The following is a 43,926-nucleotide window of genomic DNA, read 5'->3' on the forward strand; positions in this document are numbered from 1 at the left end:
GACCGAGCAGCGCGAGGCGTTCTATCCGGAAGCCGTCCGACTGCTGCACCGCTTGCGGCGCTCAGGACGGCTCAGTCTGCTTGCGCCTCGCGCTACCCCCTGACAGGACTTACTTCCCCTGGCTTAGAGGTACCGCCGGTGGTGGAACCGCCGCCCATGCCGCTGCCGCCCGTGCTGGAACCGCCTGTGCCGCCCGTGCTGGAACCGCCTGTGCCGCCCGTGCTGGAACCGCCCGTCCCCGGGTTCGTCCCTGTCCCTGATCCACCAACGTCGCCAGAGCTGGTGTCGGCCCCCTCCGTTCCATTGGAGCTTTCGCCGACGTTCGTCCTGCCTCCGACTCCTGGATTCATCGTTCCGGAGCCGCCAGTGCCGCTCCCCTCCGTCCCCTCGCTCTTCGTGGTCTTGCACCCCGCGCCAACGAGCAGCGCGGACACGAGCGTCCCCAGCAGCACCGCCTTGAATGCCTTCATTGCATGCACCTCCCGAACCGGACCGGGTTGAAGGTCGAGAAACAGCCTCTCGGGAGCCACTGACCTCGGGGCTGGGTTCGAGGTCGGGAAGGCACACCTCGGATGAGACGGGAAGGCTTCATCGAAGGGGCGCAGGCACCGGCTCCTGGCCCTCGGTGCCGAGCCTCGTCCAATCGAGGACTCGGCTCTAGAATGGACGGGCCGTTCAACCCGGGAGGTCGTACATGCGCAAGGGAATCGCGAAGTTCGTGTTCATGCTGGGCGTCGTGGCCGGTGGCGCCGTCGGGGCGCTGATGCCCACCAACTCCGAGGCCATTGGCCTCTGCTCCAATATCTGCATGAACGAAGACTGCTCGTGCTTCCGCCAGTGTGGCGGCATGGGCGGTGGGCAGTGCGTGTGTTCGGACATCACCATCTGCCAGTAGGCCGCAGCGGCTGAACCGCGGCCGGGCCTCCGTCGTGGGCCCGGCCGTTTCAGAGCCGGTCGAGGATCTCCGCCCTCTTCCGCGCGTACTCGTCCTCCGAGACGAGGCCCGCGTCGGCCATCCGCTGGAGGTCCGACAGGGCCTTCACGGGGTCTGCGTGCGCCGCCTGGCCCGTCGCCATGGCGTCCATGCCCTGGCGGAGGAACCGGCCCAGGTCCTGCGCGACGACCGGCCCCAGGACGACGACGCATTGTGGGTCCTTCGGGTCGACCTTGACGTTGAGCCGCAGCCCCACGTCCATCACCCGCACGTTCCAGTCGTGCATCCGGCTGCTCAACGACACCTGATACGGCGTCTGACCGGGCAACCGCACCTCCAGCAGGAAGTCGAAGACCTGGCTGCGGTTGATGTACATCCGCGTGGCCCTGCACTCCAGCACCGTGGCCTCGCCCGGCAGCCCGTGTTCGCGGACCTGCTTCTTCCTCCATGACTGGTGGATCAGGCGCACGACGAGCGCGCAGCCGCCGAGGAAGACCAGGGCCCAGCTCCCCACCAAGAACACATACTCCTCGCGCATCAACCCACCTCGAAGAGACACCGCGCAGGCCCGGAACGGGGGCCTCGCCCCGTTACAAAGGGCCGGGGCCCTGCATGAAAACAGCGAAGGCCGTGCACCGTCACGCCCTGTCGCGAGGTTTCATCGAAACAACTGCTCGCTCGGCGTGCGGCCGGTAGCATGCGCGCCCATGAGCCTCTCCCAGAACGAGTTCCTCCCGCGCGCGGAGGCCGTGCGCGCCCGGCTCGAAGGCGCCGTCCTCGAAGCACTCTCCCATCACGGTGAGCCTTCGGTCTCGGGCCTCGCGGGCGCGTTTCGCGACACGCGGATGGAGCCGGCCCAGCTCGCGGAGGCGCTGTGTCCCGGTCCCTTGTCTCCCATCGGCTTCGCGGCCCTGGTGATGCGCGAGCTGCTGACGCCCGAGGACGCGGTGCTCGAAGGGACCGTCTCCGAGGCCCGGGTCATCACGGGCAACGCGCGGGTTGCCGGCTCACTGCGGGTCACCGCACCCCTGGTCGTCCTCGGGGACCTGGAGGTGGCGGGCGTGCTGGAGGACTGTGGACCGGATTCGACGGTCGTGGTCGTGGGCCGTTGTACTGCGTGGGGGCTCCAGACGTCAGGGAACTTCCTGGTGCTCGGCGACCTCGTGGTCCGGGACGTCATCCAGGGCATCTACAACGACGACAGCCTCGTCGTGGCGGGCGACCTCACCACGCGCTTCCTCGACGAGAACGACCACGACGTCACCTGCTACGGCGAGGTCCACGCCGAGCACCAGTTGGAGAACGGCCGCTCCGGCGAGGACGCCGCCTCGCTCGCGTCCACCTTCCTGCGCCCGGAGCTGTGGAACCTCGACCTGGGGGAGATCCACCACGACGTCCTGTTCAATCGCATCCAGAAGGGCGAGCCCATCTTCACGGACACGCTCCAGCCCCGGCAGGTCCGCGAGCCGGATGAGCCCACCGCCGAGGAGCTCGAAGGCCTGGACATCGAAGGCATCGCGGCCCAGGCGTCGAAGAACGCGCGCGCGAGTGACGTCGTCTACGCCCAGCGCAAGACAGGCGAGGTGTGGCTGCTGCGCCCGGGGAGCCTGCCCCTGCACATCTTCGACGGGAAGGAGTTCCTCGGACAGGGGACACCCCCGGCGCTCGACGTGAAGCAGCGGGCCTCCGAGCGCGTCACCTTCTGGCGCAGGCGGGGCGATCTCTTCCTGGAGATTGAGCGCTTCGGCGCCGTCGTGCAGTTGCACGCGGGCTACAACAACGGGTCGATGCGCACGTTCCGCTTCGCCTTCGAGACCTCCGACGCCGCCGTACAGGAGATGCGGCGGCTGGAGGCCCGCTACGAAGGAGACTTCCTGCGGGTCACGACCGTGGTTCCCGGCCGGGGTCCGCTCGAACGCGAGCTCGCGAACTACGGAGGCCCCAAGGCGGAGTACACGTCGGCCATCGTGGACGGCACCACGCTGGTCACCCGCGACGACGAGCGCCAGGACTTCGATGACGAGGCCTCCGCGCTGAGCGCCCTGGAGGATTGGATCGCCGGAAAGCGCCAGACGGGGTTCGACCTGAAGATCCTGGAGTGGAAGCCCTTCGGCCTCCTGGGCAACAGCTAGGGGCTGTCCCTGATTACCGCAGCCAAAGAAGCATGGAAGCAACGTGCAGGACGGCGAGGTAGCTCTTCGCCGTCTTGTCGTAGCGGGTGGCCGCAGCCCGAAAGCGCTTGAGGTCGTGGAAGAAGCACTCCACCCGGTAGCGCAACCGATAGAGGGTGCGGTCCAGCGCAGGCGGTTGCTTCCTGCTGGGATGGGGATGAATGACAGGCGTCATTCCCACCTTCAGGGCGTTGGCGCGAATGCGCTCTGCGTCGTAACCGGTGTCCGCGATGAAGGCCTTGCCCTCGGCGTGCACCAACAACTCCTCGGCCATCGTGGACTCATGTTGCTGGCCGGGCGTTATTTCGAGGTGGAGCGGCTTACCGCCCGCCGTTGTGACGGCGTGAACTTTCGTTGAAAAACCTCCTCGAGAACGCCCCAGAGCATTTCTTCGGACCCCCCTTTTCCGCCCGAGGCGTCCTGATGCGCCCGGACGACGGAAGCGTCTGCCAGCGAGCCGAGCTCATCCACCGGAAGTCGCAGGGCCTTGAAGATGGCTTCCCAGCGCCCGACTTGCGCCCAGCGGTGGAAGCGGTTGTAGACGGTCTTCCAGTGGCCGAATCGCTCCGGAAGGTCCCGCCATTGCACCCCAGTCTTCACGCGCCAGATGACGGCGTTGATGAAGTCGCGGTCCCCTCGCTTCGAGGGTGGGCCGCTACGCGAGCCCAGCAAGGGCTTGATGCGGCTCCACTCGGCATCGCTCAGTTCATGTCGGCGCACAGCCAGCGTTGATCATGCCTGACGCTGGCTGGCAACCTCCTGGTGCCCCTCAAGGCCGGGTCCAACGCCCGTGTTTGATCCACCAGGTTGATTTTCGGGCCGGAGATCAGGGACAGCCCCTAGGACTACTCCAGGGTCATGTACTCGGGCTGATACACCGACCGATTCCGCAGCGGCGAGGGACCACCGCTGTTCACGCAGTAGCCGGTCGGGTTGTCGCAGCCGGACTCGGGGTTGCCCCAGTACGCCGTGAGGTTCATCCAGGCGAGCGACCCCGTGTACGTCCCCGCCGGCTGCCAGGGAATGACCACCACGTTGTTCCAGGTGTCCCACGCGAGCCCGGCGCCGGTGTCGTCCGCCAGGAAGTCGCCGTTGAAGATGGTCTCGTAGATGTGCCGCGCGGCGTCCGGATAGAGACCATGCGAGCCATTGGCGGAGAACACCTCCGGATGCCAGCCGGTGAGGAACACGGCCTTGTCGCCGAACGTGAAGGTCTGCCCGTTCGCGTGCTGGCTCAGGTAGACCTGCGCGGGGCGCCCGTCGATGAAGCGCACGGTGAGGTGCTCCCAGTCCCCCACGTGGTTGCCGAAGGTGGAGTAGCCGCCCACGCAGCCCCAGGGCGAATACCAGCCAATGCACACGCGCTTGCCATTGTTGTAGGGGTAGAAGTTCCAATACAGCACGTCCGTGACGTTCGTCGGCAGACCGCCCTGGGTTCGCGGGATGACCTGCGCGTAGACAGGCACCGGTGTCTGGTTGGGGCGCTGGCCGTCCAGGAACTGCGGATCCGTGCAGGAGTCACAGCCCAGCGCCTGGTTCGTCACCAGGTGGCCGTTCTCCTCGTGGACGTTGGCCAGGTGGAACTGTGTGGAGGACGGGAAATAAGCCTCGTCCGGATGCAGCCACACACGCGGCGCGAACGTCGCCACCGTCTGCGCGTCCACGGGCAGGCCCCGCAGCTCCGCGTTGGACGTGGCGCTCTTGTTGAGGACCCAGTAGCGGTTGCCGCCCGTGTCGCCGTGGCTGGGGCGTGAGACGAAGGTGGAGGCGGGCAGGCCCCGGTGGTCGCGCGCCACCGCCTGCCACACGCCAATGTCGTCATCCGCGCCGGAGCCCCTGTCGTCCCACACCCAGGCGGGATTGGCGGGCAGCACGTATTCACTCCGCACGCAGCGGATGAGGTCCGTGGAAGGTTTTGAATAGCCCAGCACCGCGACGTGGCCCAGGCAGGTGTAGCCCGCGGGCGCGACCGGCTCCCAGAAGGAGACGTCGTGCGTTCCACCGGAGCCGGAGTCGTCCCAAGTCCAGTTGTAGTTGGACGGACGCGCGAGCAAGTCGCCCTCCCCGCGAACGACGAACGTCGTCGCGGGCGGCTGCCCCCGGTTCGGCATGGCCACGTCGCCCAGCGAGAAGAAGCCCGGTGTCTGGGAGAGGTCCGGCCGCCAGACGGAGATGTCGTTCGTCGCGCCGGTGCCGTGATCGTCGTAGACCCAGGTGAAGCGGCTGGTGGGCCGGACCTCCAGGGCCTTGGGATGGCGCAGCACCCCGGAGTCCGCCGACAGGGTGAACTCGGCGCTCTGCCCTGACAGCGCGGTCGCCGCGACCAGCTGGTAGCTGCCCGGGACCAGCGTGACGACCAGGCGCGAGTTCGTGCCGCCACCGCCGTTGTTGTCCTGCGCGAGGATGTTGCCGTTCGCATCCAGCAGGTACAGCCAGGCATCCGCCGACGACGTCAGCGTGAACGTCACCGGCTGGCTGGACGTCTGTGAATCCAGCAGGAAAACCCGGTTTCCCGGGCTGGAGGGGCTCTGTCCTCCCGAGCCCTGCCAGAAGCCATAGACGGTGTTCGCGTGGGCTGCGTTCGCCACGAGCGAAGACGTGGCGAGCGCGACGAGGGATAGGAATCGCCGGAGGACCATGGATGCCTGGGGAAGGAGGGAACCCAGGACCCTACTCCGGACTCCTATTGCCGGACGTCGTTCACGTGGTTGTACGGCGCTCCGAGGGGAATGGTTTCGCCATTGGCCGCCGTGCGGTCGACGGTGGAGATGCTCCACACGTCCAGCGTGTCATCGTTGTCCACGTTGCCCACGCACGCGGCGGTGACGACGCAGTCGGGACAGGTCCCCTCCACGCCGGGCTTCACTCCCGCCTGATCCAGGGCCGCCTGGATGGCCTCCGGTTCGATCGCGGGGAAGGCCGCTCCCACGGGGATGACGTCCTCCGGCATCCGCAGCACATAGGCATAGCGATTGCGCGGTCCCGGCTCGATGCCCATCTCCTCGAAGCTGACCAGGGGCTGATCATCCGCCAGGCTCACCCTCGCCGCGGTGAAGACCGCCTTCAGGTTGCTCCTGCACTCCGCCTGCTTCGCGCGCGACTGGAACTTGATGAAGTTGGGGATGGCGATGGCGGCCTGGATGCCGATGGTGAGTAGCCCCAACCCCGCCACGCAGAGGGCCGCGATGGCGAGCCCCCTGCGCCCGGCATGCTCCGGCTTGCCTGTCTTCACCATCGCCAGGATGGCCAGCACGAGCCCTACCGGCCACAGACAGATGATGCACAGGCCTGCGATGGTGAAGCCCAGCGCGACGCCAGGCAGGATGGTCTTCTTCGGCGGGGCGGACTCAGGAGGGATTGGGGTCGTCACGTCCCGCATCGTAGTGCCGAGCGTACTGCTGACGGAGCACGAACTTCTGGGCCTTGCCCGTGCTGGTCTGCGGCATGGCCGGGAGCAGGACGATGGCCTTGGGCACCTCGAAACCTCCCAGGTGCTGGCGGCAATGGGTATTGATCTCCGCCTCCGTCGCGACGGCACCGGGCTTGAGCACGACGAAGCCTGTCACCGCCTCCGTCCAGCGCGAGTGCGGCAGGCCCACCACCGCGACCTGGAGCACCGCGGGGTGACGCAGGAGGACCTCTTCGACCTTGATGGACGGGACGTTCTCTCCGCCCGTCTTGATCATATCCTTCTTGCGGTCCACGAAGAGCAGCTGGCCATCGGCGTCGAACATGCCCAGGTCGCCCGTGTGGTGCCAGCCGAAGGCGCTCGCCCGCGCGGTCGCCTCCGGGTCCTTGTAGTAGCCGAGCATCACGTTCGGCCCGCGGTGGACGATCTCCCCCACCTCGCCGCGCCCGAGCAGCCGGCCCTCGTCATCCATGATGGCCGTCTCGTTCGTCACGACCGAGTCGCCCCAATACGATCCGAACCGCTTGAGCTGCTGCTCCGGCTTGAACATGGTCGTCGCCGGGTACATCTCCGTCTGCCCTGACGCGAGCGCGAAGCCGCCCGGACAGAAGTGCTCGATGAGCTCCACGAGCATCGTGCGCGCCATGGGCGCCATCACGTAGAGGCACAGGCGCAGGCTGGACAGCTTCGTGGCCGGACGCGCCGGGTGCGCCAGCATCGCGCCGTACATCACCGGCAGGCCCAGGAGGAACGTGATGCCGCGCTGCTCGATGGTCGCGAGCATCGCGCCCGGGTCGAAGGCCCGCCGCACGACGACGGTCGCCCCGGCCAGCAGGAACGTCATCACGATGGCGTGCTGCGCGCAGTGGAACATCGGGAGCACGCAGAGGGTGGAGTCCGACGAGCGCATGCCCAGCTCGAACAGGTTCCCGCTCAGCGCCGCGTGCACCGACGCATGCGAATGCATGACGCCCTTCTGCTGGCCGGTGGTGCCGCTGGTGTACATGATCTGCGCGAGCTGGCCGCTCTGGATGCCCACCTCCGGCAGCGTGCCGTGCTGCCCCTTCAGCGTGTCCAGGAACGCGACCATGCCCCCGCCCGGCGCCGCCTGCCCTTCCGGCACGCAGACGATGATGCGGGTGCCCAGCGCGTCGAGCATCTCCCGCAGCCCGGGCTTCGCGAGGAGCTCGGCGTCGACGACGGCGTGCGTCGCCTCGGCGTGCTCGAGGATGTACCGGACGGCCTCCACGGAGAGGCCGGTGTTGATGGGCACCCAGACGAACCCCGACTTGTAGATGCCCACGAACGCCGTGAGCATCTGCGCCGAGTTCCCGCAGAGCATCGCGATGCGCGCGCCCAGGGGCAGGCCCTGGGCGAGCAGGTAGTGCGCGAAGGCGTTCGAGCGCCGGTCGAGCTCCGCGTACGAGAACTCGAGGTCCCCGTCGACGAGCGCCGTCCGCTCCGGCCAGCGCAACGCCGACCGGTGGACGATGTCTCCCAGAGAGACGCGGCTGATGCGCGGGGACTGAGGTGCCAGGCCTACAGACATCGTGTGCTCCATTCCGCCCGTTCGGGCGTCGGGTCGAACCGGGTGCCCCCGCAGCCTATTTCGGCGCGGCCCACGCGGGAGGCCGGCGTTCCAGGAAGGCGAGCATCCCCTCCTGGGCCTCTTCGGAGGCGAACAGCCGGCCGGAGAGCGCGACCATCTCGGCGCCCCCGGACTCGATGCGCGCGCGCAGGCCGGCGGCCACCAGCTGCTTGGTCTCGCGCAGGCCCTGCGGAGACGACACGCGGAACGTCTCCAGGATCTGCTCGACGGCGCCCTCCAGGGACGCGTCCGGCACGGCGGAGGTGATGAGCCCGATGCGCGCGGCTTCGGCCGCGTCGAAGGCCTCACCGGTGAGGAAGTAGCGGCTCGCCGCCCGGCTGGTCAGGTGCGGCAGCGTGGTGAGGGAGATGACCGCGGGCGTCACGCCGATGCGCGCCTCGGTGAAGGCGAACTTCACGGACTCCGCGACGACCGCCACGTCGCACGCACCGACAATGCCGATGCCGCCCGCCCTCACCTGCCCGGCGACCTTCGCCACGACAGGCTGCGGCAGCGTCACGAGGGTGCGCAGCACGTCCAGCAGCACACCCGGCGCCTTCGCGGCGCCCCCGTCCGCCATCTCCGAGAGGTCCGCCCCCGCGCAGAACGCCGGACCGGTGGCCGCGAGGACGACCGCGCGAACCCCCGGGTCGGCGCCCACGGCGTTCAGCCGCTCCAGCAGCTGCGTGACGAGCGCACGCGACAGCGCATTGCGGTTGCGCGGCGAATCAAGCGTCAGGGTCGCGACGCCACGAGAGACTTCGTACCGGACGAGCGGTGCTTCACTCATGCTGCCTCCTTCGCTGCGGGAGAGACGACCGCGACGACATGTCGTGCCGGCACCTGCGCCCCGACCGTGACGTTCACCGCCGTGACCACGCCATCCGTGGGCGCGATGAGGGACGACTCCATCTTCATCGCTTCGAGTACCACCAGCACGTCGCCCTTCTTCACGGTCGCGCCGACCTCGGTGCTCACCCGGATGATGCGGCCATCCATGGGCGCGCGCAGGCGGCCGTCGCTGGCGCGCTCGCGTTCGGAGGGCAGCCGGAAGGACACGTCGCGCAGCTGCCGCGTGATGCCGTCCAGCGAGCACCACAGCGTGCCACCCGCACGGCGGTAGCGGACCGCGCGGCGGCGCCCCGCCACCTCCACCTCCGCGCGCTCGGGGCCGAGGCCGCGCAGGGAGAGCGCGAACGAGCTGTCGCCGACGTGGACCTCATAGGCCTCCGCTGCGACGGGGCGCACCGAGGCGCGGAACTCGGAAGCACCGTCATGCAGGCTGACCGGCACCGGCAGGGCGTAGGAGCTGCTCCAGCCCGTGAGCGTCGCGTCGAAGCCACCCTTCCGGGCCAGCGCCTGCGCGTCGTCGTGGAAGAGCAAGGCAGCCAGGATGGCCTGGTCCTCCAGGGAGGCCTTCCCGAGCACCTGCAGCGTCTCTGGCGGCGTGTGCGCGCCAACGAAGCCCGTGTCGTACCGGCCGGAGCGGAACGCCTCGTGCCCGAGGACATGCTGGATGAACGCGCTGTTCGTCGTGACGCCGAACACCGTCAGCTCGCGCAGCGCCGCGGCCAGCCGCTCACGCGCCGTCTCGCGGTCCGGTCCGTACGCGATGAGCTTGGCCTGCATGGAGTCATAGAACGGCGTGATGTCCTGGCCTTCACGCACGCCATGGTCCACGCGGACGCCCTCCCCCGCCGGCGGCTCCCATGCGAGGAGCCGGCCCGTCTGCGGGAGGAAGCCCCTGGCCGGGTCCTCCGCGCACAGGCGCGCCTCGATGGCGTGCCCGCGCCAGGTGACCTCCGGCTGCGTCAGCGGGAGCGGCTCACCGTCGGCGACGCGCAGCTGCCATTCGACCAGGTCGAGTCCGGTGATGAGCTCCGTCACCGGATGCTCCACCTGCAGGCGCGTGTTCATCTCCATGAAGAAGAAGTCGCCGTTCGGCGCCAGGAGGAACTCGATGGTCCCCGCGCCGCGATACCCGATGGCACGGATGGCCTGCACCGCCACGGACCCCATGCGCTCACGCAGCTCGGGCGTGACGGCTGGGGACGGGCTCTCTTCAATCACCTTCTGGTGCCGGCGCTGCACGGAACAGTCGCGCTCGCCCAGGTGCACGGCGTTCCCATGCTCGTCCGCGAAGACCTGCACCTCCACGTGACGCGCACCTTCGATGGCGCGCTCCAGGATGAGCTCGCCGCTGCCAAAGGCGTTCGTCGCCTCCGAGCGCGCCGAACGGATGGCGTCGAGCAGCGCGCCCGGCTCGCGGACCAGCCGCATGCCGCGCCCGCCACCGCCCGCCGCCGCCTTCACCATGATGGGGAACCCGACGCGCTGGCCCTCGCGGACCAGGGCCTCGTCCTCCAGGGACTCGCCAGGGCGTGCCGCCTCATAGCCGGGGATGCAGGGCACGTCCGCGGCCTGCATGCGCAGCTTCGCCTGCCGCTTGTTCCCCATCAGCTCGATGGCTTCCGCGGGCGGCCCGACGAACACGAAGCCGGCCTCCGCGCACGCGCGCGCGAAGTCCTCGTTCTCCGACAGGAAGCCGTACCCGGGATGGATGGCATCCGCGCCGGACGCCTTCGCCGCGGCGAGGACCCGCTCGATGGAGAGATAGGACTCCCTCGCGGGCGGCGGCCCCAGGTGCATGGCCTCGTCCGCGAGCCGCACGTGCGGGGCATCCCTGTCCGCGTCGGAGAAGACCGCGACCGTGCGCAGCCCGAGTCGGCGGCACGTGCGCAGCACGCGCACGGCAATCTCACCCCGGTTCGCCACCAGCACCTTGTGGATGCGTTTCATGATTCCTCTCGCTACAGCCGGGCGACGCCGAAGGAGTTGGGCGACAGCGTGCGGCGCGAAGCCTCGTCGCACGTGGCCAGGATGAACCCGAGCACCCGCCGCGTGTCCCGGGGGTCGATGACGCCGTCGTCGAACAGCCGCGCGCTGCATTGGAAGGCATCCGACTCGCGGTCGAACTGCTCGATGAGCGGCTTCGCCATCCCGTCCAGGAACTCCTGGTCGGGCGGCAGCCCCGCGCGCCGTGCCTTCTCCGTGGCGACGATGGTGAGCACCTTCGCCGCCTGCTCACCGCCCATCACGGCCGTGCGCGCGTTGGGCCAGGCGAAGATGAAGCGCGGGTGGAACGCGCGGCCGCACATACCGTAGTTGCCCGCGCCGAAGGCACCGCCCAACAGGAGGGTCATCTGCGGCACGGTCGCGTTGGCCACGGCCTGGAGCATCTTCGCGCCGTGCTTCACGATGCCGCCCTGCTCCGACTGCGTGCCCACCATGTAGCCCGTGGTGTTTTGCAGGTAGATGATGGGCGTGCGCGCCTGGCAGCAGAGCTGGATGAACTGTCCCGCCTTCGTCGCGCCCTTCGCGGTGATGGGCCCGTTGTTGCCAATGAGGCCCACCGCCCTGCCCTCGATGCGCGCCCAGCCACAGACGGTGAGCGCGTCGTAGTCGTCCTTGAAGGGCGAGAAGTCCGAGCCATCCACGAGCCGGGCAATCACCTCGCGGCAGTCGTAGGGCTTGCGGTGGTCCATGGGCACCACGCCGCACAGCTCCTCCACGGCGTAGCGGGGCGGCTCGAAGGCGGGACGCGTGGACGCCGGCAGGGCGTCATTCCACCCGAGCGACGCGACGATCTCCCGCGCGATGCGGATGCCGTCGGCGTCGTCCTCCGCGAGGTGGTCCGAGGTGCCGGCCACGGTGGTGTGCATCTCCGCGCCGCCGAGGTCTTCATCCGTGGCGACCTCGCCCGTGGCCGCGAGCAGCAGCGGCGGGCCCGCGAGGAACACCTTCGCCTTGCCGCGCACCATGACGACGTGGTCGGACAGGCCCGGGATGTACGCACCGCCCGCGGTGCTCGAACCGTGGACGACGGTGACCTGGGGGATGCCGGCCGCGGACAGCTTCGCCTGGTTGTAGAAGGTCTCCCCGCCCGGGATGAAGATCTCCTGCTGGTAGAGCAGGTTCGCCCCGCCGCTCTCCACCAGTGACACCACGGGCAGCCGGTTCTGCAGGGCAATCTCCTGCGCACGCAGCGCCTTCTGGACACCCCAGGGCGTCGCGGTGCCGCCCTTCACGGCGGAGTTGCTCACGAACACCAGGCAGCGCACGCCGGACACGAAGCCGATGCCGATGATGGTGTTCCCACCGGCCAGCGAGCCATCGGTGTCGTCGTGGTGCTTGTAGCCGCAGAGCGTGGAGAGCTCCAGGAAGGGAGAGCCCCGGTCGAGCAGCAGCGCCAGCCGCTCACGCGGGAGCAGCTGCCCGCGCTGCTTGAACTTGTCCTTGGCCAGCTGCTCGGTGTCGCGCGACTTCTGCTCGATGGCGCGCAGCTCCGCGACGCGGGCGAGCATCTCCTGGCGCTGCGTGGTGAAGGTGGCGGAGGCTGGTTCGACCTGGGAGACGAGCGTGGGCACGTCACTTCTCCTTCGGGCCGTCGAGGATGGCGGGGCCCTTGGCCAGGTGGAACCCGTCGTAGGGCTTCGAGTTGTCGTGCTCCGACAGCGGGAACGCCTTGGTGTTGCAGGACGCGCCGCCGTCGATGCGGATGACCTCGCCGGTGATGAACGCCGCCACGTCGGAGAGCAGGAACACGATGGCGCCGCTCACCTCCGCCTCGGTGGCCAGCCGGTGCAGGGGCACCTGCTTGCGCAGGAAGGGGATCATCTCGCGGACGAACGGGTCCTCGTAGGTGTCCAGCCCGCTGGAGGCGACCCAGCCGGGCGCGACGGCGTTGACTCGCACGCCGGAGGCGGCCCACTCGACGGCGGCCGTCTGCGTCAGGTTGAACATGCCGGCGCGCGCCGCGCCCGAGTGCCCCATGCCCGGCATGCCGTTCCAGGCATCCGCGAGCATGTTCACGATGGCGCCGCCGTGCTCGCTCATGGACTGGGTGAACACCTCGCGCGCGACCAGGAAGCCGCCGGTGAGGTTCGTCGAGACGACCGCCTCGAAGCCCTTCTTGGAGATCTGCGACAGCGGCGACGGAAACTGCCCGCCCGCGTTGTTCACGAGCCCGTGGATGCGGCCGTGTTTCTGGACGACGGCGGCGACCATGTCGCGCACGGCGGCCTCGTCCCGGATGTCCACGGCGTGCTGCGTGGACGCATGGCCCTCGGCGGAGAGCTCGCCAGCGACCTTCTCAAGCTTCTCCGTCTTGCGGCCCACGAGGACGATGTGCGCGCCGAGCGACGCGAGCTCGTGCGCGGTGCACCTGCCAATGCCGCTGCCGGCGCCGGTGACGATGATGGTGCGGCCCGCGAAGGAATTCGGGGCGAAGACTGAACGGTATCCCATCGTGTAGCTCCTCAGCCGCGCGCCTTGCGGGGCAGCGTTCCCATGGCCTTGCTGATGATTCCGAGCATCACCTCGTCGGCGCCGCCGCCAATGGACCCCAGACGCAGGTCCCGGTAGGCGCGGGCGACGGGGTTGTCCCAGGTGAAGCCCATGCCGCCCCAGTACTGGAGGCAGCCATCGACCAACTCGCGGGCAAGCCGGCCCGACTTGAGCTTGCACATCGAGGCGAGCTTCACGACCTCCGGGTCGTCCTTGTTCTCGATGTACATGGCGACGGTCCGGTAGATGAGCGCCCGGAGCGCCTCCACCTCCGTCTGCAATTCAGCGAGCCGGAAGTGCACGCTCTGGTTGTCGAGGATGGACTGGCCAAAGGCCTTGCGCTGCCGCGTGTACTCCGCCGTCTGCGCGATGAGCCGGTCGAAGGTGACCAGCGTGCTCGCCGACACGAACAGCCGCTCCTCCTGGAACTGCTGCATCTGCATCGCGAAGCCGCGCCCCTCGTCGCCGATGCGGAAGCGCGCCGGGACGCGCACGCCGTCGAAGAAGAGCTGCGCCGTGTCGGACGCCCACATGCCGAGCTTGCGGATCTTCGACCGCGTGATGCCAGGGCGGTCCATGGGCACGATGATGAGCGACTTGTTCGCGTGCGCGGGCCCATCACCCGTGTTGGCGAGCAGGCAGATCCAGTCCGCCTGCATGCCGTTGGTGATCCACATCTTGCTGCCGTCGATGACGTAGTCGTCGCCGTCACGGCGCGCCGTGGTCGTCACGCTCGCCACGTCGGAGCCGGCACCGGGCTCGCTCACCGCGATGGAGCAGACGCGCTCGCCCGTGAGCGTGGGCGCCAGGAACTCCCGCCGCAGCGCATCGCTGCCGAAGCGCGCGAGCGCGGGCGTCGCCATGTCCGTCACGACGCCAATCGCCATGGGCAGCGCGCCGCAGGTGCAGTGGCCCAGCTCCTCCGCGAAGGCGACGGAGAACGACGCGTCCAGCCCCAGCCCGCCGAACTCCGTGGGCTTGGTGATGCCGAGCAGCCCGAGCTCGCCCAGCTTCTTGAAGACCTCCCGCGCCGGGAAGATCTCCGCGGCTTCCCATGCTTCGACGTGCGGGTTCAGCTCCTGCTCCACGAACTTGCGGACGGTCTGGCGGATGGCGCGGTGTTCCTGGGTCTGCTGCATGGGCATCCTCGGTGGGCTCGGGCGCGTGCGGAGGCGCTACAGAAGCGATTCAGGGACGTCGACATGGCGCGAGCGCAGCCATTCGCCGAGCGCCTTGGCCTGCTGGTCGAAGCGGGTGGACGACGAGACGCCCTCGCCGAGCAGCCCCTCGATGACGAAGTTCAGGGCGCGCAGGTTCGGCAGCACGTGCCGCTGGACCTTGAGCTCCCGCGCCTCTGGAAGCAGCGTGCGCAGCTGCTCCTCCGTGAGCATGTGCACCAGCCAGCTCCAGGCCTCGTCGGAGCGGACCCAGACGCCGATGTTCGCGTCCCCGCCCTTGTCTCCGCTGCGCGCCAGGGCCACCTGGCCGAGCGGCACACGCCGGCACGGGCCGGGCGGCAGCGCCGCGGGCAGCGACGGCGCAGGCACTGCTTCCAGCCCGCGCGTCTCCTCCGTCGGCATCACGTCGATGCGCCGCCCATCCGAGAGCACCGCGACGTGCGGCACCTTGCGCGCATCCACATAGGCCGCGGTGTAGACGCCAAAGGGCGAAGCGTCGCCGGGCAACGCGGGCAGGAAGAAGCCGGGGTAGCTGGACAGGGCAAGCTCCACCACGGCGCCGCTGAAGGACCGGCCAGCGACCTTCGGGTCGGCGTCCTTCACGGTGACCCGCAGCGTCGCGGACGCCTGCTCCTCGCTCGGAGCGTCGGCGTGGTCGGTGCGCGCGAGCGTGTAGAGGACCTCGGCGGGCCGGGGCTTGAGCGTCGCGTCGAGCTGCGCCCGCACGAGCGCGGCCTTCTCCTCGATGTCCAGGCCAACGAGCACGAACTGGGCGTCGCCGCGGAAGCCGCCCAGGCGGTTCAGGCACACCTTCACGTCCGGGGGAGGCGGCTCGCCGCGCACGCCCGACAGGCGCACGCGGTCGGTCCCGTCGGCGTCCACCACGATGGTGTCGAAGCGCGCCGTCGCATCAGGGCCTGCGTAGCGCGCACCGCCAATCTCATAGACGAGCTGGGCCTTCACGGTGTCGACGGTGACGGCGCCGCCGGTGTCCGGATGCTTGGTGATGATGCTGGAGCCGTCCGCGAAGATCTCCGCGAGCGGGAAGCCGGGCCGGCGCACGTCGATTTCACCGAAGCGCGCGAAGTTGCCGCCGGTCGCCTGGGCACCGCACTCCAGGACGTGGCCCGCGACCATGGCGCCCGCGAGGCGGTCCCAGTCGTCGCGCTTCCAGCCGAAGTGGGCGGCCGCGGGCCCCACGACGAGCGATGCGTCCGTCACGCGCCCCGTGACGACGATGTCCGCGCCTGCCTCCAGACACGCGGCGATCCCCCAGCCACCGAGGTACGCGTTCGCCGTGAGGGGCTGGTCGAAGCCCAGCTCGTCCGCGCGTCCGACGAGGTCATCGCCTTCGACGTGCGCGATGTTGACGGTGAGCCCGAGCTTCGTGGCGAGCGCGCGCAGGTCGTTCGCGAGCCCCGCCGGGTTGAGGCCACCGGCGTTCGCGACGATGCGGACCTTGCGCTCCACCGCGAGGCCGAGCGTCTCCTCCAGCTGGCGCAGGAACGTCTTCGCGTACCCGCTGGCCGGGTTCTTCAGCCGGTCGCGCCCCAGGATGAGCATGGTCAGCTCCGCCAGGTAGTCGCCGGTGAGGACGTCCAGCGGACCGCCCTCCAGCATCTCCCGGAACGCGGAGAAGCGGTCGCCGTAGAAGCCGGATGCATTGCCGATACGCAGCGAGCGCGCGTCCATCGCACCTCCAGAACCAGGGAGCGGCGAGTCTGTCCCCCACCTCCAAATAAAGCAATCACGATTGCTTTTTTCTTCCCGCCACAACAGTGTGTCGCCATGAGCGGCACTGCGAGCGGGACGACACGGCAGGAGCAGGAGCGCAGCCGGGTGACGCGGCAGAAGCTGATGACGGCCGCCATCGAAGTCCTGGTGGAGAAGGGCTGGGCGGGGGCGACCATGGGCGCCATCGCGGAGCGCGCGGGAGTGTCACGCGGCGCCTGCCAGCACCACTTCCCGACGCGCGCCGCCCTGGTCGCGGCGGCCGTCGAGCACGTCTTCCGCCAGCAGGTCGAAGAGCTGGTGCGGCGCGCGAACGGCCTGCCGGAGAGCCGGCGGCGCGTCGAGCCGCTGTTGAACCTGCTCCATGACGTCTACGCCGGCCCGCTCTTCACCGCCGCGACGCACCTCTGGGTGGCGGCCGTGGCGGATGAAGAGCTGAAGGCCATCCTGCTGCCGCTGGAGACGCAGGTCGGCCGCGAGGTGCACCGGCTCACCGTCGAGCTGCTGGGATTGGATGAGCGCGACCGAGACGTCCGCGACGCCGTGCGTGCGACGCTGGACCTCCTGCGCGGCCTGGCGCTGGCGAGCCTGCTCCACGACGACACGGCCCGGCGCCGCAAGGTGCTGGCCCACTGGTCGCGGACGCTCGAAGCGCAGCTTGCGCCCAAGCGCGCGACGCAGGCGGACTGAGCCGTCGTCGCGCGTCTGCGTCCTGCCAGGCTCAGCAGCGGTAGAGGTACGTCAGCGCGGTGATGTCCGTGCTGGTGAACTCGCCGGTCGGGTTCGGAGGGAGGCAGGCGTTGAAGATGGACCCGTTCACGGAGGACGTGGAGGGCGTGCCGGGGATGAGGATGGCGCCCACGCCCGCCGTGCCCTCGCTGCCGCCCGTGCCGCAGCTGATGACCTGGGAGTAGTAGTCCGAGTGGCGCATGCCGAGCGTGTGCCCCAGCGCGTGGGTGATGATGTGCTCGACCGTGTCGAGCGGCGCGGTGTTCCACCCCGTGCCGATGTTGATGGTCCCGTAGGGCAGGCCCCCCGAGGGGTAGCCCGCGCTGTAGGTCGTGCCCGCCGCGGTCGCCGCGACGATGGTCGCGTTGCAGCCGGTGGACGGCCCCCGCACCATCGTGAAGCAGAGGCCCAGCGCGTTGTAGTTCTGGATGGCCAGGTCCAGGCCCTGGGTGAGGTGGCTGTAGCTGCTGAACGTGGACGTGGGGTTGATGCAGATCTTCCGCACGAGCGCCTTGTTGACCACGTTCGTCGTCCGGTACTGCTCCGCGCTGTCCCCACCGGACTGGAGCATCTCGCGGGACGCTTCGACGCTCACCTGGGCGTCGCCGCCCACGTAGACGGATTCATCCACGACCTGGATGTCGCCGGGCTGGAACCCCGCCTCGACCAGGTTGGAGAGGATCTCCTGGTGCTCCCGCCCCAGGTCGGTCCCGCAGCCGGACAGCCACGCACCACAGCCCACCACGAGCACTGCTGCTCTCTTGAACATGGTCGTCTCCCCTCGGTCTGGCTTCAGCGCGCGACGATGTCGGCGTCCACCAGGTACGGAGACGCCGCGACAATCGCTTCCATCGTCCAACCCCGGTTGGCGCCGCGACCGGTCGTGTCGCAATCGCCGTCGGTGTGGACGCCCACCAGCTGGCCCTGACGGTTGAGCACGCCCGCGCCGGAGCTTCCGACCAGGGTGTCCAGGTCCACGTAGTAGACCAGCGAGTCGCAGGCATCCAGGTACTCGCCCTCGGCGATGACCTTGGGCTTGCCCCGGGGATGCTGGATGATGGCCAGCCGCTCGCTGGGAACGGCCGACAGCAGGACCGGGGTGACGTCGGGAGTCACGTCCAGCTGGATGAGGGCGTAGTCGGGTTCGAGCGATTGCTCGATGACGGTGCCCTCGGTGATGAGCGGGTCCCCGTCCGGCTGGTCCTCGAAGTTGAAGACGATGAGCGACCGGTCACCGAGCGAGACGCAGTGCCCCGCCGTCACCACCACGGGCCCCGCGCTCGCTTCAATCAGTGTTCCGGTGCAGCGCCCGTCAATCAGGACGACCGCGTCCTCAGCCGTCTGCGCGGCGTCCGCGAACTCGCCCTGGTAGCTGTTGATGGGAGTGAAGTCAGCGGTCGGGCCACACTGCGTCTGGCCGCGAACCTCCGGAGGCGGACGCACCCGCGACGCCGCGGGGCTCTCACACACCACCGGGTGGGTAACCGCGGGCACCTCCTCCTTTCCACAGGCCGCGAGGCCCAGGAGGATGAAGGTGCCCGCGAGGATGCGCCCCCTCGGACTCATGAAGGACTCAAGGGGTCGCAACGCCATCGCTTAGTAGAGGTAGTTCAGCGCCGTGATGTCGGAGCTGGTGAACTCGCCGGTCTCCGTCGAGCGGAAGCAGGAGTTCATGATGGAGCCACCCACCGTCGCGGTGGTCGGCGTGCCGGGGATGTGGATGGCGCCCACGCCCGCCGTGCCCTCGTTGCCGCCCGAGCCGCAGCTGATGTTGCGGTTGTAGTAGTCCGTGTGACGGAAGCCGATCGCGTGACCCAGTTCGTGCGTGATGACGTGCTCGTTCACGTCCACGCTGTAGCTCTGCAGGCCGGTGCCGATGTTGATGGTGCCGTAGGGACGGCCGCCCGACGGGAAGCCCGCGGAGCCGCCGGTGCCCGACATGGTGGTCGCGGTGATGTTCGCGCTGCAGCCCGTGGTGGGGCCACGCGCCATCGTGAAGCTCAGGCCGCGCTGGTTGTAGTTCTGGATGGCCAGGTCCAGGCCCTGGCTCAGGCGGGAGTAGCTGTTGAACCCGGACGTGGGGTTGACGCAGATCTTCGTGATGCTCGTGCCGACGAGGTTCGTCGTGCGGTACTGCTCCTGGGTCTCCTTCGTCGCGGGCTGGAGCATCTCGCGAGACGCCTCCAGGGTGACGTGCGCGTCGCGGCCCACGTACACCTGACCGTCGGCCTCCATGATGTCGGACGCGGGGAAACCGGCCTCGATCAGGTTGGAGACGATCTCCTGGTTCTCCTGCTCCAGGTCGGTACCGCAGCCGGACAGAAACGCACCACAGCTCGCCACGAGGACTGCCGCCTTCTTGAACATTCGTCGTTCCTCTGCGTTCGGGGGAGATCCGCTGCCGCCTGACCTTCCCGTCAGCCGCGGACAGCTTGCCCAGCCACTGAGCAACTGCCGGGCCAGCCGCGCTTCAGAGGGAATAACCGGCTTTTGTTGAATTGCTTGGAGCGCCAGCACTCCAGCTTCCAAGAATGTGAGCGTAACACCTTGTAACGGTTTGAGCCTCAAGTGCTTGTTGTGACATGGTTTTTACTCGCCATCCCGCAACTCACTGATTTTCGGACAGGGGTGTCTTTCTATCAGTCACCCTCCCCTGGGTCGTATTTACTCCCACTATTCAGGGAAAACGCACGGAACGTGCGATAGCTGCGAATTGAATCCACTCCCGGTATTTCCCGTCCCCATGATCATGCGCCCTTCCCTCCCCCTTGCCGCGCTGTTGGGTGCGGCCCTGTCGTTCCTCCCCGGCTGCGAGAGCACGAAGTCGAGCGGCCCTTCCGCCTCCGACACGCGGGCCCAGGACGCGGCCTCCGTGCAGGCCGCCGAAGCCTGGGCGCGCGCACGTGTGGGAGACCGCGTCACCTATTCCTTCAGCGCGACGCGGGGCCCCGAGCCTCGCGGCGGCGGCACCGCGCGCACGATCCAGGGCCAGCTGACGCTGGAAGTGGTGGCCGTGCAGCAACCCTGGGTCTGGGTGCGCGCGGCCTACAGGGATGAAGGAGGCAGGCCGCTGTCGCAGACGGGGCTGGCGCAGGACCTGCTCATCCCCGTGCGCGCGGACGTGTCGCGCCCGCTCGACGTGCCGCACGGAGGCACGGCCACCGCCGAGGTCGCCGCCAGCGCGGGCCGCAGCTGGGAGGCCGTGCGCTACGTCAGCGACCACCGCTCCTTCGACGGGCCCCTGCGCACGCGCGTGTACGCCAACGCGCCGGGCCCGCTGTACCTCGCCCGTGGCCTGATTGAAGCGAGCACGGTGTCCGCCGGCTTCCGCGTGCCGGGCGGATACCAGCTGAAGCTGCAAGAGGTCCGTGAGGGCTCGTCCGAGGCCAGCGCCCCGGTGCCCGCGCTGGAGCGGCCCCTGGGCCCGGGCGCGTACTACGAGCGATACGTGGATGTGGGTCCCGCGCCCGGCCTACAGCGCGTGTGCTTCACCGCGGAGCGCGGCTACCTCCTGCGCACCGAGGGCCCCGTCGACACCAATGCCGCCCCCTGCTCCGACTTCTCGCAGGCCGAGCCGGAGCCTCTGGAGGAGCTGCTGCTGGGGCTGCCCTCGGAGGTGCTGTTCACGGAGGAATGGCCGCCCGCCGCGGCGGCCAACGGCACCCGGGGCACGTACAGCGCGGAGGGCCACGACGTGCCCGCCCTCATCGCCCAGAGCAACGAGGACGTCGAAGGCACCCAGCGCGTCTTCACCGATACCTACGCGGCCGACCCGTGGGCGCCGGGGCTCGCGGGCATGCCGTATGAGGGGCGCTTCCAGCCGCTCGCCAACAGCACCGACCGCGTGGTGGCGGGCGGCAAGCGCGAGCCGGAGGGCGGCACGCGGATCGTGCGCTGGGGTTCGTGGCTCGCGGGACAGAAGTAACGCGCAAGGCTTTACGAAAGGGGTGCGTCGCTCCGTGCGCTGTCATTGCCACGCACCCACTCGACCTGGAGCACCGCGCCGGATGGGCGGTGCGTCCAGTCCTGGAAGGACGCGCGGAACGCCTCCACGGCCGCGAACAGCGGACTGGACGGATGCCAGGACAACGCAGCCGCATCCCGAGTCTCGCGCACGTCCAGACCGATGAGCAGCGCTCCCGCGGCCTGCGCGGACTGCATCGGACGCACGGAGAGACGCCGGTCTCCCTCCAGCCGGTACACCAGGGCCGTGACATGTCCGAGGATCCACCCCGAGACGACCTCCCGGTCCTCGGCGGTGGGCGCGTCGACGGACAGGCGCAACGCGGCCGGTGGAGTCTCGTTGGCGCTCAGGGGCTGGAAGAGCGCTCCCCAGGAGGAAGGCGTGCGGGAGGCGCGGGCCCTGGCCACCAGTTCGCGGGCACGGAGCAGCTCCTCCCGGATGACGCGGTAGGTGGACCGGGACACATTGCGCGCGGTGTTTCGAGCCGGGAGCGAGGGGGCGATGACGGGCAGGAGGTCGCGCTTGCCCTCGGGCCGGTAGCGCGCCGTTTCGGGGGTGAGCGTCACCGGCTGGGGCCACGGCCAGGCAGCGAAGGTGCCGAAGAAGTGCGCGAGCAGCGCCGCGTCGGACCGCATGGCGTCCGGAGTCGCGCGGGTGCAGGCCCAGGCCGCGAGCAGCGTCCACGACAGTCCACCGAGGTAGCCCAGCGCGTGCGAGTAGATGCCCCGGGCCCGGGCCCAGGCCTTCACCGCGCGCAGCAGGGTCCGGAACCGCTCGGTCCGTGCGGCGTCACGGGCCACGGCGTCCATCAGGCCCAACGTGTCCGCCAGGCCCAACACGGCACGGAGACCGGCGGGGTCGAGCTGCTCGCCGTGCAGTCCGAGCAGCGTGAGGGGATCCTCCGGCGGTACGCCCTCCGGACGGCCCGCGTAGGCCAGGTCGAAGCTCACGCCCCCGAGGGTCAGCTTCACCAGCGGGATGGCAGCGTCCGCCACGTAGCGGGCCGAGCCCGGTGCCAGCGCCTGGAGGAGCGATTGCGCGAAGGCGTCGCGAGACAGCTCAGCCGGTCCGATGGCGACCGCGTCCACGTCACTGCCCGCGCCATCCGTGCCCAGGAGATAGGAGCCATACGGATGCAGCGAGGCGCCGATCCGTTCGCAATGCTGGCGAAGCAGCTCCACCGCCGCGGTCCTGGCGGCGTGCCCTTCGCGTGACTCGACGGCGCCGATGGAGGCCAGCGCCTCACGCAGCGGAGCATCCTCGTGCTCTGGGATTGCGCGGGGTGCCTGGGCCAGCGGAATGCGCCGGATGACCTCGAAGGGCGTGTCACCCTTCCTCCGGATGAGGCAGAGCTCGCCCACGCGGAACTTGAGCGGCCGCCATGCGCGCTGCCACTCGCCGAGCGTGCGGGCGATGTCCGAGGAGAGCGGGAGCTGTCCCACGGAGAGGTGGGGCGTGAAGCCACCGTGGGCGGACGAGGCGCATTCGGGAAGGGCCGCCACGAGCTTCGCGTGCAGGGTCGGCAGTGTGCCGGAGGGCTGGTCATCGGGGCGGAGCCACGCTGTCGCGTTGGCACGGTGCTCGAAGTGGCCGAACGCGGAGAGCGTCACGTCGAAGGGTTCGAGGCCCTGGAGCGCATCCGCGAGGATGGCTTCCGCCGTCTCGAAGTCCTCTTCCGGAACGAAGGGATACAGCAGCGTGATGTGAGGCATCCACCGCTGGAACTTCGCGTCGTGCTTCTTGCGCAGGGCCTGGATGGGGCCCCAGACATCGTCAGGAGGGATGAGCACCAGGGCCGTGTGGTAGACCAGCGCCGTGGAGGAGCGCGCGGTGAGACCCTCAGACGATGCGACCGCTTCACGCCGCAGGACACAGCGCAGTCCGAAGTGATCCGAAGCGAAGAGGGTCTGTCCGTTGGGCCCGGGCGGCCCCGCCAGGGGCGCTTCGCCGAAGAGCTCCACGGACTCAGGAGCGAGCCGGTCCGAAGGAGACGCCACCAGCACCCGGTCCAACCGCCGGAGCGCGCCCGAGACGGTGGTCAGCACCGCCAGACTGTTCAACCGGGGGTTGAACGTCTCCCCCGCTTCCGAAGGCCTCAGCGTGGACCACGCATCCACGAAGCCCGAGCGCGCGAAGGACTCCGCTTCCGGCGCACCGTCACCGAAGTTGAAGTCACCGGCCAGCACCAGATCCGGCGCCTCGGTATCGCTCGTGGAATTGAGTACGCGGGCCCATTCGAGGAGTGCCTCGACCTGGACGGCGCGCGAGGAGGCGCCAGAAGCGTCCCGGTCACTCGTCAGGTGCGGTGTGGCCACCCACAGCGTGCCGCCCGAGAGATGCAGCTCAGCGGTGATGATGCGCTTATCGCGGGAGAAGACGCGTTGCCACACGGAGGCAAGCGGCGCACGCGACAGGAGCACCTGGCCGTAGGGCGTCACCGTCTGCGCACTGGGACCGTCCGACAGCCAGTAGTGCTCTCGCACCCACGGTTCCGCGAGCAGGGCTTTGAGGAACGACGGAGTGACTTCCTGCAAAGCGATGACGTCCGCGTGGGTCTCACGGAGCAGCGCGAGCGCCGCCGGAGTCCTCCGCTCGGTCGCCAGCAACTCCGCGTCGTACAGGTCGAAGAGGACGTTGAAGGTGGCGACGGTGAGCGGCGCCACGGCGGGAAGCGCGTGGCCCGGATCACGAGAGGCCTGGGTCCACACTCCCGAGCGCGCGTCGTACCGCCATGCGGGCAAGGGCGTGAAACCCGGCACCGTGATGGGTGAAGAAGGCGCGGGCTCTTCCACGGGCCGGGTGTTGCTCAGCAGGTCGATGCGCGCCTTGCGGTCCCACACCACCTGGGGTCCGCGCTTGAAGTACCAGACGCGGTGCCACGGAATCTCGCCGTCGGGGATGAACGCCTCGAAGGGCATCTCCTCCAGCGCGCCGCGGTGCGCGTCGTAACCAACGACGAACTCGCGGGCGTCATGCCGCGAGTCCCACCGGATCCGGTGATAGACCTCGCGGCTGGTCGTGAAGCGTTCCTGGGACATGGCGAGGATCCGTGGCGAAGGGTACTGGAAGGCACGCCAAGATGGGCCGCGCACGCGCCGCGCTGACGCGTCGGCTTGAGTCCGCCTGACATGCCCCGCCACAAGTGCCAGTGACTCAGCGCACGGTGCGTTTCACACGGCGGTCCTTCGCGACTCCCAGGTCCAGGAGTGCCTGTTCGAAGCGCAACTGCCACCCCGGAGTGTGGACCAATCGATCCTCACGGTAGTCGCCGTCGGGGTCCTTGAGTTCATTGGCATGCACCACCGGTTGACCATTCAGCATTCGAGCTAGCTGCTTGTGCTCGTAGACATAGGTCGCATTTCCAGTCCTTGAAAACTCCACTACGACATGCCGCTCGAACGACAACTGGAACGCGCTGATGTCGCCCCCAGGGAGCCGCCTGGCCCGTCGGAACGCGGCCTGCTGTTCGACGGGCAGCGTCGCGCACTTCAATTTCAGGGCGTCATACGTCACGGAATCCAGCCAGCAGGTGGTCCGACGGATGGAGCCCAGGTAGTTCAACCAGAACTTCCGCCGGTCCTGCTCGTGCATCGCCCGCTCGAAGAAGAACTCCAGATCCTGCTGGATGAGCGCAGCCAGGAACTCATCGAACGCCGCCTCCCCCAACACACGCACGGCCTGCCACGCCTTGCTCAAGGTCGTCAGCCTGGGATCCCCGAAGACACTGTCCCTGGCGATCAACCGTTCCTCAAGCCGGCCCCGGACGTCAGACGCAACCTGGCCATTCCCCCAGCACGCCAAGGTGGCGGCGACTACCGCGACACGGGCCTCCAGTGGAGCCGAAACCGCGACATCATCCGTGTTGTTGTGCGGCATCCACGACCGCCCCAGGGGCTCATCCACCAGGAACTTCACGCCCTCCGCCACGTCCTGACGGGCTTGAAGCCTCCGCAGCAGGTACCTCGCGATGACGTGCCCCGCGTAGGGGTTTCCGGGCTTGAGACCGGAGTTCTTGAGCATCTCGACCACATCCCCCAGGGGATGGGCCAGCCAATGCTTCGCCAACGTGCCAGGCCCATCAGGCCCCAGTGCCTCTTCGACGGACGTGGGAAGCGCCCACCGCACCGCACTCTTCTCCAGGGGCCGCTGGCCCACCAACGTCGCCCACTCGCGTTGAGAAGCGGCGTCCTCGGATGAGCTCCAGTCTCGGAGCCGCTGCCGCACCAACCGAGGCAGACTGTCCGGGCTCAGGGTGAGGAACCAAGCCATGTCTTTCGGGCCCACCTCACGCCACAGGCCTGGCACCGCGCGTCGCTCCCGTCGCGTCAGGCTGGCGAAGTCCCGCGCATGCAGCTTCTTGAGCACCGCCGCGACGTCCAGCGTCTGCCGCATCCTGACAAGGCGGTCGGGCTCACGGTCATCCGCACGCTGCTGGGCTGTCTCCACGCGGAGGAAGAGCTGCTGCATCCCCTCTTCCACCTGCTGCTGGAACGTCCCGAGCCCGGCCAGGACGACCTTCTGCCGTTCGCCTATCTCATCGAGCCAGTCGTCCAGTCCCATGGAGCCCCCGCTACAATCTCAAGTCGCCGCGAACGCGAAGCACGAGCCGGCGGTTGGACGGTTCACTTCCGGCCGTCCCGGGCCGGGGCGCGGTCTGCCCCCGCCCCGAAACCACGAAGTTCGCATCCAGGCAGTCCCGCTCGTAGCCAGCGTCCTTGAGCTGGTCCCGCACCGTGAAGAACACCTCTTGCGCACGGGATGCGCTGGCCCGGACGTTGTTCTCGAAGCTGAAACGGGCAACGCCATTGCGCACGCCGCACTCGCCGCTCGTTCCCAGGAATGGGCGGTCGTCCGTGTGGCCTTCAAGGATGATGGACGGCTCGGCCCCGGCGTCACGCATGGCATCCACGGCCACGCAGACCCGATGGATGAGGGGAACCGCGCCTTGCTGGAACTGCTCCACGTACGCAGGAGGGGTACGGCACTCTCCCAGGCCGAACTGGAGGTTCTTGAACTCGATCTCCAGTGCGTTCACTCCGCCGTCCAACCCACTCAGCGCAATGAAACCTCCGTCCAGGTCCGCGTTCAGGACGACGAGGTCCTCCCGCAGTGACACCAGCGAGGCCTGCACCCCGTCCTTCTGGGAGTCCACCTTGCCGATGGCGACCTCCTTCTCCCGGATGGCCTCCTCGCGCTGCTTGCGCGCTTCGAGGATGAAGATGACAGCCAGGAGAAGGAAGACCACAGCGACACCCGCCATCAGGTCCGCGAGCGACCTGTCACTGCTTTCGCCCGAGGAACTCATCGCCGCGCCACCTGCTGCCTCAAGGTCTCCTTGAGCTGCTGCACTGTCTCGGTGAGGTCATCCACGCCCTGGACGAGCTCTCCTGAGGAGCGATCCACCACGGAGTCGAGCCGGTGCATGACCTCCGTCCACTGGCTGCTCAGGATCTGGGCCTGCCGGCTGACGGAGTCCTCATAGGTCTTGGTCAAGGCATTGAGCACCGGGCCCACCCGGTCCACGGCCTCACGTTGGGCATTGAGAAGCGTCTGCTCCTGCTTCACCACGTTCGAGCGCTCCTGGGACAGCCGCTGGAAGGCATTGGCCGTATCAATCAACCGCTGAGCCACTTCATCCATCTTCGCGGAGACCGCGCCCGCCTTGTGATGGGACTCCCCCACGCCTCGGGAGGCGGCAGCCAGTTTGTCCGCGGTGTCGCTCATCTGCTTCGTCAGGGTGCGAAGTCCGTCCTGCGTCTCCCTCATGACCCTGACGAACTCCTCCGACTGGGCCTGGAACTGCCCCATGTCCGATTCGGACCGGACGCGGAGTTCCTCCATCTGACTGCGAAGGACGCCAGACTGCTGCAAGGAGTTCGACTGCATGTTCAGGGAAGCCTGCGCCGCGAGGCGAACCATCTCGCTGGAGCTTTCCCGCAGGCCGGTGAGCACGTCATTGAAACTGCTCACGATGTTGGAACCGCTGCCCTCCAGCCTGTCCCGGACGCCGTCGAAGCTCCCTACCAATTCGGACACCTTTTCGCCCAGCGCCTCGACGGCGCGCTGGTTCTCGCTGCCCCACTGCCGCGCATGGCTGCCCAGGGTCTGTGTCATCACCTCGAACTGTTGTTCCAGCCGGGGCAGGACCTCCACGAGTCCCGCCATCTGGCGGGCCATGTCCTGGGACTGGGTATGGAAACCACCAGACACGGTGTCACGAAGCTGTTCGAGGATCCGTCCCAGGTCATGTTCCTGCTGTCCCGCGAGCGTCTGCTGGATGGCGTCCAGATGCGCGCGAACGCCGGCCATCTCCAGTTGCAGGGCCGCCGTGAAGCCCATCGAGATGGAGCGCTGGAGGTCCGCCGCGATGTCACGCACCGCCTTCTCGACGGAGCCCAGTTGCCGCGTGATGACGTCCCCGACCTGCTCCTTCATCATCGTCCCGAAGTTCTTCTGGACCTCGGTCCCGATGTCCTGAAGGGACACCTCCACACTCTCAAGATGGGACAGGCGATCGGAGAGGTCCCTGCGGGTCTGGACGATTTCGGTCTTCAACTCGCCCAGCGCGTCTCTACGTGCAGCAGCCAGGGAGATCTCGTGCGCGTCCAGGGTGAGCGTGATGCGCTCGAAGCTCGCGCGCATCACATCCAGCCGCCTCAGGAGCCGCCGCTCGGAGGAGAAAGCGAACGCCTGGAAGAAGAGCGTTCCCAACAGGCCCGCCGCGGAGATGAAGAACTTGGCGCCCATCTTGCCAATGGCTTGCGAGAGCAAATCCGCTTGCGAAGCGCCTCCCGCGCCCGTGCTCGTCAGCGCCGCCTGGACCGGTCCCACCAGCACGACGCCCAGCAACCCAAAGGTCATGACCAGCGCGATGCCCGTCAGGTTCCTCCCAATCCCATGCCCCATGGAGTGCCGGAACAAGGCGCGGCAGGTCTCGCGCAGTTCACGCGAGGGCGACGAGCGCATGAGGATGGGACCTGGAACCTCCTGCTTTCCCGGAGGAAAGACGAGCTGCTCGCGGACGCCCCGCCACAGCGCGCGCCCCTCGTCCCGCGTGCCTGGCTCTTCACGCCGTCCGGCAAGCAGGTCCTCCAGGTGGACCTCCACGTCCTGGATGGCCTGCGCCAGTCGTTTCCGGCGCCATGCCACGGAGCCGAGCGACACGAGCGTCAATGACACGATGATCAGCAGCGGGATCCGCAGGGACTCATCCTGCAAGACCGACAGGTCGAACATGGTTCAGCCCTCCCCCTCTTGAAACACGCCTGCGAACTGCTGCGCCTCTTCGGGAGCGGGCGCCAGGAAGTCGCGGGCCAGCGAGCGCTTGCGCTCGACGAGTTCGTGGAGCCGCATGTCGAACCCCGCCTCCACGCGACCCTGCCGGTGCAGCAGCGGGTAGTAGACATGGACGGGCCGGACCTGGCCGATGCGATGGGCCCGGTCCGTGGCCTGGTCCTCCTTGGCGGGATTCCACCAACGCCCGTAGTGAATGACGTGGTTCGCGGCGACGATGTTGAGCCCCGCGCCCGCGGCGAGAGGGCTCAGCAGAAGGACCTGGAACCCCCTGGCTTGCGAGAACGTCTGGATGGACTCCAGCGCCACGCGGCGGTTTTCGGGCTCTCCATTGATGATGGGGACGGACGCCAGCCGGAACCTCTCCTTGATGAGTCCCGACAAGAGTTCCTGCATGGCGCGGGAGAGAACGAACACGAGGGCCTTCTCCGCGCTCCCTCCGCTCGCCCGCCCCTCCACCTGCTCCAACAGCTCCAGGCAGAGGCGCGTCTTCGGACTCTCCCGGAGTGCGGTCCCCGCGTTCATCCCTCGCGCGTCCGTCAACAGCGCGGGGTGCTGGTAGAGCTTCTGGAGCGCCGCGAGGGCCCAGAATGCTCCGCGCTGCGAAGCCTGCCGGGCGATGAGCCGCTCCTGCTCTTCCTGAAGCGCCGTCATCTCGACTGCGTGACGCTGGTAGCGCTTCTCCGGAAGGTCCTTGAGGGCATCCGCCTTCTCGCGGCGCATGAGGGTGCTGTCGTTGGACGGATATCGCAGCCGGCTTCGGAGCGTCGCGGGCCCTTGTTCACCGCCGTGTTCCTCACGGAAGGAGGTGCGCGGGCCGAAGACCCTTGGCGCACGGCTTTGGATCGCATCGTAGATGGCCCAGACATCGAACAACTCGTTCTCGACCGGCGTCCCCGTGAGCGCGATGGCGAAGGAGCGTTTGAGCGCCCTGGCGGCGCGAGAGCGCAACGTGTCCGGGTTCTTGAGATTGTGCGCCTCGTCGAAGACGACAACGTCGAAATCCACCTTCAGTAAAGAGCGCTGGTAGGCCCCCAGCGTTTCGTAGTTGGTGATGATCAACCGCTGCTGCGCGAGGAACTCGGTATTGAGTCCGTCCCCACGCTTGACGGCCCGAAGCTCCGCCCCGTGCAGGATGAAGGGCGTCCGCCAGAGGTCTTCCTGGAAGAAGCGGGCGAGTTCCTGCTTCCAGTTGTCGAGCAGGATGGTCGGGCAGACCACGAGCTGGGGCCGCTCCATTCCCCCCGCCGTGAGCAACCTCAAGGTCATGAAGCACGCGACCTGCAGGGTCTTGCCCAATCCCATGTCGTCCGCGAGCAGGACGCCGGGGGACCCCACCTGGGCGTGCCGCCACAGCCACGCCAGGCCCTCTTCCTGATGCGGCTTGAGGGCCACTCCATTCTGGAAGGCACCGCGCAACTGCGCCCAGGGAACGGAAGGCGGCTCGGGTGATTGTTGTCCGTCGCTGGAGGGAGTCGCCACGTCCCGAACGATGGCGCCCACCTTGCCTCCGGGCCGAGGCGCTCCAACAGCCACCTCCGTGCCGCCGCCCTCCTCCGAGGATGGCTCTGACAGGTTGAGCGCGATCCGAAGCTGGCGGCCCAGTGCTTCGCTTGGCACCAGTTGCTGTCCCCCTATCGTCAGCGGGGTTGGACTCGTCTCCACCAGAGCGGCATCGTTCTTCTGGAGGACATCCAGTGCCTCTTCGCGCGAGTTCAACTGGATCCGCAGAGCCCCCTCATCGACATGGAGGGTCAGCGCAAAGCCTTCAGTCGCTGTGGAGGGCTCGACCCAGACCAGCCCGGTCGCTTCACGCCCCTCTCCGGGCTGTCGCCCGCGCAGGACTTCGAATCCCGCGACTCGGGGTGAGTACTGCGAGAGGTCCAGGCTGGAATCAAGGTTCCGTCCCTCCGGAATCAGGAGCGAGGGGTCGTGCATCTCCTGCGTCACGTCGACAGGCAATCGCTTCTGCAGAGGCCGCGCCCGCGTCAGGACCTCATCGGTGCCCTCGGGAAGCAGCAAGGGCCGCCGGCTGTCATTCCCCGCGATTCCTCCAGGTCGCACCGAAGAGAGAGGAAACGGTGCCTGGGTTCCATCCTCGAAGACCGCGAAGGGCTGCAAGGAGACGAGTTCCGTAGCCTCGAGATCGGTTTCCCAGCGCAATCCCAACCGGGTTACCGGGCGAGGCTCAAAGGTCTTGAGAAAGCCAGAGGGACTGAACTGGATCCGGCCTCCGAGCAGCCCGGTGACGTCCTCCAGCAGGCCTCTCAGCCGGATGACCACCGCCAGTTGCTCCTGCGCGGATGCATGGGTCGCGATGCGCGCTTCGGAGCAAGCCCATGCGGCGGTGGGAGTCAGAGGGAGGGGCGCTCCCTCCTGAGGCGTCATCACCCAGGGGATGACGTTCCCCGTCGCGAGGACAGGTTCCTCGTCGACCCGGACCTTGTACTGGGCCCTCGCCCCACCGGGGATGCCCACGACATCCCAGCGAATGGACTGCGTCTCAAGTCCAAGCAGGTCCATCAGCAGATGCTGCAAGGAGGCCCATTCCTCGCGCAGATGCCCGCGCTCCTCCTCGTCCGCGCCCCCTTCACTGGGACGACCCAATGCGAGCCACTGCTCCCGGGAGAAGCACAGGCGTTGAGAGTCAGCCCACTCTTTCGAGGTCCACTCGTCCCAGCGAAGCTGGACGCGGGAGGACAGCTCCGGGGAAAGAGCGGTCAACAAGATGCACAACCGGTCGCCTTCAATGGACCAGCGTGGGTTCTGAGCGCGAGAGCTTGAGTTCACGGGGAAGGCCCTCCGCGGGAAGTAGCCTGCACGGGCTCCGCCGAGCCATTACCCATACGGGGTATTGCGTGCTTTCACGGCATGAGGCAGAGCTGAAGACGGCGCTCGCGTCTCCTGTTTTCGATATACGGCGCCCCATGGGTGAATGGGGACAGGTGACGCTCTTCCGGACGGAAGAGCTCGATGCGCTGGGCCGTGCCATCCGGGATATCTGCCTGGCGGAAGGGCTCGTGGCGGTGCCCTACATGCGGCGCAAACGCGAGACATGGGACCGGATGCAGTACGGAACCGGCGCAACCTCCGACCGGTGGGCCCTCGCCCTTGGGGCCGGCCGCGGAGGCTGGTCCGTCGTCAAGACGGCGCCGTTGGAACTGCTCGCGGAACCCGGTGCCTCCGGCGAGCACAGACTGGGACTCATCGCACGCAGGCTCGGGTGCGAAGCCCTGCACGTCTCACTGTATGACGGTTCGGCGATGGTGATCGCGCAGGCCGTGCCGACAGGAGAAGTCGCGCTGTCCGGCTACTCGATGGACGGTGCAAGCTTCCATGGCGTCGAAATCGAGGAGCACCGTCTCGAGCCCAGGATCGAGGGCCCGGGCATTCCACCTTCCGTCCAGGAAGCACTTGGACACTTCCTCTCCGATGGCTTCGACGAGTTGATCGAAAAACTCGCCGGACAGCACTGGGTCGACGTCTCACTGAAGCTCATCGAGGGCGACGAGATTCCGTCAGCGCGCGTGTCTTCATTCATGCGGCCATCGCTCGAGAAGAAGCCTCCGCTTCGGGTGAAGCTCGCGGTGGAGGAGCATCCACTCGGCACGCGCTACGTACTCGATGAGGGCGTATGGCTCACCAGCGGCAGCATTGATGCGGCCACCTCTGCGTTGGGCGCCGCATTCGTTGAAAAGGTCGCTCGCTGGCTCGAGGTTCCTGTCGCCCTTGCCCCCGGAGTGCCACGCTCCCTGTTCTGCGTACGTGCGCCTCCGAGCGAGTACACCCAGCGCGCTGGCATCGAGACGGAGCTGGTTTCCCTCGGCGACGACGGAGGAGGCGAGTTCCTCCTGCACACCTCGCGGGACCTTGGTAGCGCGGAGATCGAAGAGTGCAGTCCTCATCAACGGAGCCACCTTGTCGCCCGACTCACCCATGCCCTCGTAGGTGCGCGAACGAACGCCCCTGCGGCGTACCGAGACTTCGAGCGCGTGTTCAATGAGCCGACAACGCATGCTGTTGGCGCATTCGCGGGAGAGCGGCTCATCACGGCATGGTGGCGGGTGGGACGGTCAGCGGTAGCGATTGAAGGTCACGACGTCTTCGAACTGCCGGGGCTCTGCACGGCCATTGCCAGTACGCCGCGACAACTGGCACTCGCGCTCGTCACGCCAGGACACGTCAGCGGACATTCCCAGGGCTACGGACAAAAGGACCGCTCAGTCATTGTCGTCATCGACGTCGACACGGGTGAAGCTCGCGAGGCGCTCCGCAGCGACGGACACCTGACTTTCGGCTTCACGCAATTGGCCTTCGCGGGTGACCTGCTCGGCGTCGGTGCCGAGCGTGACGGTGTGCCCACCATCGTGATGCTGGAAGGCGAGTCTCGGACGGAGTTGCCAGGTGACTTCAGTGAGTGGGTGCGAAGCGCGATGCAGCCGCCGCTCGGAGTTGACGGCCACCATTCATCGCATGAACCGCAGCACCCCCTCTGTGATGCGGCGGGCCTCGAACCCGTGGCATTCTCCGCGAGCGGCGCACGGTGCATTGCGCGAATCGACGCGCGCAGACTCTTCGTCGGGAAGCGCGCGGGGCGAGGCGAGTAGGCCTGCATCCGGACAGCAAGCTCGCGAAACACGCTGGCCCGTGTCTTGCCATGAAGCCCTCATGGAGGAAGACACGGAATGGGTATTCGCGCAGGCGTGGTGGGGACGGGGTTGGTGGTCATCTCTTTGTTGTCGGCGGGTTGCAGCGACCAGTCCCCGACAGTCGATCCGCAGGATGGAACCATCACGGATCCGTCCGATGGAAACGAAGTTCCCTCGCTTCCCCCTCCGGGTTCCATTCCGGACGCCGGCACGCCCCCTCCGGATGAAGATGGCGGGACACCCGATGCTGGTGAAACGCCTGACGCGGGGACGCCGCCAGATCCAGATGCCGGCACCGGCGAGACGCCCGACGCAGGGCCCTGGCCCACGGACGCCGTGCTCGACTACACACGCGCGTTCGGCGTCGACAAACCCCAGAGCGTCGGGCTCGATGAAGGGCTCAACCTCTGGCTCCTCGACGGCCGCCGCATCGGCGTGCTGCGGCCGGGCGACAAACAGCCCACGTGGACCACCAACGTCGGGCAGGCGGCGGAGCCGTTCGGTCCTGACGCGCTCGCGACCGGATCCACGGTCATCTGCGGCGGTGAAGCCGGACGCGCGTACGTGGGCTATTCGGCCAACGAGGTGAAGCGCGCGGAAGGCATCGAGCAACGCACGTACATCCCCTGGCCTGGCGAGGCGGGCTACTCCGCCGAGCGCTTCGCCGAGTACAAGAAGGGAGACCTCGATGCGGTCCGACTCCAGCCGGACGGCACCGTCAGGCTCGAGGAGCACCTCTGGCGCACCACCGGCGCGTCGAACGCGGGCCGCGAGGCGGGCATCCACAACACCAATGACTTCCACTACGAAGAGGATCGCACCGTCCTCAACTGCGCCCGCGTGACGCGCGGCCGCGATCGCGGCGACCTCTACATCACCACCAACCACGGCGTGACGCGCATCCAGGGGCTCGTCTACAACAGCCACCGGCACCCGGGCTGGTACCTCTACGAGAACGGCTCGGAGTGGGGCTCGCTGCAGTGCCCGTACATGCACGGCCTGGGCATCGGGCAGAACGGTGACGTGCTTGTCGCCAACGAGCAGATGGTCGGCGTGCTCGTCCCCAGCCCCAAGCTGGAGGACTGGGACCGCGAGCAAACCTGGGAAGGCCCCACGCCCTGGTCGTTCAAGAGCTACAACGACGCGCTCAACGGCCAGGCCACCGACGACTACTGGCGCGCCTTCGAACAGGTCCGCTCGGGCCGCTACTACCTGGGCAGCGAGCAGTACGGCGTCTGGGCGCTGACGCCGAAGAACCGCTCCACGGGAAGCTGGTCGAAGCTCGCGGGGCTGCCGTCCAACCGCATCCTCTCGCTCAAGGCGACGGATGACGGCGCGCTCTACATCGGCACGGACGGCGCGGGCCTCTGGCGGCTGGAGGCGGACGGCACCACGCTGGCCCAGGTGAAGGACGTGTCCGGCCAGCGTGTCCTGCAGCTCGTCTACGAGCCCACCGTGACGCCGAGCATGCTGCTCGTCCTCACCAACCAGGGGCTCACCGTCCTCCGGGGCCCATAGCGCCCGAGCCTCAGACGAGCTTCGCCAGGGTGGGCAGCACCTCTCCGCTCAATCCCTGGACGAAGTGATGGAAGCGCTCCGTGTTCGCGGCGGACTCGTAGTTCACGAGCCACGTGTCCCCGCGCACGGAGCGCACCTCGTCCACGATGCCCGCCGCGGGCCACACCGCGCCAGACGTCCCCGCGGCCAGGAACACCAGCCGCGTGCCGTCGTTGCGCGTGATGAACTCGCCAATGCGCGCCAGGTCGTTGGGGTCCAGCATCTCCCCGAACCAGACGATGTCCGGCCGCAGTCGTCCTCCGCAGCCGTCGCACTTCGGCACCGTGCCCGACGGATGCACGGAGGTGTCGGCGAAGGGTGCACGCTGGCAGTCCGCGCACTTCGTGCGGAAGAGGTTGCCGTGCATGTCCACCACGCGCTGGCTGCCCGCCTTCGTATGCAGGCCGTCCACGTTCTGCGTGGCCAGGAGGAAGCGGTCACCCAGGTGTTGCTCCCAGCGCACCAGCGCGTCGTGGCCCGGGTTGGGCTTCACGTCCGCCGCCCCCGCCCGACGCTGCGAGTAGAAGCGCCAGACGAGCGCGGGGTTCGCCTCGAAGCCCTGGGGGGACGCCACCGCCTCCACGGGGTGGTTCTCCCACAGCCCGTTCATGCCCCGGAAGGTGGGCACTCCGCTCTCCGCGGAGACTCCGGCGCCGGTGAGTACGAGCAAGCGGGTTTTCGAATCCAGGACGAGCGGTTCCACACGACCTCCAGAGTGCCAGCCGGCACGGGGGTTGTTAGAAGGGGCGGGACTGAATTCCTGACAGAGGACCCCATCATGGCCGAAGTCACCCTGGATCTGCGCGGTCAGCCCAAGACCGAGGCATACGCCGAGCTGAAAACGCACGCGCTCGCCATCCTCGAAGGCGTGGATGACGACATCTGCGCGATGGCGACGATGAGCTGCCTGCTGCACAACGCCTTCGGCCACCTCTGGACCGGCTTCTATCGGGTGGTGACGCCCGGGAAGCTGCTGCGCGTGGGTCCCTATCAGGGGACGCTCGGGTGCCTGGAGATCACCTTCGGCAAGGGCGTGTGCGGCACGTCCGCGGCCAAGGGCGAGACGGTGGTGGTGCCGGACGTGCACGCGTTCCCGGGCCACATCACCTGCGACGGGCGCTCCGCGTCGGAGATCGTGGTGCCGGTGTACGGGCGCAACCGCGAACTCATCGCGGTGCTCGACATCGACTCCGAGCACAAGAACACCTTCGACGACGTGGACCGCGCGGCGCTGGAAGACCTGATGTCCTGGTTCCAGCACCGCACGGCCTGATTCCGCGCGGCGTTCAGCGCTTCGCGAGGCGGGCGTAGGCCACGGCCAGCGCCCCCGCGAAGCGCGCGTTGTTCTCCAGGAGCGCCAGGTTCGTCTTGAGCGTCTTGCCCCCGGTGCGCTTCGCCATCTCGCCCAGGAGGAACGGCGTCACGGCCTTGCCGCGCACGCCCTGCCGGTCCGCGTCCGCCAGCGCCGACGCGATGTGCAGCTCCACGTCGTTGCGAGGCAGCGCGGCCTCCACCGGAGGCGGCACGGTGTAGAGCACGCCGCCCTGCCCCAGCGTCTCGAAGCGAGCGTGGGCGATGCGCGCGGCGGCCTCCGCGTCGTCCGCGCGGTGCTCCAGGGAGAGGCCGGACTCGCGGCTGTAGAAGGACGGCAGCTCGTTCGTGCCCACGCCGATGACGGGCACGCCCGCGGTCTCCAACAGCTCCATCGTCTTGGGCAGGTCCAACACGGACTTGGCGCCCGCGCACACCACCGCGACGGGGTAGCGAGACAGGGCCGCGATGTCCTGGGAGATGTCCCAGTGTTCGGAAGCGCCCCGGTGCACGCCACCGATGCCGCCGGTGGAGAAGACGCGGATGCCCGCCGCCGCGGCCAGCTCACACGTGGCGCTCACCGTGGTGCCGCCGCTGGCGCGGGTGGCCACCGCCACGGCCAGGTCGCGCGAGCCCACCTTGAGGAGCTTCTCCTTGCCCTCGGCCAGGCGGCGCAGCGCGGCGTCCTCCAGGCCAATCCACACCTCGCCGTCCACGAGCGCGATGGGCGCGGGCACGGCGCCGGCGCGGCGGATGGCCTCCTCGCACGCGCGAGCAGCGGCCAGGTTGTCCGGGTACGGCAGGCCCTGCGCGACGACGCTCGTCTCCAGCGCCACCAGCGGCTGCCCGGAGTCCTTCGCGCGCCGCACCTCGTCCGAATAACGGAAGTCCATGGGCGGGCATTTACGCCACGGCACGGCCGGCCGGACAAGCACGGGCGTGGGGAAACGTCGGCCCGGTGTCGCCTCCCCCTGGGAGAGCACCGAGCGTGCGTGTCACCAGACGGCCTGCGTGTTCGTTGCAGCTCCGTCGGTTGCATCCGGCCTCGCGTCGCCCTATGCCCCGCCGCCGTGAGCACCTCGTCGCCCGCGGTCGCAGCGCCTGCCCGTCTCCTCTCCGCCTCCGACCTGGCGATGCTCGCCGTCGTGGTCGTCTGGGGGACGAACTACACCCTGGTGAAGGACGCGCTGGAGGGCATGCCGGCACGGGCCTTCATGTCGCTGCGCTTCGGGCTCGCGGCGCTCGCGATGGGGCTCGTGTTGCTCGCGGTGGAAGGCCACAAGCCGATGCCGTGGAAGGCGTTCCTGCGGCTCACCGCACTGGGGTTCGTGGGCAACACGCTGTACCAGCTGTGCTTCATCGAAGGGCTCGCGCGCACCACTGCGGCCAACAGCGGCATGCTCACGGCGGTGAGCCCGGTGGTGACGGCGGCGCTGGGCGCGGCGCTGGGCATCGAACGGCTGCGGCGCCCGGTCGTCGCGGGGCTCTCGCTCGCGGTGGTGGGCACGCTGCTGGTCGTCGGCGCGCGAGGCCCGAACCTGGGCGCGGCGACGTGGACGGGCGATGCGCTGATTGTCGGCAGCTCGCTGTGCTGGTCCATCTACACGGTGGGCACGCGCGCCGTGGGAGAAGGCATCTCCGCGCTGCGCCTCACCGCCATCACCATGCTCACGGGAGCCCCAGGCGTCGTGCTGGCCGGCGCCTCCCAGGTCATCGAGATGGACGCGTCGCGCGTGGGTGCGGCGGGATGGGTGGCGCTCGTGTACTCGGCGCTGGTGCCGCTGGTGCTCGCGTACTTCGTGTGGTTCCGCAGCGTGCAGCAGGTGGGCACCAACCGCACGACGCTCTACGGCACTGGCATCCCCGTGGTCGCCGCCCTCACCGCCTGGGCCGTCCGCGGTGAGCGCCCCACCCTGTTCCAGGTGCTCGGCGCGGCGCTCATCCTCACGGGCGTGTTGATCAGCCGCCGCAAGGACACCGCCATCACGAAGGCCTGACCGCGCTCAGCCGCGAGTCCCCCGCTCCAGCGTCAGCCCGTACTCCTCCATCTTCCGGTCGAGCGTGGGCCGGCTGATGCCCAGCAGCTCCGCCGCACGGACCTTCTTCCAGCCGGACTCGCGAAGCGCCTCCGCGATGGCGTCGCGCTCCAGGCGGGCCACCTGCTCCTGCAACGTGCGAGGCGCCTGCCCCACCGCGCCCTCGCGCACCTCTGGAGGCAGCTGCGGGATGCCCACGTGGCCCGCCGCGTACACGCGTCCCAGCCGCTCCGCGACCAGCTCCAGCTCGCGCACGTTCTGCGGCCACGGATACTCGGCCAGGAGGCGCCGGGCCTCCGGTCCCAGCACCGGAGCCTCCCGTCCGCCCTGGCGGGCACCGCGCAGCGCGAAGTGCTCCAGCAGCACCGGCACGTCCCCTCGCCGCTCCCGCAGGGGCGGCACCTCCAGCTCGAAGCCCGCGAGCCCCCGGGCCAGCGCCGCGTCGAACTCTCCCCGGGACGCGAGCCGCGACACCGGTGAAGCACTGGTGGCGACGATGCGCACGTCCACGGGCTCCTCCCCGCCCTGCCGTGCCGGAGCCGCGCGCCGGGCCAGCATCCGCGCCAGCCGCTCCGCCGCGGGCCGGGGAAGCGCCTCCACGTGGCGCAGGAGCAGCGTGCCCGCGTCCGCGCGCAGCACCGCGGACGTCACCGGCGGCTGTCCGGGCGCCCCCGCACGGCCGAAGAGCGCCACCTCCACCGCCTCCAGGGACTGACGGCACTCCACCGTCACCCACGGCCCCAGCGCGCGAGGGGACTTCCCGTGGAGGAAGTGCGCCAGCAGCGCCTTGCCCGTGCCCGGCTCGCCGTGCAGCACCACCGGGGCGGCGCTGCCCGCCGCCCGCCGCGCCTCCTCCACCACGCCCCGGAACGCCCGCGACGTCCCCAGCGGCGTCACCCACGGCGTCTCCGCGGCCTCCGCCTCCCCGCGCGAGCGCACCGCCGTATAGGCCTCGCCGCCCAGCCGCCCCAGCGCCGCGAGCAGCTGGCCCTCGCCCTCGGTGAATGGCGACTCCTCGCGCTCCACGTACAGCACGCCGAAGGGCATCCCGCCCGAAGCCACCAGCGGCGAGCACAGCGCCGTGTCCGTGCGACCCAGCTCCTTGCGCTCCAGCGCCGCCTGCACCAGCGCGCGAGGCACCTCCACGGACGCCGCGCCGGACACCGCCGCCGTGCGAAGCCCCTCCGGGCCACCCAGGAGCGCCGCGGCGCGATCCGCGTTGAGCGCGTGCACCGTCTCCTCCGACAGCCGCCGCAGCACCATGGCCTCGCTGGTGGCGCCCAGGAGCGCCGTCCCCGCCGAGTACATCGCCGCGGCCGCGCCCACGTGCGGCAGCACCTCCTCGATGGGCACGTGCTCCGGCTCCGGAGCGACCACGCCCGAGGGCTCGTCGACGATGGACACCGGCGGCGGCTCGTACACCGCGATGGTGGCGCCCACGCGCATCCGGTCACCCGGCCGCAGCACCGCCTCTTCCTGGAGCGCCAGCCGCTGCCCGTTGAGCAGCGTGCCGTTGGTGGAGCCCAGGTCGCGCAGCCGCACCTGTCCCGCGACGGTGTCCAGGAACAGCTGCGCGTGGCGGCGCGACACCTGGTCGTCTTCCAGCGGGATGTCGCAGGAGGGACTGCGGCCGAGGGTCAGCTGGGAGACGACCTCGTACCGGCGCCCCGCCGAGGGCCCCGTGAGCAGCAGCAATGCCGGCATGCGGACGGGAAGCCTAGCAGTGCCCCTCGGGGCGCCCGCAAGACGCGTCGGGTTGGACGCACAGCGCTACATGGGGCGTTCGGCGTTCAAAAGAGCGCGCAGCTCGGACTCGTTGAGCGCGCGGCCCTCCCGGGCGATGGCCAGGGCGTTGATCTGCTTCTCCTCCACCTCCACGTGGGCCCCCTTGCGCCACTCCGTGGTGTGCACCGCGCCATCCACCAGCCGGCCCACGACGGAGCCCTCGTCCCGGGCCACCGCCTCCAGCCACAGGTTCTCCACCACCACCTCGCCCTCCGGGTGCGTCTCGAAGGGGGCCCGCACCAGGAATGTGAGGGGCTCCATCAACCCCTTGCGCTGGAAGCGCGCCAGGAACGCGGGCAACAGCGCCTGCGCCTCCTCGTGCATGGCCTGGGTCTGCTCGGCCGGCTCCTTGGCGAAGCGCTCCCGGTACGTCGCCAGCAGCTCCGCCGTGTTGTGCCGGCCCAGGGGCGACACCACCGTGAGGAACAGCCCCTCGTGGCCCTCGAAGGCATCCAGCGGCACGCCCAGCAGGTTCGCGCGGGCCTCTTCCGACGGCACCAGGGTGAAGCTCTGGCCCTCGCTGGTGGCCACCTCCGAGCGCAGCGCCGGCCCCTGCGCGAACGCCAGGTCCGTGCACAGCTCGTGGAGGAAGCTCTCCGCGGCCAGGAGGTCGCCCTCGCCCAGGTGGAAGATTTCGACGTCGCGCGCGCCGAACTTCTCCATCCCGTGCGAGTGCACCCACAGCGGCGTGTCCCCTTCCGCCAGCTCGATGGCGTGCAGGTGCACATGGTCGCGGATGTCGAAGTCCAGCTCGGTGATCTCGACCACGTCCTCGGGCTCGTGCAGCTTGAACGCCGTCAGGTCCACCAGCACGCCCGGCGCCTGCTCCATCAGCGTGCGCACGGTCCACAGCGCCTCGAAGACGGGCAGCGTGGGCTGCGCGCCGCCCGGCTCCAGCAGGAACGCGTAGCAGGCCTGGGACTTCTCCACGCGCGCGAAGGCCTCCGGGCTGCCGCTGAACAGCTCCTGGGGGACCCGAGGACGGCCGTCGCCCAGGGGCTTGAGCACCACCTTCACCTCCGAGCCATCCGCCCGCACGGTGAAGCCCCAGTCGCCCTCGTGCGGCACGAACTCCACCTCGTCCGTCGCGAACGCCGCGCGCAGCGCGTCCAGGGAAGGCGGCACGGACTGCTCGGTGGCCAGGACGTAGACCTCCTTCACAGGTGCTTCTCGATTTGCCGGAAGAGGTCCACGCGGTCCACCAGGTTGGTGAGGTAGTCCAGCTTGTCCGTCCCCAGCACCAGCACCGGTGACAGCGAGTAGCCCTCGAACCACTCCTCGTAGAGGGCGTTGAGGCGCTTCAGGTAGGCGGTCGGGATGTCCTTCTCCATGGTCCGCCCGCGCAGGCGGATGCGCTCCTTCAGCGTGGCCACCGGGCAGCGCAGGTAGATCATCAGGTCGGGCGGCCGGAGCGACTGGGAGATGGTCTGATACAGCTCCCAGTAGGTGGACCAGTCCCGCTTGTCGATGAGCCGCTGCCGGTGGAGGTTCTTGGCGAAGATTTCCGCGTCCTCGTAGAGGGTCCGGTCCTGGAGCACGGTGCCGGGTGTGCGCTCCAGTTCCCTGTGCAGTCGGAACTTGTGCGTCAGGAAGAAGAGCTGCGAGCGGAACGCCCACGTCTTCATGTCCTTGTAGAAATCCGCGAGGTAGGGGTTCTGGTCATTGGGCTCGAAGGACGGCGTGAGGCCGTACTTCCGGCACAGGAAGGACGTGAGCTCCGTCTTTCCGGCCCCGATGTTGCCCGCGATGGCGATGAACTTTTTCCTGGCCACGCCACCCTTGCTTGTAACCCCGGCGAGCGGCATTCACCAGAAACAATGGCGAGGGGAGCCATGGTAGATAAAGTGCATGCCCCCGCACCGTTCCGCACGTCCAGGAGCCCGAGCCGGCGTTCATGCCGCGCCGCCTGCCTGCACGACGGGGGAGCGGCACCCCCGGGGTCCTTCCGGCGCTCAGGTCCCCCGGTAGGAGGAAAGGCGACGCATGCTGCGCAAGCTGTGGTGCATCTTCGTGGCGACAGTCTGGTCCATGGTCTGCTTCCCGGTGGCCTGCCTCGCCATGCTGGTGACGCTCAACCCGTCGCGTTCGGTCGCCGTCGCCCGCAGGCTCTGGTCGCCCGTGCTCCTCTGGGCCGGGGGCGCGAAGCTGGAGGTCATGGGCGGGGAAAACGTGGACCCGAAGCGGCCCACCATCTACGTCGGCAACCACCTGTCCACACTCGACATCCCGGCCCATTTTCTCGCCGTGCCGGTGGACTTCCGCTTCGTCGCCAAGTCGCAGCTGCGCTTCGTGCCGTTCATCGGCTGGTACCTCTGGCTCGCGGGCCACATCTTCATCGACCGTGGGGACCGTTCGTCCGCCATCGCGTCGCTTGAAAAAGCCGCCCGGAAGATCCGCGCGGGCACCAGCATCTTCCTGTACCCGGAGGGCACCCGCTCCCCGGACGGCCGCGTGCTGCCCTTCAAGAAGGGCCCCTTCGCGCTCGCGCTCAAGGCCCGCGTGCCCATCTGCCCCGTCACCATCGAGGGCACCGACAACGTGATGCCCAAGAACTCGTGGAACATCACCCCGGGCCCGGTGCGCGTGAAGATTGGCCGCCCCATCGACACCACCGGCTTCGCGGACAACGACCGTGAAGGACTGGCCCGCGCCGTGCGCGCGCAGATCATCGCCGACAGCCTCTCCCTGGGCGGCAAGGGCGGTGATCCGGACACGGCCGTCGCCGCGCCGAACCGCGAGGGCGTCGCGCAGCTTGCCTCCTCCGTCACATCCAAAGCCTCCTGAGCTCCCCGTGCCCCTGACGCCGCCCTCGAACCGCCTCCGCACGCTCCGCTGGCCCGCCGCCCTCCTGGGGCTGGGGCTGCTCGCCACCGGCTGCGGCCACGGCCAGGCCCAGGCCCCGGCGCTGTCTCCCCAGGCCCAGGCGCGCGCATACCTGGACGGCAATCAGCCGGATGAGGCGATGAAGCTCCTGCGGGAGCTGCACGCGCGCACGCCGGACGACGTGGACGTGGCCCGAGCCCTTACCGAGGCCCACGTGAAGGCCGGCCGCGCGGACGCCTGGGCGGAGGAGCTGCGCCAGGCCATCGCGAAGAACGAGCGCGCGGTGGACCAGTACATGCTGGGCCTGACGCTCTTCTCCAGGGCCCGGGACGCGGGCGCCCCCACCGTGGCCGCCTTCGAGCGCGCCATCGCGCTGTCCCCCACCACCGCGGAGTTCCACTACCGCCTGGGCGTGGCGCGCCTGGAGTCCGAGCAGTACGCCGCCGCCCTGGGACCGCTGCGCAAGGCCGTGGAGCTGGCCCCGGAGCGCGCGGGCTGGAAGCTGCCCCTGGCCAAGGCCCTGGCCCGGACGGGCGACACGGCGGGCGCCGTGGAGGCCCTGGGCACCGTCGTGCGCGGCAACCCCACCCCCGCGGAGGTCGCCACCGCGCGGGCGCTGATGAACCCGTTGGCGGACCCCTTCCAGAACTTCCCCAAGGCGGCGGAGGCGAAGCTCGAGGAGGGCATGCGCTACCTGCATGAACTGGACGCGCCCCAGCACGCCCTCATCGCCTTCGAGGAGATCCTCCACGACTACCCGGACCTGGCCGTGGTGCACGCCCTCCTGGGGCTCGCCTACCAGCGCCTGGATGACGCCGGCCGCGCCGTGGACGAGTTCAAGCAAGCCATCGAGCGCGCCCCCCATGACGGCAAGAACCAGCTCTACCTGGGCGAGCTGTACCTGACGCGGCAGCGCACGGACGCGGCGCGCACCGCCTTCGAGAAGGCCGTGGCGCTCAACCCGCTGCTGGACCTGGCCTGGTTCCGCCTGGGCGACCTGCGCCTGGAGGCCCGGGACCTGGACACCGCGAAGGAGGCCTTCCAGGTGGCCGTGACGCTGGCGCCGGACTCGGCGGCCGCGCGCGGCAAGTTGTCGCTCGTGTACCAGCTGCAGGGGGACTACGCGGCCGCGCAGCGGGAGCTGAAGGTCGTGGCGGACAAGGACCCGGAGAACACCGAGTTCGCCCTGCGCCTGGGCCTGCTCTACACCGAGGAGGCCCAGAAGGCCCGCCGTCCCGAGGACCGCCAGAAGGCCGCGAGCGAAGCGGAGCGCTGGCTGGGGAAGGTGCTGGAGACCCAGCCCGACAACGCGGTGGCCAGCAAGGCCCTGCAGGTGCTCAAGGGCCAGTAGCCACCGGCGCACTGCCCCCTCTACACTCCGCCTCCGATGAGCGACGCGCGCAAACCCGCCCCTCCCAGCAC

At 68.9% G+C, this 43,926-nt stretch carries 33 protein-coding genes and 1 pseudogene; 10 read left to right on the forward strand and 24 right to left on the reverse strand.

Going from position 1 to position 43,926, the window contains the following annotated elements; all coding sequences use genetic code 11:
* The first annotated feature begins 694 nt into the window (after positions 1–694).
* Positions 695–895, forward strand: coding sequence for a hypothetical protein (locus tag D7V80_RS17560; protein ID WP_120589263.1), 201 nt, complete (start codon positions 695–697; stop codon positions 893–895).
* Positions 896–944: 49 nt separating this feature from the next.
* Here D7V80_RS17560 and D7V80_RS17565 read toward each other — a convergent pair whose 3' ends face one another.
* Positions 945–1,472: an SHOCT domain-containing protein gene (locus D7V80_RS17565; RefSeq protein WP_120589264.1), complete on the reverse strand. Its 528-nt coding sequence runs from the start codon at positions 1,470–1,472 to the stop codon at positions 945–947.
* A 169-nt stretch (positions 1,473–1,641) separates the two neighbouring features.
* Here D7V80_RS17565 and D7V80_RS17570 point away from each other — a divergent pair, with 169 nt between their 5' ends.
* Positions 1,642–3,066 (forward strand): hypothetical protein, encoded by a 1,425-nt coding sequence (locus tag D7V80_RS17570; RefSeq protein WP_120589265.1) that lies wholly within the window; start codon positions 1,642–1,644, stop codon positions 3,064–3,066.
* A 13-nt stretch (positions 3,067–3,079) separates the two neighbouring features.
* On the opposite strand, the pseudogene D7V80_RS43945 reads toward D7V80_RS17570, so the two are convergent.
* The 10 genes and pseudogenes from D7V80_RS43945 to D7V80_RS17625 form a co-directional block, all read right to left on the reverse strand.
* Positions 3,080–3,825: pseudogene (locus D7V80_RS43945) on the reverse strand (IS5 family transposase).
* A 125-nt stretch (positions 3,826–3,950) separates the two neighbouring features.
* Entirely contained in the window at positions 3,951–5,744 is a 1,794-nt protein-coding gene (locus tag D7V80_RS17585; RefSeq protein ID WP_199738714.1) for a Vps62-related protein, read from the reverse strand.
* A gap of 44 nt (positions 5,745–5,788) precedes the next feature.
* Positions 5,789–6,484, reverse strand: a complete 696-nt coding sequence (locus tag D7V80_RS17590; protein WP_120589266.1) for a pilin — start codon at positions 6,482–6,484, stop codon at positions 5,789–5,791.
* Positions 6,453–8,063: an AMP-binding protein gene (locus D7V80_RS17595; protein ID WP_120589267.1), complete on the reverse strand. Its 1,611-nt coding sequence runs from the start codon at positions 8,061–8,063 to the stop codon at positions 6,453–6,455. The genes D7V80_RS17590 and D7V80_RS17595 overlap by 32 nt, the downstream gene beginning before the upstream one ends.
* Before the next feature lie 55 nt (positions 8,064–8,118).
* Complete coding sequence (locus tag D7V80_RS17600) at positions 8,119–8,892, reverse strand: enoyl-CoA hydratase family protein (protein ID WP_120589268.1); 774 nt, start codon at positions 8,890–8,892, stop codon at positions 8,119–8,121.
* Positions 8,889–10,901 carry an acetyl-CoA carboxylase biotin carboxylase subunit gene (locus D7V80_RS17605; RefSeq protein ID WP_120589269.1) on the reverse strand — a complete coding sequence of 671 codons (2,013 nt, stop codon included), beginning with the start codon at positions 10,899–10,901 and terminating at the stop codon, positions 8,889–8,891. The genes D7V80_RS17600 and D7V80_RS17605 overlap by 4 nt, the downstream gene beginning before the upstream one ends.
* A gap of 11 nt (positions 10,902–10,912) precedes the next feature.
* Positions 10,913–12,529 carry an acyl-CoA carboxylase subunit beta gene (locus D7V80_RS17610; RefSeq protein ID WP_120589270.1) on the reverse strand — a complete coding sequence of 539 codons (1,617 nt, stop codon included), beginning with the start codon at positions 12,527–12,529 and terminating at the stop codon, positions 10,913–10,915.
* 1 nt (position 12,530) lies between these two features.
* Positions 12,531–13,409: an SDR family oxidoreductase gene (locus D7V80_RS17615; protein WP_120589271.1), complete on the reverse strand. Its 879-nt coding sequence runs from the start codon at positions 13,407–13,409 to the stop codon at positions 12,531–12,533.
* A gap of 11 nt (positions 13,410–13,420) precedes the next feature.
* On the reverse strand, positions 13,421–14,587 hold the full coding sequence (locus D7V80_RS17620; protein ID WP_120589272.1) for an acyl-CoA dehydrogenase family protein: 1,167 nt from the start codon (positions 14,585–14,587) through the stop codon (positions 13,421–13,423).
* A gap of 36 nt (positions 14,588–14,623) precedes the next feature.
* The gene (locus tag D7V80_RS17625) at positions 14,624–16,318 is read right to left on the reverse strand and encodes an acyclic terpene utilization AtuA family protein (protein ID WP_120589273.1); all 1,695 of its coding nucleotides are present in this window, start codon (positions 16,316–16,318) and stop codon (positions 14,624–14,626) included.
* Positions 16,319–16,414: 96 nt separating this feature from the next.
* On the opposite strand from D7V80_RS17625, the gene D7V80_RS17630 reads away from it, so the two are divergent.
* On the forward strand, positions 16,415–17,047 hold the full coding sequence (locus D7V80_RS17630) for a TetR/AcrR family transcriptional regulator (protein WP_120589274.1): 633 nt from the start codon (positions 16,415–16,417) through the stop codon (positions 17,045–17,047).
* A gap of 31 nt (positions 17,048–17,078) precedes the next feature.
* Here D7V80_RS17630 and D7V80_RS17635 read toward each other — a convergent pair whose 3' ends face one another.
* From D7V80_RS17635 to D7V80_RS17645, 3 genes are read right to left on the reverse strand one after another with little or no spacing between them, the layout of a single operon-like run.
* Positions 17,079–17,855 carry a zinc-dependent metalloprotease gene (locus D7V80_RS17635; protein WP_120589275.1) on the reverse strand — a complete coding sequence of 259 codons (777 nt, stop codon included), beginning with the start codon at positions 17,853–17,855 and terminating at the stop codon, positions 17,079–17,081.
* A 23-nt stretch (positions 17,856–17,878) separates the two neighbouring features.
* Positions 17,879–18,679 (reverse strand): serine protease, encoded by an 801-nt coding sequence (locus D7V80_RS17640; protein ID WP_120589276.1) that lies wholly within the window; start codon positions 18,677–18,679, stop codon positions 17,879–17,881.
* Positions 18,680–18,682: 3 nt separating this feature from the next.
* Complete coding sequence (locus D7V80_RS17645) at positions 18,683–19,453, reverse strand: zinc-dependent metalloprotease (protein ID WP_120589277.1); 771 nt, start codon at positions 19,451–19,453, stop codon at positions 18,683–18,685.
* Between the two features lie 382 nt (positions 19,454–19,835).
* Here D7V80_RS17645 and D7V80_RS17650 point away from each other — a divergent pair, with 382 nt between their 5' ends.
* On the forward strand, positions 19,836–21,011 hold the full coding sequence (locus tag D7V80_RS17650) for a DUF6068 family protein (protein WP_304987802.1): 1,176 nt from the start codon (positions 19,836–19,838) through the stop codon (positions 21,009–21,011).
* 11 nt (positions 21,012–21,022) lie between these two features.
* Here the strand turns inward: D7V80_RS17650 and D7V80_RS17655 are convergent, their stop codons facing one another.
* From D7V80_RS17655 to D7V80_RS42810, 5 genes are all read right to left on the reverse strand, one after another.
* Positions 21,023–24,088: a poly(A) polymerase gene (locus D7V80_RS17655; RefSeq protein WP_120589279.1), complete on the reverse strand. Its 3,066-nt coding sequence runs from the start codon at positions 24,086–24,088 to the stop codon at positions 21,023–21,025.
* A 115-nt stretch (positions 24,089–24,203) separates the two neighbouring features.
* Complete coding sequence (locus tag D7V80_RS17660) at positions 24,204–25,610, reverse strand: EH signature domain-containing protein (protein ID WP_120589280.1); 1,407 nt, start codon at positions 25,608–25,610, stop codon at positions 24,204–24,206.
* 10 nt (positions 25,611–25,620) lie between these two features.
* Complete coding sequence (locus D7V80_RS17665) at positions 25,621–26,355, reverse strand: hypothetical protein (RefSeq protein ID WP_014395902.1); 735 nt, start codon at positions 26,353–26,355, stop codon at positions 25,621–25,623.
* The gene (locus tag D7V80_RS42805; protein ID WP_233585442.1) at positions 26,352–28,286 is read right to left on the reverse strand and encodes a hypothetical protein; all 1,935 of its coding nucleotides are present in this window, start codon (positions 28,284–28,286) and stop codon (positions 26,352–26,354) included. Before D7V80_RS42805 ends, D7V80_RS17665 begins: the two co-directional genes overlap by 4 nt.
* A 3-nt stretch (positions 28,287–28,289) precedes the next feature.
* On the reverse strand, positions 28,290–29,963 hold the full coding sequence (locus tag D7V80_RS42810; protein WP_233585444.1) for a DEAD/DEAH box helicase: 1,674 nt from the start codon (positions 29,961–29,963) through the stop codon (positions 28,290–28,292).
* Between the two features lie 1,307 nt (positions 29,964–31,270).
* Here D7V80_RS42810 and D7V80_RS17680 point away from each other — a divergent pair.
* Positions 31,271–32,950 carry a hypothetical protein gene (locus D7V80_RS17680; protein WP_147447128.1) on the forward strand — a complete coding sequence of 560 codons (1,680 nt, stop codon included), beginning with the start codon at positions 31,271–31,273 and terminating at the stop codon, positions 32,948–32,950.
* 378 nt (positions 32,951–33,328) lie between these two features.
* Complete coding sequence (locus D7V80_RS17685) at positions 33,329–34,510, forward strand: two-component regulator propeller domain-containing protein (protein ID WP_233585446.1); 1,182 nt, start codon at positions 33,329–33,331, stop codon at positions 34,508–34,510.
* 10 nt (positions 34,511–34,520) lie between these two features.
* Here D7V80_RS17685 and D7V80_RS17690 read toward each other — a convergent pair whose 3' ends face one another.
* Positions 34,521–35,219, reverse strand: coding sequence for an NAD-dependent deacylase (locus D7V80_RS17690; RefSeq protein ID WP_233585448.1), 699 nt, complete (start codon positions 35,217–35,219; stop codon positions 34,521–34,523).
* A 108-nt stretch (positions 35,220–35,327) separates the two neighbouring features.
* On the opposite strand from D7V80_RS17690, the gene D7V80_RS17695 reads away from it, so the two are divergent.
* The gene (locus D7V80_RS17695) at positions 35,328–35,822 is read left to right on the forward strand and encodes a GAF domain-containing protein (protein WP_120589284.1); all 495 of its coding nucleotides are present in this window, start codon (positions 35,328–35,330) and stop codon (positions 35,820–35,822) included.
* A gap of 13 nt (positions 35,823–35,835) precedes the next feature.
* Here the strand turns inward: D7V80_RS17695 and D7V80_RS17700 are convergent, their stop codons facing one another.
* A complete protein-coding gene (locus D7V80_RS17700) occupies positions 35,836–36,753 on the reverse strand; it encodes a pseudouridine-5'-phosphate glycosidase (protein ID WP_120589285.1) in 918 nt (305 codons plus the stop codon).
* A 177-nt stretch (positions 36,754–36,930) separates the two neighbouring features.
* On the opposite strand from D7V80_RS17700, the gene D7V80_RS17705 reads away from it, so the two are divergent.
* Positions 36,931–37,857 carry a DMT family transporter gene (locus D7V80_RS17705; protein WP_120589286.1) on the forward strand — a complete coding sequence of 309 codons (927 nt, stop codon included), beginning with the start codon at positions 36,931–36,933 and terminating at the stop codon, positions 37,855–37,857.
* 6 nt (positions 37,858–37,863) lie between these two features.
* Here the strand turns inward: D7V80_RS17705 and D7V80_RS17710 are convergent, their stop codons facing one another.
* The 3 genes from D7V80_RS17710 to D7V80_RS17720 all read right to left on the reverse strand — a co-directional run bounded on the left by D7V80_RS17710 (position 37,864) and on the right by D7V80_RS17720 (position 41,453).
* Positions 37,864–39,600: an FHA domain-containing protein gene (locus tag D7V80_RS17710; RefSeq protein ID WP_120589287.1), complete on the reverse strand. Its 1,737-nt coding sequence runs from the start codon at positions 39,598–39,600 to the stop codon at positions 37,864–37,866.
* Between the two features lie 66 nt (positions 39,601–39,666).
* A complete protein-coding gene (locus D7V80_RS17715) occupies positions 39,667–40,842 on the reverse strand; it encodes a DUF2314 domain-containing protein (RefSeq protein ID WP_120589288.1) in 1,176 nt (391 codons plus the stop codon).
* Positions 40,839–41,453 carry a deoxynucleoside kinase gene (locus D7V80_RS17720; RefSeq protein WP_120589289.1) on the reverse strand — a complete coding sequence of 205 codons (615 nt, stop codon included), beginning with the start codon at positions 41,451–41,453 and terminating at the stop codon, positions 40,839–40,841. The genes D7V80_RS17715 and D7V80_RS17720 overlap by 4 nt, the downstream gene beginning before the upstream one ends.
* Positions 41,454–41,664: 211 nt before the next feature.
* Here D7V80_RS17720 and D7V80_RS17725 point away from each other — a divergent pair, with 211 nt between their 5' ends.
* Both D7V80_RS17725 and D7V80_RS17730 read left to right on the forward strand, forming a co-directional pair.
* On the forward strand, positions 41,665–42,465 hold the full coding sequence (locus tag D7V80_RS17725) for a 1-acyl-sn-glycerol-3-phosphate acyltransferase (protein WP_199738715.1): 801 nt from the start codon (positions 41,665–41,667) through the stop codon (positions 42,463–42,465).
* Between the two features lie 7 nt (positions 42,466–42,472).
* The gene (locus D7V80_RS17730; RefSeq protein ID WP_120589290.1) at positions 42,473–43,855 is read left to right on the forward strand and encodes a lipopolysaccharide assembly protein LapB; all 1,383 of its coding nucleotides are present in this window, start codon (positions 42,473–42,475) and stop codon (positions 43,853–43,855) included.
* The last annotated feature ends 71 nt before the right edge of the window (positions 43,856–43,926 follow it).

This window comes from Corallococcus sp. CA054B, assembly GCF_003611625.1.
GTDB lineage: Bacteria > Myxococcota > Myxococcia > Myxococcales > Myxococcaceae > Corallococcus > Corallococcus coralloides.

Excerpts from the sequence above, each read along its gene's own strand:
- D7V80_RS17620 (WP_120589272.1), bottom strand. The coding sequence starts at position 14,587 with ATGCAGCAGACCCAGGAACACCGCGCCATCCGCCAGACCGTCCGCAAG.
- D7V80_RS17560 (WP_120589263.1), top strand. The coding sequence starts at position 695 with ATGCGCAAGGGAATCGCGAAGTTCGTGTTCATGCTGGGCGTCGTGGCC.
- D7V80_RS17725 (WP_199738715.1), top strand. The coding sequence starts at position 41,665 with ATGCTGCGCAAGCTGTGGTGCATCTTCGTGGCGACAGTCTGGTCCATG.
- D7V80_RS17600 (WP_120589268.1), bottom strand. The coding sequence starts at position 8,892 with ATGAGTGAAGCACCGCTCGTCCGGTACGAAGTCTCTCGTGGCGTCGCG.
- D7V80_RS17640 (WP_120589276.1), bottom strand. The coding sequence starts at position 18,679 with ATGGCGTTGCGACCCCTTGAGTCCTTCATGAGTCCGAGGGGGCGCATC.
- D7V80_RS17660 (WP_120589280.1), bottom strand. The coding sequence starts at position 25,610 with ATGGGACTGGACGACTGGCTCGATGAGATAGGCGAACGGCAGAAGGTC.
- D7V80_RS17625 (WP_120589273.1), bottom strand. The coding sequence starts at position 16,318 with ATGGACGCGCGCTCGCTGCGTATCGGCAATGCATCCGGCTTCTACGGC.
- D7V80_RS17710 (WP_120589287.1), bottom strand. The coding sequence starts at position 39,600 with ATGCCGGCATTGCTGCTGCTCACGGGGCCCTCGGCGGGGCGCCGGTAC.
- D7V80_RS17630 (WP_120589274.1), top strand. The coding sequence starts at position 16,415 with ATGAGCGGCACTGCGAGCGGGACGACACGGCAGGAGCAGGAGCGCAGC.
- D7V80_RS17665 (WP_014395902.1), bottom strand. The coding sequence starts at position 26,355 with ATGAGTTCCTCGGGCGAAAGCAGTGACAGGTCGCTCGCGGACCTGATG.
- D7V80_RS17605 (WP_120589269.1), bottom strand. The coding sequence starts at position 10,901 with ATGAAACGCATCCACAAGGTGCTGGTGGCGAACCGGGGTGAGATTGCC.
- D7V80_RS17635 (WP_120589275.1), bottom strand. The coding sequence starts at position 17,855 with ATGTTCAAGAGAGCAGCAGTGCTCGTGGTGGGCTGTGGTGCGTGGCTG.
- D7V80_RS17680 (WP_147447128.1), top strand. The coding sequence starts at position 31,271 with ATGGGTGAATGGGGACAGGTGACGCTCTTCCGGACGGAAGAGCTCGAT.
- D7V80_RS17650 (WP_304987802.1), top strand. The coding sequence starts at position 19,836 with ATGCGCCCTTCCCTCCCCCTTGCCGCGCTGTTGGGTGCGGCCCTGTCG.
- D7V80_RS17645 (WP_120589277.1), bottom strand. The coding sequence starts at position 19,453 with ATGTTCAAGAAGGCGGCAGTCCTCGTGGCGAGCTGTGGTGCGTTTCTG.
- D7V80_RS17615 (WP_120589271.1), bottom strand. The coding sequence starts at position 13,409 with ATGGGATACCGTTCAGTCTTCGCCCCGAATTCCTTCGCGGGCCGCACC.
- D7V80_RS17570 (WP_120589265.1), top strand. The coding sequence starts at position 1,642 with ATGAGCCTCTCCCAGAACGAGTTCCTCCCGCGCGCGGAGGCCGTGCGC.
- D7V80_RS17695 (WP_120589284.1), top strand. The coding sequence starts at position 35,328 with ATGGCCGAAGTCACCCTGGATCTGCGCGGTCAGCCCAAGACCGAGGCA.
- D7V80_RS17565 (WP_120589264.1), bottom strand. The coding sequence starts at position 1,472 with ATGCGCGAGGAGTATGTGTTCTTGGTGGGGAGCTGGGCCCTGGTCTTC.
- D7V80_RS17700 (WP_120589285.1), bottom strand. The coding sequence starts at position 36,753 with ATGGACTTCCGTTATTCGGACGAGGTGCGGCGCGCGAAGGACTCCGGG.
- D7V80_RS42805 (WP_233585442.1), bottom strand. The coding sequence starts at position 28,286 with ATGTTCGACCTGTCGGTCTTGCAGGATGAGTCCCTGCGGATCCCGCTG.
- D7V80_RS17655 (WP_120589279.1), bottom strand. The coding sequence starts at position 24,088 with ATGTCCCAGGAACGCTTCACGACCAGCCGCGAGGTCTATCACCGGATC.
- D7V80_RS17595 (WP_120589267.1), bottom strand. The coding sequence starts at position 8,063 with ATGTCTGTAGGCCTGGCACCTCAGTCCCCGCGCATCAGCCGCGTCTCT.
- D7V80_RS17590 (WP_120589266.1), bottom strand. The coding sequence starts at position 6,484 with ATGCGGGACGTGACGACCCCAATCCCTCCTGAGTCCGCCCCGCCGAAG.
- D7V80_RS17585 (WP_199738714.1), bottom strand. The coding sequence starts at position 5,744 with ATGGTCCTCCGGCGATTCCTATCCCTCGTCGCGCTCGCCACGTCTTCG.